We start from the raw sequence: 40,736 nt of genomic DNA, 5'->3' as shown, positions 1-40,736 counted from the left end.
CTCAATCAGCAACTTTATTAATATATCATGTCATCAATCTGATGTCAACAACTTTTTTATTTAAGTTATTAATCATCTAAGCAATATTGTAATTGCTTTGACAACGATAACTACTATACCGTGTAACACTGTACTTGTCAACATTTTCTTTAAGATTTTTTTATTTATAAAATAGCAGACGAATTTCCTATTTATATTTAATCGCTGAAGTTCGTATTTAAGCTAATAGCAATGGTCATTTCAATTATTCCAATATTAATTTATCCCATAATGACAAACAATTGTAACAAAAGTTCTTACCTAAATTTTTAAGTTATTATTTAAATAATAGTAAAATCTTATTTACAAATTTAGTCGAATGCTTCACAACGAAAATTTATCTTGATACACTTTAACAGTATTATCTTAATAATTTACTAAAAGGAGAATTAAATTGGCAACCCTTATTGATTTTATCTTGCATATTGATGTTCACCTAATTCAAATTGTTAATCAGTTTGGTGATGCAACATACTTAATATTATTTGCAATCATCTTTGTTGAAACAGGAGCAGTTATCTTACCATTTCTTCCTGGTGATTCTCTTCTGTTTGCAGCAAGTGCGCTTGCTGCTGATCCTCGTTATAACCTTAATATCTGGATCTTTATCCTCTTATTCCTTTGCGCCTGTCTAGGTGGTGACTCCCTCAATTTCTTAATTGGGCATAAAATCGGAAAGAGTTTGTCTAACCATTCCTTATTTGGAAAGCTTATTAATAAAGATAGCTTAGCACGTGCTGAGGACTTCTTTGAAAAGCACGGTGCCCCTGCTATTATCCTTGCGCGATTTATTCCAATTATTCGAACGTTTGCGCCATTTGCTGCAGCTGGTTCTGGTTTCCCTTATCAACAATTCTTCAAATATAGCATTATCGGTTGTATCACCTGGGTTTTACTTTGTTGCGGTTCTGGTTACTTTTTTGGAAACCTTCCCTTTGTCCAAGAACACTTCTCAGTAATTATTATTGGAATAATTGTCGTAACATTAATTCCTGCTGTAGTTGGAGCTATTAAATCACGATTTGTTAAAGAAAATGCTTAATGTTAACTTTATCCATCCCCATATCAACAATAAAATTACTAAGACAATGATGAACCATAAACCAAAAAGTAGTTCAAAAAAGCTTTCCGGCATTAATTGAATAACTGGATTCGTTGTGGGATTAAATACCCAGTCCATATTAGAGAAAACTAAATAATGGAATTTGATAAAACAACTATTAAAATTGGTTAACCCAACAAAGCCACCAAAAATTAACAAAATAAATAACATTTGAAACGGCAGAATTAAGCGCCAGAGCTGATTCTGTCGTTTTTGTATTTTTAATAAGTAAACTAATGACGGTCCAGTAATGAAGATTAATAGTTCATTAAGTAAGATAAGTCTTTTGACGTCCTTAAAGTGGTTAACTGCTGATCTAGTAATTGGGATATATTTTAGTTCTAATAAATGATTTCCTGGGAACTGAAGATATGTAATTATCCTTGAATAGTCACTTAGTATAGTTTGATGCGAGAGTCCTAATAAGTGCTTGGGAACTGTTACAAAAAGCGGTGATATATTTATAACAATAAAAAGAGCAATACTAATTGACGCTACTAAACTCAATAGCGTCAACAATATTGCTTTTCCTTGTTCAATTACTTCATATTTGCCATTCATCAAGACTCTCCACTGTAAATGTAGGTTGAACGGTTTCTTTTACTACTTCGGTAGGCCGTGACAATCCTGTATATACTAACAAATTATCCATTCCGACATTAATCGCAGCTTGAATATCTGTATGGTAGTTATCTCCCACCATAATTACTTTTTCCTTAGGTAAACGAACTTTTTTTAATGCCATCTTCATAATAATTGATTCGGGTTTACCAATCATTATCGGCTGTTGTTGTGTAGCATATTCAACTAATTTTATAATTGAACCAGCTCCAGGAACCATTCCTCGTTCATTCGGCAAGTTGCTATCCGCGTTAGTCCCAATAAAAATAGCACCATTCCGAATTAATAAAACAGCTTTTTCTAACTTATCATAAGTAACATCCGTATCTAGTCCTACTACTACATAAGCGGGATTATCATCAGTAAGAATAAAACCATTCTTTTGTAATGCCTGTTTTAATCCTGATTCACCGACAACATAAATTTTACTCATAGCGGGAGCAACAGATGAAAGATAATCAGCAGTAGCAAGTGCTGTTGTGTAGATATTTTTTGATGTAACGTTGATATTATGGTTATTTCTGAGATTTTCTGCAACGAATTCTGGCGTGCGTGTACTGTTATTTGTTACAAATAAAACGTTCTTTTGTCTTTCTTGAAGTCGTTTAATGAATCGGGCTGCCGCTGGAATTCGCTTTTTTCCTTTATAAGTTGTTCCATCGAGGTCAATAAAGTATCCTTGATAATCTTTCATCGTTTAGTTTCGCTCCTCTTTTTTCGTTGATGAATTACGAATTTTTGATGGTTTCCATTCTTTACCCGTTCAGCATGTTGATTATGCCGTTGACGAATACTCGGCTGATGCACTTTTCGCCGGCGTTCATGAATCACAGGGGTGCGTCGACGTGTTGATCGTTGACGGCGATTGCGTTGGCGCGGTATACAAACATCATCATTGTGAATGATGAAATACGAGCATCCAAAATTACAATATTCAAATAGATAATCTTCAATTGTACTTACACTTTGGTCGGGCTCATACAGCGGGTTACGATCATCATAAAAACCCTTTAAACGTAATTGATCATAGCCCCAATCTCCTACAATATAATCATATTTACTTAAAATGTTGCTAAATCGTTCTGCCAAGCTTTCTGGATTAAAACCATTTCGATAATTTTTAACCAGCTCATAAGGATGTCCATTTACCTTAAAATGCTTATCATCGATTTCTTCAACATGATAGATTAATGTTCGCTGCTCCTCGCGTTGATCGATATAATCTTGTATTTTTGCTCGATTCATTTATTCACTTCCTAACCGCTAATTCTTTTATTTGTGTTGTGGAAATTCTATTGCTTTTTTAGTTGCTATTTCTTCTATTTCATGAAAATTTAACGGTGCACCAAACAAGGGCTTTTTATCAAGATAATCCAATTCTGGTGCATCAATTCCAACGTTAATATTTTCCTTTATTGGCACTGAGTAATGATGAATATGCCCGTGAAGATTGATTATCTGTGGTGCAATTCCCAGCATCAATGGATAGTGAGTTAAGTAATACTGCCGGTGATTATATTTTAACAATACACCAACATCATGAAATTGAAACTTAGGTATTCCGGCAAACGTATAATTCTTACTAGCTAAATATTTAAACAGAGCTCGACTGTCATGATTTCCCTTTACTAAGTTTAAATGTCCATTTAATTGATTAAGTACTTCAAAGATAGCCTGATAAGCATCTTTTTGTGGCTTAACAAAATATAAGGCGATATCTCCTAAATGATAAACAATATCATTTTTACCAACTTTATTATTCCAATTGTTGATTATTGTCTGGTTCATCTCACTGACATTTGCAAAAGGACGTGGCGCAAAATCACTCATCCCCAGCAAACTATCATGAAAAAAATGGGTGTCAGATGTAACAAATTTCATAATAACTCCCCCTTTTCTTAATAATAGTTAATAGCCATCTTAAATTCTAAAATAAAAAGTGACCAGAGACAAATTTTATCGTCAACTAGTCACTTAATTTAATGGTTGCCATCCCTTATTAGTTATTTTTCTTTAGCCGTTCAATGTCTCGAACAATCATTAATTCTTCATTAGTTGGAATCAATAATGTCTTAATCTTAGCATCGGCGGCTGATAAGTCACGTTCAACACCATGACAATCATTCTTTTCTTGATCAATCTTGATGCCAAAATAATTCAACTTATCAGTAACCATCTTTCGAATTGGGGCACTGTTTTCACCAACACCCGCTGTGAATACAATTGCATCAGCGCCACCCATTTCGGCAATGTAAGAACCGATGTAACGAACAATACGGTTAACATAAATATCAAGGGCCAATTGAGCACGATCATTACCCTTTTCTGCTGCCGCAAGAATATCACGCATATCTGGTGAGATTCCAGAAATTCCAATTAATCCTGACTTATGATTTAAGATATCAATCATTTCATCAGAAGATAAGTTTAATTTACCTTGCATAAAGGAAATTAGTGATGGGTCAACGTCTCCTGAACGTGTTGCCATAGTAATTCCAGCAACTGGTGTGAAGCCCATTGAAGTGTCGAATGACTTACCGTTTTTCACTGCAGTAATTGAAGCACCTGCACCAATATGCATCGTGATTAATTTAAGATCTTCTAATGGCTTTCCTAACATCTCAGCAGCACGTCCAGCTACATAACGATGACTTGTACCATGCGCTCCGTACTTCCGTGCCCCATATTTTTCGTACCAATCAAAAGGTACACTATATAACGCGTTCATCTCAGGCATGTCAACATGGAAAGAAGTATCAAAGACAGCAACCGCAAAAGCGTTTGGCAAAACTTTTTGGAATGCCTTGATTCCAATTAATTCAGCAGGTTCATGAAGTGGTGCATATTCTGCTAATTCGTCAATCTTATTAATGACGTCATCATCAATGACAGTCGAATCCTTAAAAAATTCCCCACCAGCAACAATACGGTGACCAACAGCAGTGATCTCGTCATAGCTGCTAACAATTTTTAGTGCAATTAATTTATCTAGTAAGTAATTAACTGCTGCCCCATGATCTTCAAATGGCTGTTCTTCTTCATGCTTTTGTCCATCACCAAATTTGATTTTAGCATGGCCCATTTTTTCGCCGATTCGTTCAATCGTTCCTTCAGCGACCACATCTTCATTTGGCATATCAAATAATTTAAACTTTAGTGTTGAACTCCCGGCGTTAACTGCAATTGTTTTTGACATTGAAATTTTCTCCTTTAACGTAAATTCGTTGCTACCCATTGATTAATATCGTCCATAAATGAAGCAAACTTAGCCTTATCCTTGAACGAAGGGAACTCGCCTAACAATACCTTCTTTGCTTGTGTACTATTGCCCCCTTGACGTTGGAGTAACAATATAGACTTTTGCGCATTAGGGTTAGCAAAAAGTTCAGCTGGTAAATTAATAAGTCCTTGTAAATAGGCAACAGACTGAATCCATTTAACAAATGATTGTGATTCTTTTGTTTGAAATAGACTACTAGGAACTAAAAACACACCAAAAGCACCTGGCTTAAGGTAATTCATTGCCTGCTCAATCAATAAATGATGCACATATGAATGTCCCTCTTTCGCCCTAGTTTGATAGTTTTTAGCATTTTCATCTAATGGGTAATAACCGATCGGTAAATCGGAAACTGCTAGGTCACACTGTGGAATATCTAAAGCGGTAACTGCATCTTGATGATACAGTTTAACATCAAGATGCTGTAATTCGATGCTTACACTTGCAACTTGGAGCATTGCATCATCATTATCAATACCAAAACCTTTAATATCCTTATCCCCATCAGCCTTTAATTGGTTAATAACTGTAGTCAATAAGTTAGCTGTCCCAACAGCTGGATCAAAAATCGTTTCGATCTCCTTAGCCTTTGTAACTTTCTCAATCAAAAAAGCCATAATTAACCCAATAGTATCAGGGGTCATTTGATGGTTAGCCTGAATTGCATCTTTCCGAATTACTTTCAAAAAACTCAGCTGGATGATTTGCCGGATAATCTCTGACTTCATATTTTGTAAATCTAATTCTTGGTATATTGTTTGCAATTCTTTTACTGCTTTTTCATTAGGAACTCCATCGTCTACACGGACAGTATTATGATCAATAATATTTTCAGCATTCTCTAAAAATGCATCCAAATATGAGCAATTCAATGCTGCCTGCAAAATTTCAGTTGCTTTATCAAAAAGCTCAAATAATTGCTGTGGTGTTTTATGTGCCAGTGGTAGTCGCCTCCAAATAATACAATCATTACCTTACTAGTTTAACTATTCTTCATACTAAATTCAAGGCAACACTCTTATTGGTCTACCTAAGATTATTCTTTATCTTGATTAAATAAATTTGAGACAGTTCATTTTCTAATTGTCGGCTTTCGCAGTAATAACGGTACTGGTATAAAAGGACTGAGCTGATAATAAAGAGCATCGCAATGCTGGCCAACAAAACGTATCCGTCTTTTCTAATGCGTTGGTGCTGGATAAAATTTAACAATTGTATTTTCCTTTTTTCCATTTGTCCTCTCCACCTCTATTAAAACCCTTTGTGAATCCAATTGCGTAAAAGAATAGTGATGGGCTTTTATATTATCGAGCAAGGGTAAATAGCCACCGCTACGAACACATGTTAAAAATAAAGTAGTACTTCCTTTTAATTCATAATTACGGTGGGCCGTTTGACTATATAAAAATAAATGACGTTTTTGAACTTGAACCACTGCAAAACGATGGCTTGACGATTCTAACTCTTGAATAAATAAATACCAATTAATTGTTGAATCTAAATCTATGCAATTAGCCTTTTTTACACTGGTCATCGTTAAACTAATATTACTAACTACAAGCGAAGTGATTATTAGCGCACAAATTCCTTCAACCAATGTAAATGCCGCCTTTTTTAACTTATTACCTGCCATAGACGCTTACCCTTATAATAGATGATTACTCCTTGCGAACTAGCTTTGGCAATCATCCCATCCCTCGTTAAGGATACTTTTTCTCTTTTAATAGCATATAAATCGCTTACTTCTTTGCCAAGACGAATCGCAGCTAGCTTTTGCAGGCTGTTTTGATATTGATATTGTAATTGCTGTTCACAAGCAAAAAATAGGTTAACTCCTAAAGCAATAACGATCATAGCTGTTAAACCCTCAGCCATCATAAATGCTTCCTGAGTTTTTTTCTTCAATTCGATAACCTCCCCATGCTAATTGAATTTTCATCAAAAATAAATGATGGTTTATATTCGATTGGAAGACCTGTGTACGGGCCTTAGTATAACCAGTTGGTGATATTACAACTTCACCAAAAGAAACCACTCTTAGTGTAGCGGGAATAACTACTTCATTACATCCATTACTCCAGCGAAAATAAATTGTACCTCCTACCTTGTTATATCTAATTATCGTAAGTTGCTGGTCAATTTCAGCCCGTAATTGTGCTTGACGCCATTCACGACGAAACAATCGCCAAAAACGTTCTTCCATCATTATCTGTTGGCTTCTCGTAAATGGTGGAATTGTAATAGTTAAAATCAGCGCAGCTATTCCTAGAACAATTATTGTTTCAAGAAAAGTAAACCCTTTTCTCCTAATCATCGTTGGATTGCCTTTCCATCGACAATTACTATTCTTTCACGATGAGCTTGTTGAACTTGAGCTGCTGTTAAGTAATTAGCATTTTTTAATTCATCAAGTCCAACATTGTCCGTACCATTTTCATTCTCATAAGCATCAATCTGTGTTTGAATCACCGAAACCATCGCTTTGCCGTGAATGACATTAGCATGCTTGCGCTGTTGTGATAAATTTGGCAGCATTATTAGCACTAATAAGCTAATAATAAATAACACAATTGACATTTCTAATAACGTAAATCCAGATTGTTTTCTTTTTAAAACTTTCATCAATAAACTCCTTGAAATGAGTGATATATTGGCAATAAGATGCTTAAATACAGGCAAACAATTACTATTGCAATAACACTAAAAATAATCGGTTGGACATATATCAATAACCGTTCAATTGAATTTGTTAAAGTCTTAAACTGCAACTGCGCAAAGATCGTCAAATCTTGGCCTATTTTCTCAAGAGTCATCCCCTTATTCATAAATATAATTAGTTCATTAGGCAAAAAAGGATAATCAACAATAACATTAGCAAGGTTTCCTCCTTGTTGAAGAATATTGATTGCCTTTTTCCCAAAAATATATAATATTGAATCCCGATGAAACTCTTGCGTAAGCTGACAAATTTCAGCAAGTGACATCCCTTCTTTAACCATCATTCCTAAAATACTTGTCAAATAATATTGATAATAGTAGCAATAACATTTTCCAATAATTGGCATCTTACAAATCTTTATTAACTTTTGTTCTTTGGACATTTTTTGCCAATGCCACCACTGACAAAGCCCCAAAATAAAAAATAAGGCAAATAAATAACTGCCTGATAAACTTGCCCATTTTAAGAAGGCAGGAGAATTATTAGTTTCTTGCCACATCTTCAATTCAGGAAATATAAACAAGACCAAACAGCTTATTACAACAGCTAACATTATTAATAAAATTAACGGATATTGAAGCAGTCCTAATAATTTTTTTCGTTGTTTTTCTTGCGCTGTCATTAATTTTCCTACTTCTGTTAACGTTTGTGTTAGATTACCGTGCTTTTCAGCTAATAGTAACTGATAATATAAATCTGCCTTAACCTCCTTTCTTAGACTCTGCGCAAAATTAGTACCATTTTTCATCCGTTGGTCAATACAAGTAACCCATGGCAACATTTTAGGTTTCACTGTTCCAATAAAATTTAGTGCATGACGAATTGAAAAACCAACCGCCAATAAATCAGCTAACAGTAAAAATAGTGCTGCCTGTTGATGATGGCTGAGATTAGCCCTTTCTGAACTCTTCCGCAACTTCAGAGGTAATTTTTCCTTTTGCCACTGCACTTTTAAGATTTTTTGTCCATTCATCTGACATTCCTCTTTCTCCGTTATTCATAATGCTGTTTATTAAATATTCTTGATATAACAAATCACATAAAATTGCCTGCTCTCCATTTCTTAAGGGGAGTAGGCGTTGATAAGAGATTGCTGTTAACACTTGCTGAAGATAATAACGGTCCACCCCTAGTTGTCGTAAGCGGGCAATAACGCCTCCTGCATTTTGAGCATGAATTGTTCCTAAAACTAAATGTCCGCTTAAAGCTGCTTGGATAGTCATCGCTGCTGTTTGCGCATCACGAATCTCGCCCACAATAAAAATATTCGGTCGATGGCGTAATCCAACCTTCAGTAAACTCTGATAATTCATCCCTGCTAAATCATTCACTTGCAATTGAATAAAGCCCGGTTCTTCTATCTCAACAGGGTCTTCAATCGTTAGCACAACTTTATCAGGAAGCATTGCTCGCGCAAGTTGATACATTGTTGTAGTCTTCCCCGCCCCCATTGGTCCAGCAAATAAGATCAGCCCCCTTTGTTGGCAACAATTTTTTAGCACTTCCCAATGTCGGGGAACTAAAAAATTAAATTGCGTGTCAATAACTTGGTAAATAAAACGAACAACTAATGATTCTCTGCCTTGATAGTCGCCAACCGTTGATAACCTTAAATTCACTTTTCGCCCTTCGCAAACAAGGTTAAAAGCTCCTAATTGTGGGCGACGATGCTCACTAACGGCCATGTCAGCACGATATTTTAAATACGAAATAAAATGCTGTCCATATTCTTCTGATATCTTCCGTAAAATAACAATTTGTCCTTTCTTGGCCATTAATAACTGGTAACCATTCTCTCTTGGCAAGATATATAAATCACTTGCATTTTCCTTAATAACTATTGTTAACTGTTCTGCAAAACTTGTCATTTTTTAACCTCCCTATTATTTAAATACGTATAAAAAATGGAAATGCACTAAATAAATTTTAAAAATAATAATTTTTAAACGAAAAAAAGGCTCAAAGCACTAATTTAATAATGCTTTGAACCTTTATAGGCTAGTAGGATAAAACCTAACTATAATATTAAATATTTAATTATTCTTCATCATCGTCATCTGGCAAAATACCAGTTTCATAAATATCAGCAACATCATCATTTTCTGTTAATTCATCAATTAAGTGACGGTATTGCTTGGCCTTATCAGCTGGTACTTCAGTCCGATTTTGAGGGATCATTGTAACTTCTGCAGTATCTAATTCATATCCTTGTTCTTGAAGGGCATCACGAACTGCTGTCATGTTACTTGGATCAGTGAAGATTTGGAACTTTTCATCAGTAGCTTTCATATCTTCAGCTCCTGCATCTAAAGCATCCATTAACATATCATCTTCACTCTTATCAAGGCCATCACGAAGGACTTCGATTAATCCCTTACGATCAAACATATATGAAACTGATCCACTAGCACCCAAAGAACCTCCAGAATGACTGAAAGCTGAACGAACAGCAGATGCTGTCCGATTCTTATTATCGGTAAGAGCAGAAACCATTACAGCTACACCACCTGGAGCGTAACCTTCGTAAGTAACTTCTTCGAACTTAGCTCCACCAATACCTGAAGCCTTGGCAATAGCACGGTCAATGTTTTTCTTAGGCATGTTGGCCGCGTGTGCCTTATCGATCACAAGCCGTAATTGAGCGTTGTTCGCTGGATCAGGATCACCTGCTTTAGCTGCTTGGTACAAATCACGTGAAATCTTTTGAAAAATCTTACCACGCTTAGCATCTTGGGCGTTCTTACGTCCCTGAATGTTATGCCATTTTGAATGTCCTGACATTACTGACTCCTCTTTTCTTTATTAATGTAATACAAACAGATAAATTTTAGCAAATATTTATCCTTAATTCAAGGTCAATGGCGTTCTTGCCATTTTCTTATTCCAACTCGCAAAAGAAGCAGAAGAATTCCAAGACCAATCATCAAGAAAGAATAATTAAATCCCCGTTGCTGAAACGCATCGGCTACTTGCGTAATAAACGGACTGAAATCAGGTTGTTGCTGTCCAACTTGAAGCGCAGTTCCATGAATAGCCAGTAAAACTCCTGAATAAAGAATTCCACCAATTAAACATATCCAACTAAAACTTGCAATCGCATGATGTTGCCAAATACTTTTAACTATTAGTATAACTAAACAAATCAGACTAATGACTAGTAAAATCTTAACAACCGTTTTAGCAATCTTTATTCCTGCAATAAGCTGAGTAACTTCCGGGGTATTAAGCTGACTGTTAACCATTGAATTAACATTATTTGCGACAGCTGAAGTACCGCCAGCAGGAAGCATCGAAGTTGATAATCCATATTGCGCTAACTGCGAATTAACAGAAGCATTAACACTATTTATTACTGGTGTTAAATCTAAGTTTATCTTTTCGCCAGCATATACTTGATCAACAGCTTGTGTAATTAATTTATCCGTATCACTCTTTTTTAAAATTGACGTTGAAATTCCATATTGCGTTAAAGTACTGTTAACCTGATTTAGCATTACTGATTCTAATGACGAATTAGTAATCTCGCCTTTCACAAAATTCGCGTTTAGCAACGTTGAATTAATTAATAATGCTAATGATAATACAATCAAGCAAACAATTCCCCATAAACGGAAAATAATATGATGCTGAGGGGAGTGATTTGCTTCGGATGGTGAAGTAGGCGGTATATTCTCCTCTTCACGTTGTGCTCGTAATTCACTACGGGTTGTCACAGCTAATCACAACCTACTTACGAGTCGAGTTCCGCTCAACAAAACCATGGTCTAAGATAACATTCTTTTCATCATCATTATTATCATCACCATCCATCAGTTTTGTTAGCAACCGCATTGAAATAGCACCAATATCATAAAGAGGTTGGGTAATTGACGTTAACATCGGCCGAACAAGCTTAGTGTAGTTAGTATCGTTTGACGATACAATTTCAAAGTCGGCTGGAACATTTACTCCCGCATCTGTTAATCCATTAAGCAAGCCGGCTGCCAAGCTGTCATCGGTAACATATGCGGCTTTAAGGCCCTTTTCTATAATTTCTTTTGTCTTAGCATAACCTGCTTGATATGAACCATCTGTTTCAATAACTAATGACTGATCAAATTTAACATCATGATCGGCCAACGCATTCTTATAACCGTCAAGACGGTCTTCACCATTAATTGAATAACGTAGCGGACCGGTAATATATCCTACCTGTTGATCACCATGCCCAAGTAGAAATTCTGTTGCTTCTTTGGCGGCAGCACGATAATCAATTCGGACACTTGGTAAATTCTCATCATTAGCAATTGATCCTGCAACAACTACTGGAGTATTGGTGCTTTCAAATTCATTGCGTAATTCATCAGAAACATCGTGGCCCATAAAAATAATCCCATCAACTTGCTTGGCAAGTAAATTCCGAACAACCTTTAAAATCTTCTCATCATCGGAATCAGAATTAGTTAAAATAATATTGTATTTATACATCGATGCAACGTCATCAATCCCCAATGCTAATTCAGCAAAGTAAGGATCAGTAATACTAGGGATAACTACCCCGACTGTTGTCGTCTTTTTCGATGCAAGCCCCCGCGCAACTGCATTTGGTCGATAATTTAATTGCTTGATTACATCTAATACTTTTTGCCTAGTTTCTGGCTTTACATTTGGATTGCCATTTACTACTCGTGAAACTGTAGCCATTGAAACACGAGCCTCTCGAGCAACCGTATAAATTGTTACTGATTGTTTTTCCATAAGATAGCCCTTTCTTCATTGCTATAATCTGTTTTCATAACTTTTCATAACCTAGTTAATATAGCAGATTTGCCCGCAATTGGCAAACGTTCCCACTTATTTTTTTGTTTTTATAACAATATGATATAATATTCGCAATCTTTTTAAGGAAGTGAACGCAATGACAAAACTTGATCAATTGCAAGCAGCACTTAATGATAAAGGCCTCGATGCTGCCTATATCAGCGACCCAATGACTATTAACTATTTAACCGGTTTTTATAGTGATCCAGTTGAAAGAGTACTTGCCTTAGTGCTATTTGATAATAGTGAGCCTTTTTTAATTGCTCCTGCTCTTGAGGTCGAAGCAATTAAGGATACTGGTTGGTCATATCCAGTATATGGTTACCTTGATCACGAAAATCCCTTTGCAATGATTGCTGATTATGTTCACCATCATGCCGGTACCCCTGTTAACTGGGGGATTGAAGGTGAATCACTAACAGTCGACCGCCTACGTGCACTTGAATCAGTTCTTCCAAATGCACGATTCAATACTGACCTTTCACCGCTTATTGCTCAGATGCGAATGATCAAAAGCCCTGATGAAATAGCAAAATTAAACGAAGCGGGAAAGTGGGCTGACTTTGCGTTTAAAGTTGGTTTTGAAGCTGTTCAAATAGGTAAAACAGAACAGGAAATTGCCGCTGACCTCGAGTATGCCCTCAAACAGCATGGCATCAATAAAATGAGCTTTGATACGCTTGTCCAAGCTGGCCCACACGCGGCTGAACCTCACGGGGCAACAAGTGATAATAAGATTAAAAATCATCAGCTCGTACTTTTTGATCTTGGAACAATCGTTGATGGCTACATTAGTGATGCATCGCGAACAATTGCTGTCGGAAGCTTAGACGATAAACAAAAAGATATTTATAAAGTTTGCTTAGAAGCCCAACTTGCTGCTCAAGATGCTGCTAAGCCAGGAATAACCGCTGAAGAATTGGATAAAGTTGCCCGTGATATTATTACTAATGCCGGATATGGCAAGTACTTCATTCATCGTTTAGGTCACGGAATGGGTAGTAGTGAACACGAATTTCCATCAATTATGGAGGGGAATACATTAGAATTACAACCTGGTATGTGTTTTTCAATTGAGCCTGGTATATACATTCCGGGCTTTGCTGGCGTACGAATTGAAGACTGTGTTCATATTACAGATAACGGTTGTGAACCATTTACTCATACAACTAAAGAATTGCTAACTTTCCCTAACTAGTAATAAAAAGGGGTTCTAGCATTCGGCTTTTCCGAATACTAGAACCCCCTTTGTGTACTGTAGCATTTTTAACAGTAGCGGAGCCTTATGTCACTGCCCCTTTACTGCTTATTTTTCTTCTGTCTTTTCTTTATCGGCATTATCATTATCCGTTACAACTTCATCTTGGTCGCTTGTTGCATCAATAATAATGTCATTATTGTTTTCTGCCGTTTCCTTATCCTTCGCTAATTTTTCACGAATATCAGCAGTTTTTTTATCAAAATCGTCATTTGTCATTCGGTTAACAACCTTGTTGGCGCCATCTTTAACTTTTCCAGTAACATTATTAACAGCATCAGCAGCACCGTTGACCTTATCATTAAGTTTAGAGTCGCTTACTAAGTCATCCACAACGTCTAATGCGTCTAAAGTATAATCAGTTACATAATCAGCAACCTTATTAAATTTTTCATCAATACTTTGCTTCAAAGCTGCTTTTTTGGCTGGTGCCATATTCTTCCATGCAGCATATGTAGCTGCACCACCTAATAACATTCCAGCAAGTAATTTTTTACTCATTATTTGTCATTCCTTTCTTCTGCTTACGGTGTTGTCTTAATTTGTTAAACGCTTCTAAAACAATTGTTTTCCCGGCAAATTTAAAAATCCCACGATCAAATTGCCGTTTTTCACGCCGCATACGAACCTTCTCTGCCATTTCCTGAAGTGAATCGTTTACCTCGGATACACTTCGACTAACATCAGCAACTGCCTTGACAGCAGGATCTAATTGCTCTGATTTATGATTAATATCATCCAATAACGTATTCGTGTTACTTAATACATCTTCCATTTCCTGACTAAGATAATGAATATCACGCGTTAAAGTGGTAATACTCTTATTTGTTTCTTTCATTGTCTTACTTAAGTGGTTCAACAGGATACATGCAAAAATGACTAAGATTAAAAATGCGATTGCCGCAATCAACCCCGCTAGTTGGCCAAAAGTCATCTGACAATCCCTCCTTTGATTTCGAAATTACTTATCAATACTAAGAATATCATAAAATAACGAAAAACAACAATTTAGTGTAGTCGACAGAAGCTTGCTTTCCCTGTTAGAATATTTATTAGTATTTTTTAGGAGGTAAGCTATGATTATTGGTGCAACTTCATTTACATCAAAACAAATGGAACAAGTAAAAAAAGCCTTTACTGATTTATCTTGGCATGAAATTTCGCAACAAATCCTAAGCAAGTTTTTGCTAATTATTATCACCTTTGTATTATTTTTGCTTATTCTATGGCTTGGTCGAGTCATTATTGTTCATTTATTCCAAGAGTCGAAAAAATATAATGTCCTTAAAAACAGCAATCGAATGGCAACGGTAAGGACCCTTGTATTAAATATTTACCGCTATACCTGTTACTTTTTTCTTTTATACGCAATTTTATCTGAAATTGGCGTTCCGGTTGGTACCTTAATTGCTGGGGCTGGAATCTTTAGTTTAGCACTAGGGCTGGGGGCGCAAAGTCTTGTTAGCGATATCGTAACCGGCTTTTTTATTCTCCTGGAACAACAATTAGATGTCGGTGATACCGTCCAAATTGGTCAAATTAAGGGAACTGTGACAGCCCTTGGGATCCGAACCACGCAGGTCACAAGCTCAGACGGAACCCTTAACTACATTCCTAATCGTAACATTACCATTGTTCAGAATCTTTCCCGTAATAATATGGTTACTAATATTGACATCCATATTACCTCTAAAACCCCACTAAACAAGGTGGAACAAATTATTACTCAGGTCAATAAAAAATTAGTACCACAGACAAAGGCACTTCAACTAAAACCAGTTATTGTTGGGCCAGTAGTTACACCAGATGGTTCATTAGTATTCCGGGTCACAATAACTGCGACCAGTGGTGAACAGTCAACTGTCGCTAGCCACTTTTTAGCCGCCTATCTCAAAGAATTACGTACAAACAACATTCCAATTGCATGGGAGGGAATGATCAATGAGCATTAAGTTAATTGCTACAGATATGGATGGGACCTTCTTACGTGACGATCACACTTATAATCATCCACTATTTGATAAGGTCTTTCGCCAACTTGAACGGCATAATGTTTACTTTGTTGCCGCAAGCGGTTCAAGTTTTCCGCGCCTACAACGTGAATTTAAGGATTATGTTAATAAGATGATTTTTATTTCCCAAAACGGTTCAGTTATCCATCTCGGCAATCAGCTATTTAAGTCGTTTTCTATTAATCAAGAAGCTTTGGCACGTGTTATTCATATTCTTGACCGGTTTTATGGCCCCAATGACATTAACCAACTAGTAATTTCAACTAGTGAAAAGTCTTATGTTGATCAAGGAATGAGCGCGCGTGATTTTGAAATTGTCAAACTTTTTTATGAACAAGTAGAACGAATTCCTGATATTCGTAAAATTTTCTTACAACGACCCTCTGAAAAATTTACAAAAATATCAATTAATTTTGCTAATCATATCGATCTCAAAAATGTTGCCGCAACCTTAGATGGTTATTTGCCACCTTCATTAATTATGGAAAATTCTGGGTTTAATACCGACTTGATTGGAAATGCAGCTGCCACTAAGCAAAATGCCCTGTCAATTTTACAACATCATTTTAAACTACGTACAAATGAAATCGTCACTTTTGGGGATAATGAAAATGATCTCGGTATGCTTGCTATGACCACACAAAGTTATGCAATGAGAAACGCACACTCAATTATTAAAATGCAGGCTGCGCATATAACACAAAACGACAATAATCATGATGGCGTGTTGCAAACAATTAATGCATTAATCAAAAATAACCACTAAATAAAAAGGATGATTGCCGATCATTTTTAACGGCAATCATCCTTTTTACTTATTTTCCAAATGTATGAACTGTAAAATTTACCGCCTTTAATATTTCTCGTCGTGTAACAATCCCACAAAAGTAATTATCGTTGTCCACTACTGGCAAGAATGACTGATCAATCAGTAAATGCAAATCTTCTTCAATATCAGCAGGATCAGTAATAACAGGTGTATCAGTTTGCATAACATCTGCCACCGTCAAATCATGAAGTCGATTAACATTGATTCGTTGCGTTTCTAGTAACTGATCTGTAATCATTGCCAAAGAAATTTGACCACAGTAATGGTTCTTATTATCTACAACAATAATCTTGGCATAGCGATCTTTGGTTAGAACTAAAAAAGCATGATCTAAACTATTATTCTGATTTACCGTTGCCACTAAACTTGCTGGAATCATAAATTTGTTCTTGTTTTTCAACAGTAAGGTCCGTAATCGCTGATCAATCACAAAAATACACTCCCTTTATTTCTGACGATTAAATTCACGATGTAACTGGGATAATAACTCTATTTGCCGATTGTAAAAATCAACAATAAACCGGGTTGGTCGTGCTTCAATTATTGCAAATGTACCACCAATTCCTGCATATTCACCTCGAGGAAAACTGATACTGCCCGGATTCACAATCAACATCTTATGATCGTAAGCTACTCCTAATTGATGAGTGTGACCATAACAAATAATTGACGCCCCTTTTTCCTCACCGGTAAGCATCAACGGGGTAAGCGAAAAATTCACCCGTTGCATATGCCCATGGGTGACATAAATATGTTCCTGTCCCTGATTTACTGTCAATTCAGGAGGATACGGAAGACGATAATCATTATTCCCTTTTACTGCTTTAAAGCTATCCATCGGCTTTTCATCAGGCATTAATTCAGAATCACCGCAATGAATCATCAAGTCAACTTTGTCTCCTACCTGCTGGATAATATCTGTTAGTATCTTTGCTTCACGATGATTATCACTCACAACAAGGATTTTCATGAAATTACCACCAATCGTTAAAATTTCGCATAAACGCCCGCAATGCTTTTCCTCGATGACTTATTTGGTTTTTTTGATCCGCAGTTAACTCTGCCATGGACTTTTGGAGTTCATCAACATAAAAAAGCGGATCGTACCCAAAACCATTTTCACCTGTTAATTGATGGAGAATATGACCATCAACTCGTCCATCAGCCACTAACTTGGTCCCATTAGGCTTCACCGCTACAATGGTTGTATGAAAATGTGCGGTCCTTTGCTCACTGGGAACACCAGTCAATTTTTGCAGAAGTTTTGCATTATTCGCCGCATCATCATGATCCCCTGCATACCTTGCCGAATAAACCCCTGGCGCACCATCTAAAGCATCAACAACTAATCCTGAATCATCTGCCATTACCGGTAGTTGTAGCTGCTTAGCTACAGTCATTGCCTTAATCGTCGCATTTTCCTCAAATGTCTTACCATTTTCATTAATGTTAATTGGTGGAAAGTCGGCAAGGGTCTTAATTTCAATTCCTTGTGGGGTAAGCATTTTCCGATATTCCCGTGCTTTACCCGCATTTTTAGTTGCAATTACAATTGTCTTCATTTTAAGCCTCCTCACTTAATTGGATATGTTCGCATTTGGTATAACCATTAGGCAGCCATTTTTTGGCCCCCACAATCAAGTCTGCAATTTTACCAGTTGAATATAATTCAACTGTTGGCGTCCCAACATCACTTAACAATCCTTGCTTAGTCAAAAATTCTTTTGCTTGCCGAACCGTTTCATAGGCCGGATCAATCAGTTGCACATTTTCCCCAAGCTTATTAGCAATTTCTTTTGCTAAAAACGGAAAATGAGTGCATCCCAAAATTAAGGCTTGGATTGATTGACTATCAAAAATATGTAGTTCTTTATTTACCGTTTCTTGCGCAAGGACCGTGCCAGTCTGACCATGTTCAACAATCGATACAAGCGGCTGGGTCGCATGACTAATCACTTTGAGCGTTGGATCAATCTGATCTAATACCTTTTTGTACGCATTATTCTTGATTGTTGATTCAGTTCCAATAACACCAATTGTTTGGTAATTATGCCTAGTCGCTGCTATTGCTCCCGGTTCAATAACTCCAATTACTGGAATGGGTAGTTTTTCTTGCAAAAGTTGAAGTGCTGCGGCAGTAGCAGTATTACAAGCAATAATCATTAGCTTAATATCATGGGTTAAAAGAAAAGTACCAATTCGTAAAGCTAATTGTTGAATTTCTTTTCTAGTTTTAACTCCGTATGGAAAGTGTCCCTGATCACCGACAAACACGATCGATTCATGGGGCAACTGGTCACGAAGTACACGGGCTACAGATAGTCCGCCTAGTCCTGAATCCATTATACCAATTGGTCGCTTATCCATTTTTTACACCTCATTAATTTATTAAAACGTTTAAAGCTTTGAAACTATATTATCCGTTTCTATTCAATATTTTGCAAGTTTTTCAGGTTTACCACTATTAAGATCATGATTTTTAAGTATAATAATAATGATTGTTAAAAAGGAGCGAGTTGATTATGAGTCAGAAATTGTATAACCAGTTATTAGCAGGTCATCAGGGATTAGCAACAGGAACAATGCGCGATGTTATCCTCCCTGCAATTCTCGGCAAGGAGACAGATGAGATGCTATATTGGATTGGCAAAGACCTTGCTCGCGTATACCCAGTAGCGACTTCTGCAGACCTAGTATATTTAACAAATCAACTTGGCTTTGGACGGTTAGTATTACGTAAAAAGAGTAATACTACTCAACTATGGCGCTTATCGGGAGTAATTGTCAAAGAAAGAATTCAACGAGATGAAGAAGAAACCTCCTTTGGACTAGAGTGCGGATTTCTCGCTCAAGAAATTGAATTTCAATTAGGAACAGTTGCTGAGGCAAAGATATTTGATCGTCATCGTGATTATGTTGATATCTTAGTTCAAAACGATCCGCAAAATACTGCGGATAATGAACGTTCAGAAATGGTAACCTTTATTAGCCTGGACCGTTCTGACGAAGAAGATGCTCCTAAAAAAGAGCCGCGGCATTCAATACTAAAGCGAAAAAAGAAGGATAAAAAATAAAATCAGGTATTTAAGAGGAGCTGTGACATAATGCTTCAATATAGTTACTATAACGCAGTACGCAAGAGGGCTCTAATGTTCGGAAAAGCCGAACACTAGAGCCCTCTTTGTGCTTGCGGGGCGTAAAGACGAAGTTACAAATGACTTCTGTCACGCTCCCGTTTGTTTTAATTATTAATTTTATTAGTCAACATATTGTTGTAAGATCTGCTTTAGTTGCTCCTCACCATGATAGCCCACTACTTGATCTACAACTTCGCCATCCTTCTTAATCATTAACGTTGGAATACTCATAATCCTAAACTTTTGTGCTGTTTCAGGATTTTCATCAACATCTAACTTAAAGAATTTTACATTAGGCATCTTCTCAGATAATGCATCAACAACTGGTGATTGCATCCGACAAGGGCCACACCATGTTGCCCAAAAATCAGTTAAAGTAACACCAGTCGCGGTATCTTGTTCAAAAGTTTGGTCTGTAGTTACATTTACTGCCATTTTCTATTCCTCCTTAATTACTTCTTACCGTTATTCTAACAAAACAATTATTAGATGTCATTTAGTTTGCTTACTTTTTTATAGTAAGTGATTATAAATTAACAATTGTTGCACCATCTCCACCAGCATTAGGGGCTGCATATGAGAATGATTTAACACGCGGATTGCTTTGCAGATACTGCTGAGTTCCCTTTCGTAAGGCCCCCGTTCCCTTTCCGTGAATAATCGTGACGGTTGAAAGGTTATTCAAAAGAGCATGATCGATAAAATTACTTAGTTCACTCATTGCTTGTTCATAGCGGTGACCACGAAGATCCAGCCGAGCCGATGTTTGCCTGGTTTGTGTTGTATGGACAGCAGCCCGTGGGCGACGACGAGCATCTTTTTCACGCGGCAGATCTTTTTTAGCTACCTTTTCAAGATTATTCTCATCAATTTCCATCTTGAGAATGCCAATCTGAACTTCCCACTTATGGTTTCCTCGTTTAGCTAACAATTCTCCATATTGTCCATATGACTTAACTAGCACAGCATCTCCTTTATGCAAGTCATGCTTCTGTTTCGCGCGTTGTAAGACTGAGTTATGTTGTAAACGTGGATTATCTTGATGGAGGGCATTAAGCTGTCCCTGCGCATCAATTAATTCGTTTTCTTTAACATTTTGTCCTTGTTGAATCTCAAGTTGACGTAAATGGTGGATTATTCGATCCGCCTTTTTCTTTGCCATCGATACTTGGTGGTTGGCTTTTGAACGGGCCTGCTCATATAACTTTTCGCGTTGTTCATTGAACCGGCCAAGCTTTTCATCAAGTTCACGTTGAGTTTGCTGATTAGTAGCCAACAATTTTTCTAAGCGTTCGCTTTCTTCACGAGCTTTTCTACGTTGCGCGACCAAATCACCAATCATATTATTGAGGTCTTGGCTATCATCACTTACTAGTGACTGGGCTTCATCAATAATTTGTGGATTGATTCCTAGACGACGGGCAATTTCTAACCCATTTGAACGACCCGGGATTCCTAACAGGAGTTTATATGTTGGTTGTAAAGTCTCCTGATCAAATTCCATACTAGCATTAATTGTTTTAGCACGATCATAACCATAAACTTTTAGCTCTGGATAGTGCGTAGTGATTACGACCATTGCTCCTTTTCTACCAATTTCATCGAGAATTGCCATTGCTAGGGCTGCCCCTTCTTTAGGGTCAGTTCCTGCTCCTAACTCATCTAATAGTACCAAACTTCGCTCTGTAATTCGTTCAAGGATCGTTTTTACCCCATCCATATGACCAGAAAAGGTACTAAGATTCTGCTCTAGTGATTGTTCGTCACCGATATCAGCAAATACATTATCAAACACCCCAATTGTGCTGCCTTCTTCTGCCGGAATAAATAATCCTGATTGACCCATTAGTTGAATAATTCCTAAGGTTTTAAGCGTAATTGTCTTCCCACCAGTATTTGGTCCCGTAATAATAATAGCCTGGTAGTCTTCGCCAATTTCAATATCATTTGTAACAACCCGCCGCGAATCAATTAACGGGTGGCGCGCCTTCCGTAACATAACATGATTTTCGTTATCAATCTTAGGTAAAGTCGCTTTAATATCATGCGCCCACCGTGCCTTAGCATTAATAAAATCTAAATGACCTAAAATAGCTTCATTTTGGCCAATATCATGGCGGTATGGAGTAATCATCTGTGATAATTCAATTAAAACCCGGCGCATTTCTTGGCGCTCTTCAATTTGTGCCTGCCGCAAACGATTATTAGTCTCTACAACTGCCGCTGGCTCAATATATAAGGTCTGCCCACTAGCACTTTGGTCATGAACAACTCCACCGAATTTATTTCGATACCGAGCGACTACTGGAATAACATAGCGATCATTACGCATTGTTACAATCGGTTCGCTTAAATACTTGGCACTTTTGCCACGCGTATATTGTTCCATTTGTTGATGAATTGCATTTTCGGTTTGCGCAATTAATTGGCGAATTCCATGTAGCTTAGCTGATGCTTCATCATTTATTCGTCCATCTGGATCAATTGACCGAACTAGGCGTTGGGTAATTGAAGGGATAGTTACCAATTGATCTACCTGATCATTTAATACGCGTAATTTAATCTTCTTTTCCCGCATTTGGTCAAAAAAGTTTTTGACACTCATACTTGTTTGAAGGACTTTTGCGATCTGTGCTAATTCAGTCCCATTTAAACTTGCTTTAATCTTGAGCCGTTTTAATTGCGGTTTAATATCAGCAAGTTGAGGGATCGGAATTCCGTCTTCTAACCTTAAAATATCTGCTCCGTCTGTAGTTTCAGTTAAGAGCCCCTGTACTTTTTGCGGGTCAGTTTGAGGTACAAGGTGTTGTAACTCTCGCTGACCAGCTGCTGAAACAAGGTAGGGAGCTAATTGTCCCTTAATTCGGTCAAATTCTAGCGTTTCTAAAATTTTATGATTCATTTTATCCTCCTTGAATTAGAGTATCAATCATTAAATGTGCCAGCCCTGGAGTCTGGTTAATAATAAGCTGTGCTAACTCCGAGGTTGCCATTTGCATCTGCCACCAGCCTGCAGGCCATAACTGCATAACAATCAAGACGACAAATATAATCAAATAACCAATTAAAAATGAAATAACACCACCTGCTAATTTATCAACAGTTCCTATTACTGGAATTTTCTTTATCCAGTTTAGCTGGCGAATTCCCCAATGGCAAAGAATTGACACAATCGTAAAAATTATCATGAAAGCAATCCCGTTATAAAAGAACAAATTACTATTCACATCTGCTAATAAATTAGCTGAAAAAGTCGCTTCATCCCCAATGCTAGGTAATAAAGATTTTAACCAACTGCCAACGAGTTGGGTTCCCTGTCGTGCAACTAGCCAAGCAATAATATATGTTCCTAACATTAAAACCATCGTCAATAATCCTCGTCGGTGACCATTAACAAAACAGCCAATTAAGATAAGAATAATAAAGGTTGTTAAAATCATTCCCGTATTCCCTTTCCTTTATTAGTAAATAAAAGGGACTGCGACACCATGTCCACAGCTCCCTTTTGTTAATAATTTAATTATCCTGCCTAAGCGGTTTCCAACGATTATTGTTAAGCTTTAAAGTTACCATCGTTATCAAGGAAAGTATTTAATACTTCTTCAACCATGTCCCATTCTTTGTCATCTTCGATTGGAACAAGGTCTTGTCCATCGCCATCTTCATTATCAGCAACGATGTAGGCTTGAATATCAACGGATTCATCGTTTTCTTGTTCTGCAGGGTAGATAAAAATGTATGATTTACCATAATCATCTGAGTCAAATGTAAACAATTCTTTGAATAATTGTTCATTGCCATTTTCATCAATTAACGTAATCATATTTTCGTTATTTTCTTGTTGTTTGCTCATATTAATTCCTCATTTTAGTTTAGCGACAAGCCGTCCATGCCGGTCTAAATAACTTTGTAAAATAAATGTCGCTGCTACCTCATCAATTACCTTTTTTTGTTTGGCACGTGAAATATCTGCCTCTTCAACAAGCATTCGATGTGCTTCTACCGTCGTTAAACGTTCATCTTGAAAGTCAATTGGAATATCTGGAAAACGTTGTTGTAGCAACTCACCGTAATGTTGAGAAGCCTCAACTCGAGGACCTTCAGTATTATTCATATTCTTAGGAAGCCCAATTACAAAACCAGCAACTTGTTCTTTTTCTACTAGTTCTGCTACACGTTCAATGCCAAAAACCTCATTTTCCTCATCAATTGGAATAATCTCAACTGCTTGAGCTGTCCATCCTAGAGGATCGCTGACTGAAATACCGACTGTCTTAGATCCAACATCTAATCCCATTAATCTCATTTAGCTTCACCATTATTCTTTAGGTATGACCGCACAAGCTCCTCGATTATTTCATCGCGTTCATGTTGACGAATCAAGTTACGTGCATTATTTAAGCGTGGAATATATGCAGGGTCACCAGATAAAAGGTAGCCGACAATTTGATTAATTGGGTTATACCCTTTTTCTTCTAGTGATTCATAGACTGTCTTTAACGTTTGGTTAATATCTTCCTGACGTTCTTGACCGAAATCAAAAAACATCGTCTTATCATTTGTAGCCATCAATCGTCACCTCCAGACATTCTCTTCAAACACACATTTTACTATATTATCACTAAAAGCACAATTTACATTTGTCAATTGTAAGTAAACGGTAATATGAAATTGGACCTAGTAGAATCACCTACTAAGTCCAAAATTTAGTATTTATTTATCTAAGTACTCTTTGGCCTGACTCAAAGCATCTTGTATGCCGGCTGGATTTTTCCCACCTGCTTGGGCAAGATTTGGTCGACCGCCACCGCCACCATTAATAGCGGGAGCAATGGCTTTGATCAATTCACCAGCCTTGACCCCAGTTTTAGCTTTGTCATCGCTAACCGCAACTAATAGGTTAGCCTTTCCAGCATTAGCTGTGGCAAGAACAAGCACATCGGAAAGACCTTTTGTCCGCCAGGTATCAGCAAGTTGCCGCAATTGTCCCATTCCAGCTACTTGTACCTCGGCTGCAATCAAGCTTCCTGCCTTGGTATCTTGCACATTTGCGAAAACATTATTAGCTTGTTGAGCCGCAATTTTAGCTTGCAAAGCTTCAGTTTGTTTTTGTGCTTCTTTTAATTCATTTTGCAATACTTCAACTTGGTGAGGAACTTCTTTGATCTGGGAAACCTTTAAGCTAGCTGCACTCTGCGTTAACAATTCATCCCGATCTTGCAGATATTTGAAGGCATCACTGGAAGTTACTGCTTCAATCCGCCGAACACCAGCACCAACGCCTCCTTCAGATACAATCTTAAAGAGACCAAGTTCATTAGTATTCTTTACGTGGTCACCACCACAAAATTCTGTGTTAAAGTCACCAATCTTAACAACTCGTACCTTATCGCCATATTTATCAGAGAAAAGAGCGATGGCACCCATTTCTTTAGCAGAGTCAATATCGGTTTCAACAGTTTTAACTGGAATCTCTTTCCAAATTTGTTCATTAACCATTTGCTCAACTGCTTGGAGGTCCTTAGCAGTAACTTGACCAAAGTGGTTAAAATCAAATCGCAAATAATGCTCCTCAACTAATGAACCTGCCTGTTGGGTGTGGCCGCCTAAAACATTCCGTAAGGCTTGGTCAAGTAAGTGCGTTGCGGTATGGTTCTTTTCAATCTTAAGATGACGAATACGATCAACAACTAGCTTATAACGAGCACCCTTCTTAATTGGCGCTGTTAATTCTACCCGATGAAGGTTTTGTTGATTTGGTGCATGTTGAACATCGACAACCCGTCCTACTTTCTTGCCATAATTGTCAATAATATCACCAGTATCAGCTACTTGACCACCCATTTCAGCATAGAATGGTGTTACATCAAAGATCAGTTCAATATTTTCATCACCAGGCTGTGCTTCGTCAGCTTGCTTGCCATCATGGGCTAAACCGATGACCTTAGCATTATCAACCGTCAAATCAGTGTATCCAACATACTTGCTTTCATCCTTAAAAGCTGTCCATAAGTCCGTCTGCACACCCATTCCATTATCCATGTCACGAGCGTTTCGAGCACGATTTTGTTGTTCCGTCATTGCTGCTTGGAAGCCGTCTTCGTCTACCGTCAGCCCTTCATCGGCTGCATATTCCTTCGTTAATTCAATTGGGAAACCATAAGTATCGTACAACTTAAATGCTGTCCGTCCATCAATCTCATTAGTATTATCTTGCTTTGCTTTAGCAATAACATTATTCAAAAGGTTTAATCCGCCATTCAAGGTTGCACTAAAACGGTCCTCTTCTGATTTAATAACTGAAGCAATGTAGTCAGCATTTTTAAGGACATCTGGATAGTAATCTTCCATTATCTTACCAACAGTTGGGACCATCTTAGCTAAGAATGGTTCATCAATTCCTAGCTTCTTTCCTGCAACGACGGCTCGCCGTAGTAAGCGGCGAATAACGTAGCCACGACCAACATTTGACGGTAATGCCCCGTCACCAATTGCAAAAGTAATTGTCCGAATATGGTCAGCGATAATCTTAAATTGAATATCGTCTTCCTTGTTCTCACCATATTTCTTTGTCCCACTAAAGTCTTCTGCCTGCTTAATAAGCGGCATGAACAAGTCAGTTTCAAAGTTTGTTGGTGCATTTTCAAAAATGGAAACAACCCGTTCAAGTCCCATCCCCGTATCAATGTTCTTATGAGGAAGCGGTTCATAGGTATCTTCTGGCGTGTGGTTGAACTGACTGAAAACAATATTCCAAATCTCCAAGTAGCGTTCATTTTCACCGCCAGGGTAGTTTTCTGGGTCATCATCTGCTAGATTATTAAATTCTTGTCCCCGATCATAAAAAATTTCTGTATCGGGACCAGATGGACCTTGACCGATATCCCAGAAGTTATCTTCATCAGCAATCAAGTGGTCCTTAGCTACTCCTACTTCTCGCCATCTGTTATATGCATCATGATCTTTAGGGTAGTAGGTAATATAAAGGCGTTCTGGATCAAAGCCGAACCATTCATCACTAGTTAACAATTCCCATGCCCATGGAATAACTTCATTTTTAAAGTAGTCACCAACCGAGAAATTCCCCAACATTTCAAACATCGTATGGTGCCGGGCAGTTTTACCAACGTTTTCAATATCGTTAGTCCGAATACTCTTTTGGGAGCTAGTCATACGGGGATTGTCTGGAACAACCTTCCCATCAAAATACTTCTTCATTGTTGCTACCCCTGAATTAATCCATAACAAAGTTGGATCGTTAACAGGGACTAGTGATGCACTTGGCATAATCGTATGACCATGTTCTTCAAAGAACTTCAAGTACATCCGTCGTACTTGAGCACTATTTAGTTGCTTTAATTCTTTCATCAAATCGCCCTTTCTAAAACAAAAACCACCATTGCGATCAGAGACGCCGGACGACGCGGTACCACTCTGCTTGCAACGATGGAATTCGTTTACCTCTTTAATTTCTTGGTTTTCCCAAGTCTTATTATCAAATTGTCTGAATGGGGAGCACTCTCACCAGAAAGTCAACTGTCACACTACCCCAGTTGTCCCTGAAACTTTCCCTCGGTATTAAGCATATCCCAAACGTGTCATATTATAGCGAACAATTACTTTAAAATCAACGGGAATTTCGTTCACGTCGATGCTGCCGTTGACGAGCACGCTTTGCTTTTCGGATTTTATGACGGACTTCAAGCTTCCGTTTCTGTTGCTCGTCTTCTTTAATTGCCTTCTTAATTCGTTTCTTATATCCCGGCTTAACCTTTTTCTTAGTCTTTTTAACGTAGCCCTTCATCGATGGATCAAGTTCATTTTGCCGGTGTTTATAGTGTTTCCGCCGGTTCCGATCATGAGTCGTTACTAATTGCCCATCACGAAGTTCTTTGGGAACGAACTTAACCCCACGTTCTTCTAATTTTGCAATTAAGTCATCCTCAGCTGGCTCATACAGGGTAATCGCAGTACCTTTCATCCCATTTCGTCCAGTTCGGCCTACCCGGTGGACAAAATATTCAAGGTCAGTAGGCAAGTCATCGTTTATTACCAATGAAACACCATCAATATCAATTCCTCGGGCTGCCAAATCAGTCGCCACAACGTATTGAAAATCAAGGTCCCTAATTTGGCGCATTGTTCGTTTACGGCGGCGGGCTTCAAGGCCACCATGAATCATCGCAACTTTTAGTCCCTGATTTTCTAAGTATTGTGTTAATTCAATAACCCGTTCCTTTGTATTAGCAAAGACCAATGCAAGATACGGTTCACCAAGCGTTAATAATCGATAAATTAATTGGTTCCGATCTTGTCCCTTCGTCGACATCAACCAATTATCAACATCTGGATTAATTACTGCTTCTGTCGGAATTTCCTCAATAACTGGATTTTCCATGTACTTTTTCAAAAATGGTCGTAACTTTTGAGGGATTGTCGCTGAAAAGACCATCATCTGTAAATCATCAGGAAAATGACTGGCAATTTGGTCAACTTCATGGAGAAATCCCATATCTAAAGTCATATCAGCCTCATCAACAACGAACATGTTAGCAGTATGGATATCTAATGCCTGACTCTTAATCAAATCTAATACCCGCCCTGGTGTCCCGATTACTAATTGCGGCTGTTTGCGGTTTAATTGTTCAACTTGATGTTGTTTATCAGTTCCCCCTACATAATTATGGATCGTTAACGGTTGGGGAGCATGTTTATTTAATTGCTTAGCAGCGTTATAGATCTGGTATGCCAGCTCACGGCTAGGAGTTGTAATCACCGCTTGGACCGCTTGATCTGCCGGATTAATCTTTGAAAAAATTGGTAGTAAAAAGGCATGGGTCTTTCCGCTACCTGTGGCTGATTGTCCAACGACACTGCGACCTGCCATAATTACAGGAATAACTTGTTGTTGTACTGGCGTTGGCTGACGAAAGTTTATTTCGTGGATTGCTGTCAGCAAATATGGTTGTAGCTGAAAATCAGCAAAAGTTTTATTACTCATTATATTTTCCTTTCATTTTTACGAGCATATGCTTGTGTTAACTGGTCTAATTCCGTAATTACTTGCTCAATTTCCGCTTCATCTTGTGCTTTAGCGCCACTAGCAAGTGGATGCCCACCACCATCATGCTTTTTAGCTAATTCATTAATTGTCGGACCCTTAGAACGGAGGCGGATCCGATAGTGTCCATCCTCTTGCTCAACAAAGATTGCCCACGCTATAACGTCACGAATCCGTCCTGGCAAAGAAACGATGGCCGAAGTTCCTGCTTCAGTCAAACCAAATTCCGCTAAAATCTCGTTAGTTAAAACAACATAAGCAGCCCCATTATTCAGAATTTTTAAATTTTCATAGACATATGCGGATAAGCGAGCTACAGGCAAAGTAATTTCATTTTCATGCTGACTAATCTTAGCTGCATTAGCTCCTGCAGCCATTAGCGCGCCAGCTACCAACATTGTTCGCGGGGTAGTTGCCGGATAAAGGAAACGTCCTGTATCGCCAATAATCCCAGCATAAAGTGCGTGCGCTGCCGCTTTAGGCAACGTTAAATCTGGGGCAAAACGTTGGTAAAAATTATAAATCATTTCTGAACAACTAGATGCATCAGGCTCAACCCACATAATATCACCAAAAGGTTCATCATTAGGGTGGTGATCGATTTTAATCAATTCATCTCCGTTGTCAAAGCGCCGATCGTCTATCCGTGGAGCATTAGCAGTATCAGTTACAATAACTAAGGCATCATCAAACGTATCATTATCAACTTCGTTCATCTCACCAATCCAATCAAAGCCTGGAATATGCTTACCGACAACATATATTTGCTTATAGGGAAATGATGCCCGTAAAATTTCTGCAAGCCCGATTTGTGAACCAATCGCATCTGGATCAGGACGTTGGTGTCGGTGGATAATTATTTTGTTGTACTTTTTAATTTGTTCAAAGATTGCTGTTAATGGATCTGCCATTATGCTACTCTCCTTACCCGATTAAAATTTAACACTAGGTTCTAGTATAGCAATAAAAAGGATTAACGACCAAGATTTATACAATAAAAAAGATGAAAATATTCGCTTGCTTTGCGATTACTTTCACCTTTGTTAATTTATTTTTCTTCGTTATCCTTAGCTTCACTATCAGCTGGAGCGGCCTCACTAGCGACGCTTGATTCAGCAGCGGCACTACTTGTATCTGCTGTACTCTCGGCAGCTGAGCTTGCTGGTGTAGCTGCACTTACTGGTTCATTAGCAGGTGTCTCACTACCGGCACGCTTAACAACCCGCGCAATAGCAACCATATCAAATGTAAGATAAATACCTTCACAATCTAAGGTTACCGTACGGTCAGCTTTGTTAATCGAATCAATCTTACCATGCATCCGGCCAATTGTTACAACTTCATCACCTGGGTGCAATTCATTCATCATTTCTTGATGTTCCTTACGTTGCTTTTGTTGTGGGCGAATCATAAAGAAATACATCAATGCAACCATTAAGATGATTAAAATAATGCTCGAGTATCCGCTTGCATTACTAGAGGAAGCAGCACCAAGGACAAAACTACTTAAACTATTCACAGTCTATCCATCCCTTCAAAAAGATAACTATCATTAACTTTAACAAATTTTAGGATAAAAAGCCATATGCTCTAATGATTATACAACAATTCTTGAACAAAACTTTTAATTTGTTGAGCTGCAATTGCTTGTTGAAGATTATTTATTAATCTATTTAATGTAAAAAGGTTATGTTGCAGAAGTAATTGTTCCCCATAAAATCTACCATCAATTATTAAATTATGAATCAACGCTCGTGAATAGCCAGTTTGGCAGACAGGACAGCCACATCCTTGCTCAAGCGGCCGTTTATCGAATCTAAAATGTTGGCGATCCAAATGAAGTGATTCTAAGCCCTTACCAACTAATGCAACTCCTTTGGCAGCCTTTTTAGCTGCTAAATCACTATCAATCAAATCGACTCCTGCTAAAACAGCAAACAACATTTGTGTTAGGGTAGTTGCTGTTGGGAGATAGCGGAGCTGTTCATTCGGTAACATTGAAACCATTTCATTGATAATTCGGTTAAATTCTTGATTGCTAAGCGTTGAAGGAATCCCGCTAATTTCATAACCAGCAAAAGCATCAGCCATTACTGCCTTAACGCTCTCTTGCCGCAACTTCTTTAAACCACCGCCAACAACATTAGCGAAAGTCATTCCAGCAACTTTTTTATTTATTTCCAACCATGCTTGGGTTTGTGCAACACCAGCAGCGAGGTCATCTACCGGATCATAGTAATCACCCGCGCGGTCAAAGCTTTGAAAGACATCAGCACCAAGTATTTTTTGAACTTTTAACGCTGTTTCCGGCTGCCAAAATTTTAATTGGCCCGTTTCTGGATCATGAAAGCGAACCCCATTATTTTTTTTACCACGTGGTTTAGCTAATTGGTAAGCGTAATCTGTTTGCAAATCAACTAACAGCAAACCATTCCAATGGTATAGCTGATGAAGATCACCTACTTTGGAAAGTTCTTCCCCATACTTTAACCACCATTTTAATCCATTAACTTTAGTAATCTTCACACCTATTTGCTCTAATTTCAAAGGCGCTAACCTTGCCAATTCATCCCCTGTTTGAACAAGGATAGGCGTTCTTACACGCTGATCATTTACCTGTAGTATCCCTGTTCGTGCAGTTTCATCAGCGTTATTAATGATAAATCGCAAATTATTCATTATATTCCCCTATTATTCTTTATCTGTTGGGTAAGCAATACCAAAATGAGTATAGGCAGCTGGTGTCACAAGCCGTCCGCGTGGTGTCCGACTGATAAAACCAATCTGGAGCAGGTATGGTTCATACATTTCCTCAATCGTATTTGTTTCTTCACCAATATTTGCAGCAATCGTTTTTAGCCCAACCGGGCCTCCATGATAGAAATTAATCATCGTTAGTAACATTTTACGATCAATTTCGTCTAACCCACGATCATCAACTTGGAGCAGTCTTAATGCCTGCTTAACAATTGCGGGATCAATACTTTGTTTCCCAGCTACCTGTGCAAAATCACGAACTCGTTTTAACAAGCGATTTGCAATCCGTGGCGTCCCTCGTGAACGCAACGATAATTCATGTGCGCCGTCATCTTGGATACTGGTGTGAAAAATTTTTGCTGAACGAAAAATGATATCTGTCAATTCGTCTTGAGTATAATAATTCATATGTTCAACAATCCCAAAACGGTCCCGCAACGGTGCAGACAGCATTCCCGCACGGGTTGTAGCACCAATTAGGGTAAAAGGAGGCAAGGGAAAATGAACCGGATGTGCGGTTGGTCCTTCACCAATAACAATATCAATATAGTAGTCTTCCATTGCTGAATAAAGCATTTCTTCCACTACTTTTGGCAACCGATGAATTTCATCAATAAACAAGACATCGCCTGGTTTTAGCTCATTGAGCAATGCAACAAGATCACCCGGCTTTTCAATGGCTGGTCCGCTAGTCGTCTTGATATTTACGCCCATTTCATTTGCGATTACCATTGCTAAAGTTGTTTTTCCTAATCCAGGAGGACCATAAAGCAAAACATGGTCAAGCGCTTCTTCCCGTGCCTGCGCCGCTTTAATGTAGACTTCCAGTTCATGTTTAATTTTTGGTTGACCAATATACTCACTTAAACGCTGCGGCCGAAGGGTTGTTTCAATTTCATTTTCTTCCCTGCCAGTTGAGTGGTCAGATAAAACGCCGTGATCATTTTCCACAACTATTACACCTCCTAGTTAAGTAAACGTAACGCTTGACGTAGGTATTCATCTGTTGCCATTCGTTCTTCTTTAATTAAACTTTTCTGTACCTTTTTAATATCGCGTTCCTTATAGCCTAGAGCAGTTAATGCATCTAAAGCATCCTTTAATTCAGCATTTATCGTTGGATCTTGCCTTGTCGTAAATAACGACCCGTTTGATTCTTTTGCTAATTTATCACGAAGGTCAAGGACGATTTGTGAAGCTGTCTTTTTACCGATCCCAGGAAATTTTGTTAAGTAGGAAATGTTGTTATTAGCAATTGCATCTACAAGTCCCTGGTGATCTGGATTAGCTAAAATTGCGAGAGCACTCTTAGGTCCAATTCCAGAAACATTAATAAGCTTCATAAATAATTGTTTCTCTTCTTGGTCGACAAAGCCAAATAACGAAATATCATCATCGCGAACTGCTTGATAAACGTATACCTTAACCTTTTCATCTGTATTTTCTTGATACCGGTAAGGATTAGCAACTAGTAATTTATATCCAATGCCATGCACATCAACAACAATATATTGGGGGGTAACAACTGTAATAGTTCCTGTAAAATATTCGTACAAATTCGTTCCTCCTTAAATTAAAATTCATGGTCATCAAAATCATCAGCATATGGCACATGAGAATCCTGAATTCGCTTAAACATTTTTTCAAGATCTTGATCGTTAAAATGTACAGTAACGGGACGTCCATGAGGACAATTAAATGGATTCTCGCATTGCGGCAATCTTTGCAATAACGCCTTTGCTTCCCGTTCATCTAAGTGATGGTTAGCCTTAATGGCCCTTTTACAACTCATCATAATTGCTGTTTTCAGCCGAAATTCTTGAACTGTCAATTTACCATTTTTGATTAACCAATCGATCATTTCTTTTGCCGTTTCTTCTTCTTGCCCCTCTTTAAACCAAGTTGGATGAGAACGAAGAATAAAACTATTTTGACCGAAAGATTCTAAATCAATGCCCACTGCTGTTAAAGTATCTAAATGCTGGGTGATTGTCAGCGCATCAACAGTCGAATAATTTAATACCAGTGGTACTAAAAAGTTCTGTTGGTCCGCGCTAACTTCGCCAATTTTTTGCCGATAATATTCATAATTTATCCGTTCTTGAGCTGCATGTTGATCGACAATATAAAGACCATCACCAGCTTGTGCGAGTAAAAATGTTCCCTGTAATTGTCCAATGTATTGCAGCTCTGGAAAACGTTTTTCTGCTTTATCAGATTTATCATGAACATCCAATTCTATATTTTGCGCCTTTTTTGTCCTGCTTGCCCTTGCTGGTGCCGATGAAAACAAAGGAATATTGTTTTCATTTTTATACCGCTCATCAAATCTTTGCATTAAGGGGGTATTTAAATCTGCAGCATTATGAATCACAACCGGTGCAATTAATTCACTATCATTAGCCTCAGCCTGCGCTGGGTTCTGAGCACCTAAAGAGGTAGCCGCGGTTGCTGCTTGCGCTTTTGCTGGCACAGTTGATTGTGGCTTGGCATGATAAGCTGGTGATGCTTCTTTTAAGCGCCGATCTAAATCAGCAACCTCATCTTCATTGGGGATGAATTGGTCAGCATCTACTTCAGGAATTAAGTTTTCAACTGAAATACGTTGGCGAATAGTCTGGGAAATCAGCTTTGTTAATTGTTGTTCCTTGCTTAGGCGAACTTCTCGCTTGGCAGGATGAACATTAACATCAACTAACACTGGATCTAAATCAATATTGATTACCGCAAGCGGATATCGGCCAACCATCAACTTTGATTCATAGCCTTGAATAATTGCCTTTGTCAGTTCAAAGTTCCGAATGTATCGATGGTTAATAGTTATTGTAATGTACTGTCGTGATGCGCGAGTTAATTCAGGCAATGATATATATCCGCTGATCTTAAAATCATCATCTTCACCCTGGATTGCTAACATCTTTCGGCCTGCTTTTACCCCATAGATTGCAGCAACCACCTGTTGAAGGTTATCATTTCCAGCTGAACGAAATAACTCGCGGCCATTGTGCGTAAAACTAAATGCTACTGCTGGATTAGCAAGCGCAAGACGGTTAATAATATCTGTTATCCGTGCTAATTCAGTTTGTGGTGACTTAAGATATTTTAAGCGTGCCGGAGTATTAAAAAACAGGTCCGTTACTTTAATATCGGTTCCTTGACGTGCAGGAGCTGGTTTCGTTACTAGCTCCTTGCCACCACGAATATGAATCATTGTCCCTTCAGATTGTCCAGCCTGTGCGGTTGTTAATATCACGTCTGCCACCGAGGCAATACTTGGTAATGCCTCGCCACGAAAGCCCATTGTCTGAACCTTAAATAGGTCATGTTGCGAGCTGATCTTACTAGTTGCATGGCGATGGAAGGCAATTGCAACATCTTCTTTAGCAATCCCGTCTCCATCATCAATCACGCGGACACTATCTAAACCAGAGTTTTCAACAATAATATCGATTCGGTGACTATGGGCATCAAGTGAATTTTCAACTAACTCTTTAATAATCGAAGCAGGACGTTCAATCACTTCACCAGCTGCGATTTGGTTAGCTAGGACATTATCCAGTTCATGAATTTTTCCCATCTATTCTCACCCCTATTTCAATTTTTGCTGCCACTTATATATCTGATTCATCACATCCATCGGTGTCATTCCCATTAAATTAAGTTCTTTTAGCTGATGAATAATCCGTTGATCAACACTTGATTCTTTTTTAACAGTTGGTGTTTCAAATAATTCAAGCTGGCCATTTTGCTCAACAACTGGGGCGGTTACTTTATCGTCCTTTACCGGTTCACTAACCTTTGCCGAAATTGGTTCCGCACGATAATTACTTGACTTCTGATCAGCTAATGATGGTAATTTTACATCTTTTTGCTCTAATTTTTGCAGAATTGCATCCGCCCGTTTTAGTAATGATGTTGGCATACCAGCCAATTTTGCAACATGAATCCCATATGACTTATCAGCTGGACCTGTGCTTACTTTGTGTAAAAATACTAACTCACCATTTTTTTCAGTCGCACCAACATGAACATTTTTTAAATGGTCGAGACTATTTTCCAATGCCGTTAACTCATGATAGTGCGTAGAGAATAGTGTCTTTGCCCGAACGTGACTATGAACATATTCAATAATCGCTTGAGCCAGGGCCATTCCATCATAGGTCGCTGTACCTCTACCAATCTCATCAAATAAGATTAGGCTACGATCAGTCGCATGCATCAATGCATTATTAGCCTCCATCATTTCAACCATAAATGTACTTTCACCAGAAATTAAATCATCTGCAGCCCCGATTCTAGTAAACACCTGATCAAATATCGGTAATTCAGCAGATTTTGCGGGGACAAAGCAGCCAATTTGAGCCATTACTGCAATTAATGCTAGTTGGCGCATGTAAGTACTCTTACCAGACATATTTGGTCCAGTAATAAGAAGAATATCAGTTTTATCATCCATCATAACATCATTAGGAACGTACTCTTGGTGTCCCATAAATTTCTCAACAACCGGGTGGCGACCATCCTTAATCTTTAATAGATGACCAGTATTCATTTGTGGACGAACAAAGTGATAGTCTTCACTGACAACTGCAAAACTTTGTAATACATCTAATTCAGCTAGTTGCTGAGCAAGCTTCTGTAATCGTTTAATCTGTGCCTTTACTTGCTCGCGAATTTTGACAAAGAGGTCATACTCTAAAGCGGTTGATTTTTCTTGCGCTCCCATTATCAATGCTTCTTTTTCCTTTAATTCAGGTGTAGAGAATCGTTCAGCATTAACTAATGTTTGCTTACGTTCATATCGATCCTGTGGTAACTTGTCAAGATTTACTTTTGTTACTTCAATATAGTAACCGAAGACATGGTTATAGCCAATTTTAAGATTATTAATACCAGTTAATTTTCGCTCGCGTTCTTGAAGATCGGCAATCCACTGTTTTCCGTTATTCATTGCATCACGATACTGGTCAAGCTGGTCACTATACCCATCTTTAATTACGCCACCATCAGTAATTGCAATCGGCGGTTCCTCAACGATTGCTTGATCTATTAGTTCAGCAACGTCGCTCAAGGGATCAAGCTGTCCTTGTAACTCTTCAAAGACTGGTGAATCAAGAGTTTCTAAAACATATTTAATCTTGGGAACTTGCTGCAAGGATGTTTTTAATTGAATCAAATCGCGTCCATTAACGCTGCCGTAAGCAACCCGACCTGCTAGACGTTCGAGATCATAAACCTTAATCAATTCTTGCTGTAAATTACTACGTTCAAAATAGTGATCTAATAATTCTTGAACTTTATCTTGACGCTCATTAATTGCTGCCGGGTTAATTAATGGTCGATCAATCCAGCGTTTTAATAGCCGGCTTCCCATTGCTGTCTTGGTTTCATCTAAGAGCCATGCTAATGTACCTTGCCGCTTACCACTCCGCATGTTTGTCATCAATTCAAGATTGGTCTTCGAATAGTGGTCAATTTTCATAAAAGAGCTTGGCTGATATGAAATAGCTTTTTGCATATGTGCCAGCGATCGCTTTTGCGTTGTTAATAGGTATGATACTAATAACGCAACAACATGTTTTTGTGCTGTTACATCAAGATCCTGGGTAAGATAACTTATTTCCGCATTTTTTAAAATCGTTGGCTGATGTGATTGAAGAATATTTCGTTGATTAAATTGCGTCGTTATCTCTGATGGTAAATCATCATCAACTACTATTTCCTTACTCTGCAAATTTACTAATTCATTAATTAGATCGTCAGTATTTGAGAGCGTCGTGGTCTTTAATTCTCCCGTTGAAAGGTCAGTATAAGCCAGACTGAAATTTTCTTCTTGACGGCTTACCGCTGCTAAATAATTATTATCGCGTGCTTGGTCACCATTAAGATCCATCTGTGTCCCAGGAGTTATCAGTCTCGTAACTGCTCTTTTAACCATTCCCTTTGCCTTTTTAGGATCTTCCATTTGCTCACAAATTGCTACCTTATATCCTTTATCAATTAAGATATCAATATAGTTATTAACAGCACGATGGGGAACTCCACACATTGGGATCGGATTTTTAGCACTATGATTTCTAGTAGTTAATGTCAGTTCTAATAATTGGGCCCCTTTAACTGCATCATCATTAAATAGCTCATAAAAATCACCAAGACGGTAAAATAAAAAAGCATCTGGATATTGATCCTTTACTTTTTGATATTGTTCCATCATTGGTGTTGTTTTTTTTGCCACTAATTTTCACCCCGTTAATAATTTTGATTTATTCGTTCTAAAATTTGCACAAATTAATTATATTTTCTGCTTTAACTTCACGCAAGTTCTTGTTTTTAAAAGAATAAAGAGACTGTAGGACGTACCCAGCCTCTTTATAGGAACTAAAAAAATTCAGCTTATTTAGCATAATCAACTGCTCGAACTTCCCGTATAACGGTAACTTTAATATGACCTGGATATTCTAACTGCTTTTCAATTTTGCGCTTAATATCATGTGACAAAGTTGTTGCTTGCAAATCAGAAATCTTCTTTGGCTTTACAATCACACGAAGTTCTCGACCAGCTTGAATTGCGTAACTATGGTCGACACCATCATAACTGTTTGCTATGCTTTCTAGTTTCTTCAAACGTTGGATGTACTGCTCTAATGATTCACTCCGCGCACCAGGTCGTGCACCAGAAATAGCATCTGCAGCTTGAACTAGAACAGCAATGACAGAAGTAGCTGGAACATCCCCGTGATGAGAAGCAATCGTGTTAATGACTACTTTATTTTCCTTATACTTCCGTGTTAATTCAACACCAAGCTCAACGTGCGAACCATCCACTTCATGATCAATCGCTTTACCGATATCATGCAACAATCCTGCTCGTTTTGCCAATGTAACATCTTCCCCAAGTTCAGCAGCCATAATTCCTGCTAACTTAGCAACTTCAATTGAGTGATCCAAAACATTTTGACCATAACTTGTCCGATATTTCATCCGACCAACAGTCTTAATAAGATCTGGGTGCATTGAATGAATACCCAAGTCAAATAACGCTTGTTCACCAGTTTCGCGTAATTGAGTATCCATTTGTTTGCGAGCCTTATCAACTGCCTCTTCAATTCGAGCAGGATGAATACGACCATCTTGAATCAACTTTTCAAGAGCAATCTTTGCAATTTCTCGTCGAACTGGATCAAAACCACTCAATACTACTGCTTCTGGTGTATCATCAATAATCAAATCAATCCCGGTTAATGTCTCTAAAGTCCTAATATTTCGACCTTCTCGACCAATAATCCGCCCCTTCATATCATCATTAGGAAGGTTTACAACTGAAACTGTTGTCTCTGAAACAACATCAGCTGCACTTCGCTGAATTGCCTCAACAATCAGTTTCTTAGCATTGCGTTCTGCTGTAAGTTCAGCTTCTTGTTCACTGTCGCGAATCATCACTGCCCGTTCAGTCTTTAATTGTTCTTTTACTTCAGATAATAGTAACTGTTTAGCGTCCTCTTGTGACATCTGAGCAACTTTTTCAACTTCTTGTTTTCGTTGATTAATTAACGCTTTCGCTTGTTCTTTTGATTGTTGTAGCTGCTCTTTTTCTTGATCTAATTTTCGTTCACGAACCCCAACCGCATTTTCACGTTTTTCAAGTGCGCTATCCTTATGATCTAAAGAAGTTTCACGTTGTAATAAGCGATCTTCTTGTCGTTGAACCTCATTTCGCCGTTGCTTTAATTCGTCTTCAACCCGTTCCCGGTATTGATGACTTTCTTCTTTTGCTTCGAGGATAGCTTCTTTTTTCGCCGTTGCTGCATCTTGTTTTGCTTTAGAAATAATACCTTTAGCATCATTATGTGCCTCTGCAACTTGCTTTTCATATGAAACCTTACGAATTACATAGCCTACAATAATTCCGACAACCATAGCAAGCGCGGCGAATATTAATAAGTTCATTATTTCACCTCCGCTTCAACTATTTTGTTGTTGGTATGAGTAAATTAATTTTACCGTGTCATGCAAAAAACATCACACAAGTTAAATTTTAAGCTTGCCACACTATGGTGTCAACTATTGAATTTACCAATTCAAAATAATGCTAATCCAAGGACACAAATAAGGTCCACTATTACCAAAATACAGTATTTCGGTATATAAATGGGTCCAACCATTCGGAAAATACCGAACACTTGGACCCGATTTATTTTGATAGCTTTAAGAAGCTACCCATTTCCTCTTGCATGCTGAAAGATAATTATTTTTTGCTTGCCTCTTCAATTGTTTCCTGCTTGCTTTCACCAGCTTCTTTACTTTCTTTATTAGCTGTTTTTTCATTTGCATTTAATGGTTCCATTCCGTTAGCAACCCGAACCTTATCCATCAATTCGTTCATACTATCAGGATGTTCTTGAAGCCATTTCTTTGCATTTTCACGTCCTTGGCCAATCCGTTCGCTGCCATATGAGTACCAAGCCCCACTCTTATCAACCAGTTCGTTTTCAACGGCCATATCTAATAATTCGCCAGTCTTTGAAATTCCTTCACCATACATAATGTCAACTTCACAACGTTTGAATGGTGGAGCAACCTTGTTTTTTACAATTTTTACCTTAGCCTTATTTCCAACCACATCCGTACCATTTTTAATCTGTTCAGCACGGCGGATTTCCATCCGAATCGTGGAGTAAAATTTAAGAGCACGTCCACCTGTAGTAGTTTCAGGATTACCAAACATTACCCCTACTTTTTCACGAATTTGGTTAATAAAAATAGCAATTGTCTTAGTTTTATTAATCTCACCAGATAATTTACGAAGAGCTTGGGACATCAAACGGGCTTGCAATCCAACATGAGCATCACCCATATCGCCATCAATTTCTGCACGAGGAACTAATGCCGCAACTGAATCAACAATTACCAGATCAACAGCTCCGCTAGAAATCAAAGCATCAGCAATCTCTAGTCCTTCCTCACCACTATCAGGTTGTGAAAGAAGCAAGTCATCAATGTTAACTCCTAATGCTTCTGCATACTGTGGGTCTAAGGCATTTTCAGCATCAATATAAGCAGCTGTTCCTCCCTGACGTTGCACCTCGGCAACAGCATGCAAGGCAACTGTTGTCTTACCAGA

At 38.0% G+C, this 40,736-nt stretch carries 43 protein-coding genes (1 of these 43 only partly in view); 5 read left to right on the top strand and 38 right to left on the bottom strand.

Annotated elements, in window-relative coordinates; all coding sequences use genetic code 11:
* Positions 1-433: 433 nt before the first annotated feature.
* Positions 434-1,081: a VTT domain-containing protein gene (locus DTK66_RS04875; protein WP_153931310.1), complete on the top strand. Its 648-nt coding sequence runs from the start codon at positions 434-436 to the stop codon at positions 1,079-1,081.
* On the opposite strand, the gene DTK66_RS04870 is transcribed toward DTK66_RS04875, so the two are convergent.
* The 15 genes from DTK66_RS04870 to ccpA form a co-directional block, all read right to left on the bottom strand.
* On the bottom strand, positions 1,055-1,702 hold the full coding sequence (locus DTK66_RS04870; protein WP_153931311.1) for a TIGR01906 family membrane protein: 648 nt from the start codon (positions 1,700-1,702) through the stop codon (positions 1,055-1,057). The genes DTK66_RS04875 and DTK66_RS04870 overlap by 27 nt on opposite strands.
* Positions 1,686-2,456 (bottom strand): TIGR01457 family HAD-type hydrolase, encoded by a 771-nt coding sequence (locus tag DTK66_RS04865; RefSeq protein WP_153931312.1) that lies wholly within the window; start codon positions 2,454-2,456, stop codon positions 1,686-1,688. Before DTK66_RS04865 ends, DTK66_RS04870 begins: the two co-directional genes overlap by 17 nt.
* Complete coding sequence (locus DTK66_RS04860) at positions 2,453-3,007, bottom strand: YutD family protein (RefSeq protein ID WP_153931313.1); 555 nt, start codon at positions 3,005-3,007, stop codon at positions 2,453-2,455. Before DTK66_RS04860 ends, DTK66_RS04865 begins: the two co-directional genes overlap by 4 nt.
* 27 nt (positions 3,008-3,034) lie before the next feature.
* Positions 3,035-3,643, bottom strand: a complete 609-nt coding sequence (locus tag DTK66_RS04855; protein ID WP_191667941.1) for a metallophosphoesterase — start codon at positions 3,641-3,643, stop codon at positions 3,035-3,037.
* Between the two features lie 118 nt (positions 3,644-3,761).
* Complete coding sequence (locus DTK66_RS04850; protein WP_153931315.1) at positions 3,762-4,958, bottom strand: acetate/propionate family kinase; 1,197 nt, start codon at positions 4,956-4,958, stop codon at positions 3,762-3,764.
* A 14-nt stretch (positions 4,959-4,972) separates the two neighbouring features.
* Positions 4,973-5,983 carry a class I SAM-dependent methyltransferase gene (locus tag DTK66_RS04845; protein ID WP_368356242.1) on the bottom strand — a complete coding sequence of 337 codons (1,011 nt, stop codon included), beginning with the start codon at positions 5,981-5,983 and terminating at the stop codon, positions 4,973-4,975.
* Positions 5,984-6,222: 239 nt separating this feature from the next.
* Positions 6,223-6,675: a ComGF family competence protein gene (locus DTK66_RS04840; protein WP_191667940.1), complete on the bottom strand. Its 453-nt coding sequence runs from the start codon at positions 6,673-6,675 to the stop codon at positions 6,223-6,225.
* Entirely contained in the window at positions 6,657-6,947 is a 291-nt protein-coding gene (locus tag DTK66_RS04835) for a hypothetical protein (RefSeq protein ID WP_225208995.1), read from the bottom strand. Before DTK66_RS04835 ends, DTK66_RS04840 begins: the two co-directional genes overlap by 19 nt.
* Positions 6,910-7,356, bottom strand: a complete 447-nt coding sequence (locus DTK66_RS04830) for a type II secretion system protein (RefSeq protein ID WP_191667939.1) — start codon at positions 7,354-7,356, stop codon at positions 6,910-6,912. Before DTK66_RS04830 ends, DTK66_RS04835 begins: the two co-directional genes overlap by 38 nt.
* Positions 7,353-7,664, bottom strand: coding sequence for a competence type IV pilus major pilin ComGC (gene comGC / locus DTK66_RS04825; protein WP_153931318.1), 312 nt, complete (start codon positions 7,662-7,664; stop codon positions 7,353-7,355). The genes DTK66_RS04830 and comGC overlap by 4 nt, the downstream gene beginning before the upstream one ends.
* Positions 7,664-8,734: a type II secretion system F family protein gene (locus DTK66_RS04820; RefSeq protein WP_153931319.1), complete on the bottom strand. Its 1,071-nt coding sequence runs from the start codon at positions 8,732-8,734 to the stop codon at positions 7,664-7,666. The genes comGC and DTK66_RS04820 overlap by 1 nt, the downstream gene beginning before the upstream one ends.
* On the bottom strand, positions 8,652-9,629 hold the full coding sequence (comGA, locus tag DTK66_RS04815; RefSeq protein ID WP_153931320.1) for a competence type IV pilus ATPase ComGA: 978 nt from the start codon (positions 9,627-9,629) through the stop codon (positions 8,652-8,654). The genes DTK66_RS04820 and comGA overlap by 83 nt, the downstream gene beginning before the upstream one ends.
* Positions 9,630-9,798: 169 nt before the next feature.
* Positions 9,799-10,542 (bottom strand): YebC/PmpR family DNA-binding transcriptional regulator, encoded by a 744-nt coding sequence (locus tag DTK66_RS04810; protein ID WP_153931321.1) that lies wholly within the window; start codon positions 10,540-10,542, stop codon positions 9,799-9,801.
* Between the two features lie 74 nt (positions 10,543-10,616).
* Positions 10,617-11,474: a hypothetical protein gene (locus tag DTK66_RS04805; protein ID WP_191667938.1), complete on the bottom strand. Its 858-nt coding sequence runs from the start codon at positions 11,472-11,474 to the stop codon at positions 10,617-10,619.
* Positions 11,475-11,487: 13 nt separating this feature from the next.
* Positions 11,488-12,498 carry a catabolite control protein A gene (gene ccpA, locus DTK66_RS04800; protein WP_153931322.1) on the bottom strand — a complete coding sequence of 337 codons (1,011 nt, stop codon included), beginning with the start codon at positions 12,496-12,498 and terminating at the stop codon, positions 11,488-11,490.
* 160 nt (positions 12,499-12,658) lie between these two features.
* Here ccpA and DTK66_RS04795 point away from each other — a divergent pair, with 160 nt between their 5' ends.
* Entirely contained in the window at positions 12,659-13,759 is a 1,101-nt protein-coding gene (locus DTK66_RS04795) for a M24 family metallopeptidase (protein ID WP_191667937.1), read from the top strand.
* Between the two features lie 108 nt (positions 13,760-13,867).
* Here DTK66_RS04795 and DTK66_RS04790 read toward each other — a convergent pair whose 3' ends face one another.
* Positions 13,868-14,320, bottom strand: a complete 453-nt coding sequence (locus DTK66_RS04790; RefSeq protein ID WP_191667936.1) for a hypothetical protein — start codon at positions 14,318-14,320, stop codon at positions 13,868-13,870.
* Positions 14,313-14,753, bottom strand: a complete 441-nt coding sequence (locus tag DTK66_RS04785) for a DUF948 domain-containing protein (protein ID WP_153931238.1) — start codon at positions 14,751-14,753, stop codon at positions 14,313-14,315. The genes DTK66_RS04790 and DTK66_RS04785 overlap by 8 nt, the downstream gene beginning before the upstream one ends.
* 142 nt (positions 14,754-14,895) lie before the next feature.
* On the opposite strand from DTK66_RS04785, the gene DTK66_RS04780 reads away from it, so the two are divergent.
* Both DTK66_RS04780 and DTK66_RS04775 read left to right on the top strand, forming a co-directional pair.
* A complete protein-coding gene (locus DTK66_RS04780; RefSeq protein ID WP_153931239.1) occupies positions 14,896-15,771 on the top strand; it encodes a mechanosensitive ion channel family protein in 876 nt (291 codons plus the stop codon).
* Positions 15,761-16,597, top strand: coding sequence for an HAD-IIB family hydrolase (locus tag DTK66_RS04775; RefSeq protein ID WP_191667935.1), 837 nt, complete (start codon positions 15,761-15,763; stop codon positions 16,595-16,597). Before DTK66_RS04780 ends, DTK66_RS04775 begins: the two co-directional genes overlap by 11 nt.
* 49 nt (positions 16,598-16,646) lie before the next feature.
* Here DTK66_RS04775 and cbpB read toward each other — a convergent pair whose 3' ends face one another.
* Genes cbpB through murI form a run of 4 tightly spaced genes read right to left on the bottom strand, consistent with a single transcriptional unit; the run spans position 16,647 to position 19,027 of the window.
* Entirely contained in the window at positions 16,647-17,090 is a 444-nt protein-coding gene (gene cbpB / locus DTK66_RS04770; RefSeq protein WP_191667934.1) for a cyclic-di-AMP-binding protein CbpB, read from the bottom strand.
* Between the two features lie 15 nt (positions 17,091-17,105).
* Positions 17,106-17,630, bottom strand: a complete 525-nt coding sequence (locus tag DTK66_RS04765; protein ID WP_191667933.1) for a YfcE family phosphodiesterase — start codon at positions 17,628-17,630, stop codon at positions 17,106-17,108.
* Between the two features lie 4 nt (positions 17,631-17,634).
* On the bottom strand, positions 17,635-18,222 hold the full coding sequence (locus tag DTK66_RS04760) for an XTP/dITP diphosphatase (protein ID WP_153931242.1): 588 nt from the start codon (positions 18,220-18,222) through the stop codon (positions 17,635-17,637).
* Between the two features lies 1 nt (position 18,223).
* The gene (gene murI / locus DTK66_RS04755) at positions 18,224-19,027 is read right to left on the bottom strand and encodes a glutamate racemase (RefSeq protein WP_191667932.1); all 804 of its coding nucleotides are present in this window, start codon (positions 19,025-19,027) and stop codon (positions 18,224-18,226) included.
* Between the two features lie 155 nt (positions 19,028-19,182).
* On the opposite strand from murI, the gene DTK66_RS04750 reads away from it, so the two are divergent.
* Positions 19,183-19,734 (top strand): YslB family protein, encoded by a 552-nt coding sequence (locus tag DTK66_RS04750; RefSeq protein WP_191667931.1) that lies wholly within the window; start codon positions 19,183-19,185, stop codon positions 19,732-19,734.
* 183 nt (positions 19,735-19,917) lie between these two features.
* Here the strand turns inward: DTK66_RS04750 and trxA are convergent, their stop codons facing one another.
* From trxA to recA, 17 genes are all read right to left on the bottom strand, one after another.
* Positions 19,918-20,232, bottom strand: coding sequence for a thioredoxin (trxA, locus tag DTK66_RS04745; protein ID WP_153931245.1), 315 nt, complete (start codon positions 20,230-20,232; stop codon positions 19,918-19,920).
* Positions 20,233-20,323: 91 nt separating this feature from the next.
* Entirely contained in the window at positions 20,324-22,699 is a 2,376-nt protein-coding gene (locus tag DTK66_RS04740; protein WP_191667930.1) for an endonuclease MutS2, read from the bottom strand.
* 1 nt (position 22,700) lies between these two features.
* Positions 22,701-23,237 carry a CvpA family protein gene (locus tag DTK66_RS04735; RefSeq protein WP_153931247.1) on the bottom strand — a complete coding sequence of 179 codons (537 nt, stop codon included), beginning with the start codon at positions 23,235-23,237 and terminating at the stop codon, positions 22,701-22,703.
* Positions 23,238-23,350: 113 nt separating this feature from the next.
* Positions 23,351-23,650, bottom strand: a complete 300-nt coding sequence (locus DTK66_RS04730) for a DUF1292 domain-containing protein (protein ID WP_153931248.1) — start codon at positions 23,648-23,650, stop codon at positions 23,351-23,353.
* A gap of 9 nt (positions 23,651-23,659) precedes the next feature.
* The gene (ruvX, locus tag DTK66_RS04725) at positions 23,660-24,103 is read right to left on the bottom strand and encodes a Holliday junction resolvase RuvX (protein ID WP_153931249.1); all 444 of its coding nucleotides are present in this window, start codon (positions 24,101-24,103) and stop codon (positions 23,660-23,662) included.
* The gene (locus DTK66_RS04720) at positions 24,100-24,366 is read right to left on the bottom strand and encodes an IreB family regulatory phosphoprotein (protein ID WP_153931250.1); all 267 of its coding nucleotides are present in this window, start codon (positions 24,364-24,366) and stop codon (positions 24,100-24,102) included. Before DTK66_RS04720 ends, ruvX begins: the two co-directional genes overlap by 4 nt.
* A 144-nt stretch (positions 24,367-24,510) precedes the next feature.
* Complete coding sequence (gene alaS, locus DTK66_RS04715; protein ID WP_191667929.1) at positions 24,511-27,165, bottom strand: alanine--tRNA ligase; 2,655 nt, start codon at positions 27,163-27,165, stop codon at positions 24,511-24,513.
* 259 nt (positions 27,166-27,424) lie between these two features.
* Complete coding sequence (locus tag DTK66_RS04710; RefSeq protein ID WP_153931252.1) at positions 27,425-28,798, bottom strand: DEAD/DEAH box helicase; 1,374 nt, start codon at positions 28,796-28,798, stop codon at positions 27,425-27,427.
* A complete protein-coding gene (locus DTK66_RS04705) occupies positions 28,798-29,769 on the bottom strand; it encodes a DHH family phosphoesterase (protein WP_153931253.1) in 972 nt (323 codons plus the stop codon). The genes DTK66_RS04710 and DTK66_RS04705 overlap by 1 nt, the downstream gene beginning before the upstream one ends.
* Before the next feature lie 137 nt (positions 29,770-29,906).
* On the bottom strand, positions 29,907-30,377 hold the full coding sequence (gene yajC, locus DTK66_RS04700) for a preprotein translocase subunit YajC (RefSeq protein WP_191667928.1): 471 nt from the start codon (positions 30,375-30,377) through the stop codon (positions 29,907-29,909).
* A gap of 71 nt (positions 30,378-30,448) precedes the next feature.
* The gene (locus tag DTK66_RS04695) at positions 30,449-31,537 is read right to left on the bottom strand and encodes a tRNA-ribosyltransferase family protein (RefSeq protein ID WP_191667927.1); all 1,089 of its coding nucleotides are present in this window, start codon (positions 31,535-31,537) and stop codon (positions 30,449-30,451) included.
* A gap of 12 nt (positions 31,538-31,549) precedes the next feature.
* Complete coding sequence (ruvB, locus tag DTK66_RS04690) at positions 31,550-32,566, bottom strand: Holliday junction branch migration DNA helicase RuvB (RefSeq protein WP_191667926.1); 1,017 nt, start codon at positions 32,564-32,566, stop codon at positions 31,550-31,552.
* Positions 32,567-32,580: 14 nt separating this feature from the next.
* The gene (ruvA, locus tag DTK66_RS04685; protein ID WP_191667925.1) at positions 32,581-33,171 is read right to left on the bottom strand and encodes a Holliday junction branch migration protein RuvA; all 591 of its coding nucleotides are present in this window, start codon (positions 33,169-33,171) and stop codon (positions 32,581-32,583) included.
* A gap of 17 nt (positions 33,172-33,188) precedes the next feature.
* Complete coding sequence (gene mutL, locus DTK66_RS04680; protein ID WP_191667924.1) at positions 33,189-35,192, bottom strand: DNA mismatch repair endonuclease MutL; 2,004 nt, start codon at positions 35,190-35,192, stop codon at positions 33,189-33,191.
* A 12-nt stretch (positions 35,193-35,204) separates the two neighbouring features.
* Positions 35,205-37,850: a DNA mismatch repair protein MutS gene (gene mutS / locus DTK66_RS04675; RefSeq protein WP_191667923.1), complete on the bottom strand. Its 2,646-nt coding sequence runs from the start codon at positions 37,848-37,850 to the stop codon at positions 35,205-35,207.
* A 158-nt stretch (positions 37,851-38,008) separates the two neighbouring features.
* Positions 38,009-39,562, bottom strand: a complete 1,554-nt coding sequence (gene rny / locus DTK66_RS04670; RefSeq protein WP_153930224.1) for a ribonuclease Y — start codon at positions 39,560-39,562, stop codon at positions 38,009-38,011.
* 298 nt (positions 39,563-39,860) lie between these two features.
* Positions 39,861-40,736, bottom strand: partial view of a recombinase RecA gene (gene recA / locus DTK66_RS04665; RefSeq protein ID WP_153930225.1) — the 3' portion only. 204 nt of this gene lie beyond the right edge of the window; only the last 876 of its 1,080 coding nucleotides appear in the window; its start codon lies beyond the right edge, outside the window; the stop codon is at positions 39,861-39,863.

The sequence above is a fragment of the Limosilactobacillus walteri genome (assembly GCF_014830205.1).
GTDB lineage: Bacteria > Bacillota > Bacilli > Lactobacillales > Lactobacillaceae > Limosilactobacillus > Limosilactobacillus walteri.
This window is presented reverse-complemented; position numbering and strand designations above follow the sequence as displayed.

Bases quoted from the DNA above. Each gene is read 5' to 3' on its own strand.
- DTK66_RS04870 (WP_153931311.1), bottom strand. From the start codon at position 1,702: ATGAATGGCAAATATGAAGTAATTGAACAAGGAAAAGCAATATTGTTG.
- DTK66_RS04865 (WP_153931312.1), bottom strand. From the start codon at position 2,456: ATGAAAGATTATCAAGGATACTTTATTGACCTCGATGGAACAACTTAT.
- DTK66_RS04860 (WP_153931313.1), bottom strand. From the start codon at position 3,007: ATGAATCGAGCAAAAATACAAGATTATATCGATCAACGCGAGGAGCAG.
- DTK66_RS04855 (WP_191667941.1), bottom strand. From the start codon at position 3,643: ATGAAATTTGTTACATCTGACACCCATTTTTTTCATGATAGTTTGCTG.
- DTK66_RS04850 (WP_153931315.1), bottom strand. From the start codon at position 4,958: ATGTCAAAAACAATTGCAGTTAACGCCGGGAGTTCAACACTAAAGTTT.
- DTK66_RS04840 (WP_191667940.1), bottom strand. From the start codon at position 6,675: ATGGCAGGTAATAAGTTAAAAAAGGCGGCATTTACATTGGTTGAAGGA.
- DTK66_RS04830 (WP_191667939.1), bottom strand. From the start codon at position 7,356: ATGATTAGGAGAAAAGGGTTTACTTTTCTTGAAACAATAATTGTTCTA.
- comGC (WP_153931318.1), bottom strand. From the start codon at position 7,664: ATGAAAGTTTTAAAAAGAAAACAATCTGGATTTACGTTATTAGAAATG.
- DTK66_RS04820 (WP_153931319.1), bottom strand. From the start codon at position 8,734: ATGAATGGACAAAAAATCTTAAAAGTGCAGTGGCAAAAGGAAAAATTA.
- comGA (WP_153931320.1), bottom strand. From the start codon at position 9,629: ATGACAAGTTTTGCAGAACAGTTAACAATAGTTATTAAGGAAAATGCA.
- DTK66_RS04810 (WP_153931321.1), bottom strand. From the start codon at position 10,542: ATGTCAGGACATTCAAAATGGCATAACATTCAGGGACGTAAGAACGCC.
- ccpA (WP_153931322.1), bottom strand. From the start codon at position 12,498: ATGGAAAAACAATCAGTAACAATTTATACGGTTGCTCGAGAGGCTCGT.
- DTK66_RS04795 (WP_191667937.1), top strand. From the start codon at position 12,659: ATGACAAAACTTGATCAATTGCAAGCAGCACTTAATGATAAAGGCCTC.
- DTK66_RS04790 (WP_191667936.1), bottom strand. From the start codon at position 14,320: ATGAGTAAAAAATTACTTGCTGGAATGTTATTAGGTGGTGCAGCTACA.
- DTK66_RS04785 (WP_153931238.1), bottom strand. From the start codon at position 14,753: ATGACTTTTGGCCAACTAGCGGGGTTGATTGCGGCAATCGCATTTTTA.
- DTK66_RS04780 (WP_153931239.1), top strand. From the start codon at position 14,896: ATGATTATTGGTGCAACTTCATTTACATCAAAACAAATGGAACAAGTA.
- DTK66_RS04775 (WP_191667935.1), top strand. From the start codon at position 15,761: ATGAGCATTAAGTTAATTGCTACAGATATGGATGGGACCTTCTTACGT.
- DTK66_RS04765 (WP_191667933.1), bottom strand. From the start codon at position 17,630: ATGAAAATCCTTGTTGTGAGTGATAATCATCGTGAAGCAAAGATACTA.
- DTK66_RS04760 (WP_153931242.1), bottom strand. From the start codon at position 18,222: ATGAAGACAATTGTAATTGCAACTAAAAATGCGGGTAAAGCACGGGAA.
- murI (WP_191667932.1), bottom strand. From the start codon at position 19,027: ATGGATAAGCGACCAATTGGTATAATGGATTCAGGACTAGGCGGACTA.
- DTK66_RS04750 (WP_191667931.1), top strand. From the start codon at position 19,183: ATGAGTCAGAAATTGTATAACCAGTTATTAGCAGGTCATCAGGGATTA.
- trxA (WP_153931245.1), bottom strand. From the start codon at position 20,232: ATGGCAGTAAATGTAACTACAGACCAAACTTTTGAACAAGATACCGCG.
- DTK66_RS04740 (WP_191667930.1), bottom strand. From the start codon at position 22,699: ATGAATCATAAAATTTTAGAAACGCTAGAATTTGACCGAATTAAGGGA.
- DTK66_RS04735 (WP_153931247.1), bottom strand. From the start codon at position 23,237: ATGATTTTAACAACCTTTATTATTCTTATCTTAATTGGCTGTTTTGTT.
- DTK66_RS04730 (WP_153931248.1), bottom strand. From the start codon at position 23,650: ATGAGCAAACAACAAGAAAATAACGAAAATATGATTACGTTAATTGAT.
- ruvX (WP_153931249.1), bottom strand. From the start codon at position 24,103: ATGAGATTAATGGGATTAGATGTTGGATCTAAGACAGTCGGTATTTCA.
- DTK66_RS04720 (WP_153931250.1), bottom strand. From the start codon at position 24,366: ATGGCTACAAATGATAAGACGATGTTTTTTGATTTCGGTCAAGAACGT.
- alaS (WP_191667929.1), bottom strand. From the start codon at position 27,165: ATGAAAGAATTAAAGCAACTAAATAGTGCTCAAGTACGACGGATGTAC.
- DTK66_RS04710 (WP_153931252.1), bottom strand. From the start codon at position 28,798: ATGAGTAATAAAACTTTTGCTGATTTTCAGCTACAACCATATTTGCTG.
- DTK66_RS04705 (WP_153931253.1), bottom strand. From the start codon at position 29,769: ATGGCAGATCCATTAACAGCAATCTTTGAACAAATTAAAAAGTACAAC.
- DTK66_RS04695 (WP_191667927.1), bottom strand. From the start codon at position 31,537: ATGAATAATTTGCGATTTATCATTAATAACGCTGATGAAACTGCACGA.
- mutL (WP_191667924.1), bottom strand. From the start codon at position 35,192: ATGGGAAAAATTCATGAACTGGATAATGTCCTAGCTAACCAAATCGCA.
- rny (WP_153930224.1), bottom strand. From the start codon at position 39,562: ATGAACTTATTAATATTCGCCGCGCTTGCTATGGTTGTCGGAATTATT.